This is a genomic window from Paraburkholderia sp. (assembly GCF_035501035.1).
In the GTDB taxonomy this organism is placed as follows: domain Bacteria; phylum Pseudomonadota; class Gammaproteobacteria; order Burkholderiales; family Burkholderiaceae; genus Paraburkholderia.
Map to the genome: position 1 here is coordinate 1 of NZ_DATJWR010000085.1, position 56,961 is coordinate 56,961.

A 56,961-nucleotide genomic window follows, 5' to 3' on the forward strand; every position below is an offset into this window, starting at 1 on the left:
CGCCGGCAAGCACGTCTTGCTTGCCGATTTGCGCGAAGAGAATGCGGGTGCTGCAGCCAAGGTTCTCAGCGACGCAGGATTCAAGGTGAGCACGGCGAAGGTCGATGTCTCGTCCCGCGAATCTGTTCATGCGCTGGTCAAGAACGCCACCGTGCTCGGCGACGTCACGGGCCTCATCCACGCCGCCGGCGTCTCGCCCTCGCAGGCGTCTCCGGCAACCATCCTCGCGGTCGATCTCTACGGCACCGCGGTGGTGTTGGAGTCGTTCGGCAAGGTCATCGCCCGGGGCGGCGCCGGCGTGGTGATCGCCTCGCAGTCCGGGCATCGTCTCGGCGCCCTGACCGCGGAGCAGAACGAGGCCCTGGCGACGACACCGGCCGACGCATTGCTGGCCCTGCCGTTTCTCCAGCCGGCCGCGGTGAAGGATCCGCTGCACGCCTACCAGCTGTCGAAGCGGGGCAATTCGCTGCGGGTCATGGCTGAAGCCGTGCGATGGGGCAAGCGCGGCGCGCGGATCAATACAATCAGTCCCGGTATCATCATCACCCCGCTCGCGAATGATGAATTGACCGGTCCCCGGGGCGAGGGCTATCGGCGCATGATCGAGCTCTGCCCGGCCGGACGCGCCGGCACGCCGGACGAGGTCGGCAACGTCGGGGCCTTGCTCATGGGCGCGGACGGCGCGTTCATCACCGGCAGCGACTTCCTCATGGATGGTGGCGTGACGGCCTCCTACTGGTATGGCGAGCTCGCGCCGAAGACCGCCAAGCCCTCGGCGAAATAGACAGGTTGGATCGATGCGTATCGGTGTCATTGGTGCGGGTTGGCTCGGCGGCACGGTCGGCCGGCAATGGGTCAAGGCGGGTCACGAGGTGCTGTTCTCGTCCCGGCATCCCGAGCGCCTGAAGAACGAACTGAAGGATCTCGGTTCCGGTGCCTCCGTCGGTACTGCCGCCGCGGCGGCCGGCTTTGGATCCGTGGTCCTGATCGCAACGCCCTATGAGGCGCTGGCCGCGATCGGGCGGGACCATCACCAGGCCTTGCAGGGCAAGATCGTGCTCGACGCCGCCAATCCCTGGCCATCGGAGCCGTCTGCCCGGGATGCGGAGAAAGCGGGCGTCGGCCTGTTCTCGTCGGGGCTCCTGCCCGGCACGCGGCTGGTGCGCGCCTTCAGCGCCGTCGATGCGACGGCGGTCGAGGCATCGGCGGAAGGGCGCGGCGAGCGGCTGGCGGTGCCGGTGGCCGGAGACGACAGGGCCGCCGTCGATACCGCGGTCCAGCTGGTTCGGGACGCCGGATGCGAGCCGCTGATCGTCGGCGATCTCGCCGCGGCCCGGAGCTTCCAGCGTCACGGACCGGGATTCCGCGCCAACACGAACCTCGAGAAATTGCGCCGCCTGCTGGGACTGGCCGACCCCGCCTGACGTTGACTCACGCCAAATCAAGCGACGCTTCACGAGAGCGCCCAGGAGCTGTGACACCGATGCAAGTGCTTTCGAAGCGGGACCTTTCCAAGGTCTGTACCGCGGTCGATGCGTGCCGGTCGGTTTCCGATACCGTGCCCGTCGCAACCGGCGACGCTGCCGCGATCGTTCATCCGATTCCGGAACAGCGTCGTGAAGAGCAGAAGCCGGTCTGGTGGGTGCTTGGCATCCTTAGTCTGCTGATGGGATTCGCCTCGATCTCCACCGACCTCTATCTCCCCGCCATGCCCGCGATGGGACTCGCGCTCCAGGCGAGCACCGGCCTGGTGGAATGGACCGTCTCCGGATACCTGATCGGCTTCAGCCTCGGACAACTTTTTTGGGGGCCGGTCAGCGACCGCTACGGACGGCGCGCGCCGGTCGCCGTCGGGGTCGCCCTGTTCGTGATCGGGTCGGCCGGCTGCGCCCTCGCCGGGAGCGCCGCGACCATGATCGCCTGGCGCATCGTGCAGGCGATCGGGGCCTCGGCCGGCGTCGTCCTCTCGCGGGCTATGGTGCGCGATCTCTATTCGGGCCGCCGGGCCGCACAGATGCTCTCGACGCTGATCACCGTCATGGCGATTGCACCGCTGCTCGGTCCGCTCGCGGGCGGCCAGATCCTGGTGCTCGCAGGCTGGCGCGCCATTTTCTGGGTATTAGTGGTGCTCGGCCTGATCACCATCGCCGCGATCTTTACGTTGCCCGAAACGCATCCGGCAGAGCGGCGCAACGGTGTGCCCTTGGCCCGGGCCTTCCTGCAGTATGGCGAATTGCTGCGCCACCGCCGGCTGCTCGGCTATGCCGGGGCCGGCGCGTTCTTCTATGGCGGCGTGTTCGCCTATATCGCCGGCACGCCCTTCGCGTTCATCGCGTATCACCATGTGCCGGCGCAGCTTTACGGCTTGCTCTTCGCGGCGGGCATAGCCGGGATCATGGCGACGAACACGCTCAATTCCCGCCTGGTGCTTCGCTTCGGCGGCGACCGCTTGCTCGCCGCCGGCACGATCATGGGCGCCGCCTCGGGCATCCTCGTCGCGACGGCGGCCTGGAGCGGTTGGGGCGGTTTGTGGGGGCTCGCCGTCCCGCTGTTCATTTTCGTCGCGGCCAGCGGGTTGATCGTGGCCAACTCGATCTCCGGCGCGCTCTCGCATTTCCCCGGTCGTTCGGGCGCCGTGTCCGCACTGGTCGGGGCGCTGCAGTACGGGAGCGGGATTATCGGTTCAGGGCTCGTCGGCGCCTTCACGGATGGCACGCCCTGGGCGATGGGTTGGGTGATCGCTCTTGCCGGCATCGGCAGCGTGCTGAGTGCTGGGCTGATACGCGCGGAACACCGTCGGCAGGACCACTAGCGGGAATGGGGGCACGGCGAAATCCCCTTGGGGAACACCAGTTCGTATCGCGGGGCATGCTGAGCAATGGGCGAGCCTCATTTCGCCAGGGATAAGCCGGCACCCTGCGAGCGGATCAGCACAGAAATTCAACAACAAATCGCCCTCGATCCGCCGATCGTAGCGATGAACTCCCAGTTATCGGTTTCGTCACCGCTGGGACGCCACATCGCACGTTCGGGGCAGTGGATACTCCGAAGCCTCAGCCCGACGCGGCGCCGGTAGACTTCGATCTCATGCCTGGATATCGACGAGCTGTCCGGTGGACTGCGCGGCGTTCTTGGCGGGTCTGGTCGGCGTGCCGGTGAGGCCGCCGCCGGACTGGATGAAGCGCTTCGGATTGGTCGGGTCGGTGGCGGCATCGATGCCATAGGGCCCCGATTTCGGATGCGCCGGGTCGATATGCCTCTTCGCATTATCGACGTCGGTGCAGTTGCGACAGACGAAGCCGTTCACCAGAACCGGTTGCGGGTAGTTGGCGCTGATGGTTGCCATGTTCCATGCCCCTGGTCTCTCGGGGTGGTACGCACCGGCAAGGGCCAAGGTTACAGCCTCCGACCAGAAACCAGTTCGCCAGCCTTGGCGCAGCCTGCAAGGGTCGGACGTGTTGGTCTAGCCAACAATAAGCAGCAAATTCGCCGCGCATTTGCGGCGGCGCGGATTAACGAAATGATCGGAATTGGGGGCTATACCGCAGCGAGGCGGGCAGTATCCGGCCGGTCTGGAAGGCCTCCGAACGTCGGCCGTCGGCCGCCGGGCCGGCCGCCGCCGTACGATGCTCATCTCGAAGCGCAGGGAATCTTGGCAGCTCAGCCGAAGTCGACGAAGCCCCGCATCGGCCTCGGTCTGCGACTCCGTGCTTGGTGGAACGGCGTCGAACCCGAGGACCTGATCGTTGCGGGGCCGCGGGCAATGAAGTCGCGGGTGCAAAAGAAGGCGCCGCGCGCCGAAACGTCGCTGGTCGCTCCCCTGGCGGAATGGGAGAACGGCCGCATCCGGGTGATGCAGGTGATCTGGGGTGCCGACCATGGCATGCCCGGCGGCGCGGACCATGTCTCGGCGCTGGTGAAACCGTTCGGCCTTGATCCCGGCAAGAACGTGATGGTGTTCGGTGCCAATCTTGGCGGCGCCGTGCGCACGATCGCTGCCGAATGCGAGGCCCGGACGACGGGATATGAAATCGAAGGCGACCTCGCCCATGCCGGCAAGCAGCTCTCCGCCATGGCCGGGCTCGACCGCAAGACGGAGATGCAGCTCTACGTCCCCGACGATTTCGATCTACCTCCCAACAGCTATGACGGCATCTTGTCGGCGGAAGCGCTTTATCGCTATCGGAACAAATACGAGCTTCTGGCCAAGCTGCAGAAATCCCTGAGGCCCAAGGGACAGCTGTGCATCACGGATTTCGTCCTCGCACCGGGGGTGAAGCCGAACGACCCGCGCCTGAAGCCTTTCAGCGGGGAGGAGCTGGAATTCTGGCAAGCCGAGCAATATGAACGGCGCTTCCGCGAGCTCAGCCTCGACGTGCAGGCGACCGAGGATATCGGTGACAGCTATCGGCAGATGATCCTGCGGGGCTGGGCCGAGCTGGCGCAAGGAGATCCGGCCAAATTGGCGACGGCGCGGGCCTTCTCTTCCGAACTCGAGGCGGAGCTGGCCTATTGGGCGGACCGGCTCAAGGCGCTGGAAACCGGCGCGCTCCAGTTGCTGCGCTTCCATACCATCAAGAAATCGGAAACGAGACTGATGTCGGACTGGTAGCGCCGGCAAGAGCCCAGTGAGTCCATCGGATCACCCGGAAACCCCCACGACGATCTTCCCCTCCGTCGACTGCAACTGCACGGCCTGGTGTGCCTCATCGGCATTGGCGAAGCTGAATTCCCGGGGATCGAGCCGCGGCTTCACCTCGCCGGTCTCGATGAGCCGCGCCGCCTCGGCCATGATCTCGCCGTGATGCTCGCGCCCCTCGCCGGTCAGCAGCGGCAGCAGGGTGAAGACGCCGGAATAGGTGCCGGCGCGGAACGACAGCGGGGCGAGCGCGTGCGTGCCCCAGCCGAGCGCGCTCACCACATGGCCGAAGTGCTTTACTGCGGCAAACGAGGCGTCGAGTGTCGCGCCGCCAACGGTATCGACCACGAGATCAAAGCCCGCGCCCGCCGTGTGGGCCGCGACGTACTGCTCGACGTTTTGCGCGCCATAGTCGATGGGTGTCGCGCCCAGTTGCTCGACGACGCCCATGTTGCGCGCGCTGGCCGTCGCGAACACCTTCCCTCCGAGCGCACGCGCAATTTGCACAGCCACGTGGCCCACGCCGCCCGCACCGCCCTGAACGAGCACAGTCTGTCCCGGCTGTAGATGCGCGCGATCGACGATGCCCGACCACGACGTGATGAACGCGAGCGGCAGGGCGGCCGCCTCGCGCATCGAGAGATTCGCGGGCTTGCGCGCAAGCAGATCGGCATCGACGGCCGCATATTCGGCGAGCGTGCCCTGGATGCCGCCTACCCCGCCCGTCATGCCATACACCTCATCGCCGGGCGCAAATCGCGTGACCCCCGCGCCGACCGACTCCACCACGCCCGCCATGTCGATACCCAGCACGAGCGGAACCGGATGCTTTGCGTGCGCGGCCTTGCCAGCGCGAATCTTCACATCCAGCGGATTGAGGCCCGCCGCGTGAATGCGCACGAGCACCTGTCCCGCCTGCGGTTGCGGACGATCGAGCGTGGCGAGTTCGAGTGGGCCGTCGTAGTGGTTGAGGATGAGCGCTTTCATGGCTGGTGTGTCCGTTGATTTTCGTTTCGTTTCATTAAAGGGAGGTGTTGCGCAATCGGCTCAGCCCTTGCGGTCCAGTTGTGAGGCGGCGTCGCGCAACGCTGTGCGCAGCCCTTCCTCTACCACGGGGTGATAGAACGGCATCGCCAGCATGTCGTCCACGCTCAACCCCATCTGCAAGCTCCACGCGAGCAGGTGGCCGATGTGCTCGGCGGCCGGCCCGAGCCATTCCGCGCCCACGAAGCGGCGCGTCGCGCGATCGACGTACACGTGGCCGAGACCGTGGTTCTTGAGCATCACGCGGCTGCGGCCCTGGTCCTCGAAGCTGACCGCGCCCGTCACGAAAGTGCCTTGCGTCAGTTCGCGGTGGTGCTTGCCGATCATGGCGATCTGCGGATCGCCGAACACGATGGCAAGCGGTGCACGGCGGGCGACGGGCTCCACGTGAGGAAAGCGCGCCGCGTTGCGACCCGCCGCGCGTCCTTCGTCCGCTGCTTCGTGCAGCACAGGGAACACGCCGTTCGCGTCGCCAGCCATGAACACGGGCGCCGTGCCGGCTTGCAGCGTATCGGCGGCGAAGCGCGGCACGCCGTGCGCGTCCAGTTCGAGCGAGGTGTTCGCGAGACCGAGGTTCGCCACGTCGGGACGGCGGCCCGCCGCCGCGAGAACGTAATCAAACGTTGATTCGGAGTGCGTGCCATCGGCGCGTGCGTAGCGCAGCGTCACGCCTTCGTCGGTGCGCGTTGCGGATACGACGCGCCCTTGCGTTTCGAAATGCAGTTCCTCGCCGAAAAGCCGGTGCGCTTCATCAATGAGCTTCGGGTCCGTGAGCGGCCCGACGCTGCCATGCGAGCCGCCGTAGAGCGTCACGCGCACGCCGAGCCGCGCGAGCGCCTGGCCCAACTCGAGGCCGATCACGCCCGAACCGACCACGGCCACGCTGCGCGGCAGGTCCTGCCAGGCGAACACGTCGTCGTTGACGATGAGTCGCTCGCCGAGCCCGCTGAGCGCATCGGGCACGACAGGCGTCGAGCCTGTTGCGATCACGACGCTCTTCGCGTGCAGTCGCGTGTGCTCGCCGACCTGCAGCAGGCCGTCGTCGATGAAGCGCGCATGACCGACTAGCCGGTCGGCCTCGGGCAATGCGTGCACGCCGTCCACCACGAACCCGACGAAGCGGTCCCGCTCGCTGCGCACGCGCGCCATCACGGCCTTGCCGTCGATCTCCATGCCGTGCGGCAGCACGCCGAAACGTGGCGCGAGGCTCACGGCATGCGCGGCTTCGGCTGCGGCGATCAGGAGCTTGGACGGCATGCAGCCCACCCGCGCGCACGTCGTTCCGTAAGCGCCGCCTTCGATGATGATGGCGCTCGCGCCTTCCGCCTTCGCGGCGCGATAGGCCGACAGGCCGGCCGTACCGGCCCCGATGATCGCGACGTCCGTTCGCAGGGTTTGCATGGCGTTTCCTTTCCGGGGTTCGTGCTTTCGTTTGCAGGACACACTTTAGGTGGTCCAGGCACGGCGGTGAATGTCGGGGCGACTCAAGTTCATGCCCGAACGTCTCACCGGCGATGCGAATCCGTGGCCGAGGCAGGGCGCTTGTCGAGGCCGGGTCGCCGGGCGCTGCGGGAAAGTCAGGCCGGCATCTGCTGCGCGAGCCAGTCGATCAGCGCGCGCACTTTGGGCGGAAGAAAACGGTTGGGCGGATACAGCATCCAGACGGGGCCGCTATAGGCGCGCGGCTCGAGCGACCACTCGGGCAGCACGCGCACGAGCAGGCCCTCGCGCAGCGCTTCCGCCGCGGCGAATTCGGGCAGGCTCGCAATGCCCCAGCCGTTCAGGGCCGCATCGCGCCTTGCGCCCACGTCGTTGGCGATATAGCGGCCCCGCACCTCGACGATGTGCGTCTGCGCGCCGCGACGCAAAGCCCAGCGGTTGTCGTCGGGCGTCTCGCCCAGATAGAGGCAGTCGTGCCGCGCAAGATCCTTCGGGTGCTTCGGCGTGCCGCGCGCGCGTAGATACGCGGGTGAAGCGCAGGGCATCCATTGCAGCGTGCCGAGACGCCGCGCCGCGAGTCCCGGCGGCGGCGTGGGTGTGGGGCGGATCACGATATCGACGTTGTCTCGCACCGGGTCGACGTCACGGTCGGTGAAGATGAGCTGCACCGCCACTTCCTCGTAGGCCCTCAGGAAGCCGGAAATCAGCGGATGGATGACGCTCTGCGCGAAGGAAATGGGCGCGCTGATGCTAACCCGGCCATGCGGCCGCCCGGTCAGGCGGCTGGCGGCATCCGCCGCGCTCGCGGCGGCTTCGACCATATCGGCGCAGTGCCGGTAGACTTCCGCGCCCGATTCGGTGAGCCGCAGGCTGCGCGTGGAGCGTTCGACGAGGCGCGTGCCGAGCGCGCGTTCTAGCCGCTGCATCTGGCGGCTCACCGTCGAGGGCGTGCTGCCGAGCTGGCGCGCCGCCACCGAGAAGTTGCCGGCTTCGACCACGCGGGCGAAGGTGGCCAGATCGGGCAGCAGAGGCAGGAGGTCGGCAGGGTTCATGGCTGGCGAGGTGAAATCATCTGTGCATTTGGAGCATGAATGATGTTCCAAGCAGGTGGATTATCGCTTCATGGGCATTATCGGACAATGGGCTCGACCGCTGACTCCTCGACCCTCCTTTCGCCCCATGAATGCCCTGAACCGTACTTCCCGCACCGTGGATTTGCTGCTCGTTGCCGTCGCCCTCATCTGGGGCACGAGCTACGGCGTGGTCAAGGGTGCGCTGCTCACTTACCCGGTGCTGGGTCTGCTCGCCTTGCGCTTCGGCCTCACGTTCGTGCTGCTCTCGCCGGCGCTGAGCGGGCTGCGTCAGGTGCGATGGCGCGAGCGCTTCGGTGTGGTCGGCGCGGGTGTGCTGCTGCTCGGGATCTTTCTGGCCGAGACGTTTGGCGTGTCGCTCACGAACGCTTCGAATGCGGCGTTTCTCATCAGCCTGTGCGTGGTGCTCACGCCGCTCGTGGAGTGGGCGTGGCTCAAGCGCGCGCCGCGGCGTGTCGAATGGGCGGCGGCCGGTTTGTCACTGTTCGGGGCGTTCCTGCTCACCGGCGGCCATTTCGCGGCGAGCCCCGGCGACCTGCTCGTCATGCTGGCCGCGCTGCTACGCGCGTTGACGAGCTGCGCGGCGAAGCGCGTGATGAAGGCGGGCGCCGTGCCGCCGCTCACGATGACGGCGGTGCAGGCCGCCGTCGTTTCGGCTGGCTGCGCCGCGCTCGCGCTCACCGTCGCGCCCGCGCAGTGGCAACCGCTGCCTCACTGGCAGGGGCACGGCATGTTCTGGGGCACCGTGATCTACCTCGTCGTGGGCTGCACGCTGTTCGCGTTCTTCGTGCAGAACCATGCCGTGAACCGCAGCAGCCCGACACGCGTGGCGCTGCTCATGGGGAGCGAACCCATGTTCGGCGCACTGTTCGCGTGCGTGTGGCTTGGCGAGAGGCTTTCGCTGCCCGCGTGGATTGGCGGCATGCTGATCGTCGCGGCTTCGCTGCTTGCGCTCAAGCGGGCGCCGCAGGTTGCCGTGCAGGAGACGGTGCAAGCGTAGGGCGGCCTACACATCCGCAAAGCTGATATGCAATTGCGAATTAACTGGTAGGGGATTGCGACCCGGGCTGTTCCAATTGGCAGCTGGACCTGTTCGACGCCACAGCCGTGCTTGCCGGGACAAACCGGTGCCGCGTACCGTGCGGGCGAGCGAACAGGCGACGTAACCGGCTTGCCCTGGAATGCCATGTCGACCCCAGCTTACTCTGCCGATGCCGCGCCTTTGCCGCGGCTTCCCGACGCCACCCGCGTGAGGCGCATTGCCGACGACGCCCAAGCCCTCGCCGCCGCGCGCGCACTCGCCGATGCCTTCGCGCCGGGCGCGGCCAGACGCGACCGCGAACGCGTGCTGCCGTGGGACGAACTCGATCAATGGTCCGAGAGCGGACTAGGCGCGATCACGGTGCCGCGCGAATACGGCGGCGCGGACGTTTCGCATGCGACGCTCGCCGAAGTCTTCTCGATCCTCTGCGCCGCCGATCCGGCCCTTGGGCAAATTCCACAGAATCATTTCGGTGTGCTGGGCGTGTTGCGCGAAACCGGCAGCGCCCAGCAGAAGGCACGCTTCTATGGCGAAGTGCTGGCGGGCCGCCGGCTCGGCAATGCTGGGCCGGAACGGCGCTCGGCGGCATCCGCCACCATCCTGCAAGGCACGACGCGGCTCACTTCGACGCCGAACGGCTTGCGCCTCAGCGGCCAACGCTTCTACTCGACCGGCGCGCTGTTCGCACACCGTGTGCCGGCCCGAGCAATCGATGACGCCGGGCGCGCGGTACAGGTCTGGGTGCCCCGTACCGCGCCGGGCCTCACGGTGATCGACAACTGGAGTTCATTCGGACAACGAACGACGGCGAGCGGCACGGTGATCTTCGAGAACGTGGTGGTGAATCCCGACGACGTGCTGCCGATCTGGCGACTTGCGGATCGCCCCGGGCTCACGGGCCCAACTTCGCAGCTGATCCAGGCCGCGATCGATCTGGGCATCGGCGAGGCGGCGGTGGCGGACACCATTGCGTTCGTGCGCGCGCATGCCCGGCCGTGGATCGACTCGGGTGTCGAGCGCGCAGCGGACGATCCCTATGTCATCGCCGATATCGGCCGCTTGCAGATCGATCTTCACGCGGTGCAGGAGGTGCTGCGTCATGCGGGCCAAACGCTCGATGAGATCGCGGCTCGGCCCGTCGATGCTCAGGCCAGCGCGCGCGCCTCGGTTGCCGTGGCCGAAGCGAAGGTGCTGACCACGCGCTTTGCTCTCGAAGCGAGCGAGAAGCTGTTCGAGCTCGCCGGCTCCGCCTCCACGCGCGGCGCCCACAATCTCGACCGCCACTGGCGCAATGCGCGCACGCATACGCTGCATGATCCGCTGCGCTGGAAGCTGCATCTGCTTGGGAACTATCACCTGAATCAGGCGCTGCCCGCGCGCCATGCCTGGAATTGAGCACCATGAGCACCGAATTCACCTTCACCGCAACGCAGGCTGAAGCGCAAGCAGAAACCCAAACGGCCGGCGCGCAACGTCGTGCCGCGCCTGTATCCGCGCCCACCCGTCTCGCCGACGACGAGGCCACGCTCGCCGCCGCACAGCGGCTCGCCGCGGCGTTCGCGCCCGAAGCGGCGCTGCGCGACCGCGAGCGCCGCCTGCCTTGGGACGAGCTCGATGCGTTCGTCGCGAGCGGTCTGTGGGCGATCACCGTGCCGCGCGAATATGGCGGCCCGGGCGTGAGCAACGGCACGCTCGCCGAAGTCACCGCGACCATTGCCGCTGCAGACGGCTCGCTTGGCCAGATTCCGCAGAATCACTTCTACGCGCTGGAAGTGCTGCGCGTGGGCGGCAGTGCGGAGCAGCAGCGCTTCTTCTATGGCCGCGTGCTCGCGGGCGAGCGTTTCGGCAATGCGCTCGCCGAGATCGGCCAGAAGGACTTCAAACGCCGCACGCGGCTCACTCGCGACGCACGCGGCTCGCGCATCGACGGCCGCAAGTTCTATTGCACGGGCGCGCTCTACGCACACTGGATACCCACGCTCGTGGTCGCCGAAGAAGCGGGCCAGGATGTGACCTACCTCGCATTCGTGCCGCGCGACACGCCCGGCGTCACGATCACGGATGACTGGGACGGCTTCGGCCAGCGCGTGACGGGCAGCGGTTCCGTGCAGTTCGAGGGCGTGCGCGTGGAGCCCGAATGGATCGTGCCGTTCCAGCGCTCGTTCGAGCGCGCCACGACAATCGGGCCGCTCGCGCAGATCCTTCACGCGGCGATCGACCTCGGGCAGGCGCGCGGCGCGTTCGCAGCCGCGTTGCAGTTCGTGCGCGAGCGCTCGCGGCCCTGGATCGACGCGAAGGTCGAGCGCGCGGCCGACGATCCGCTCACCGTCTTCCACTTCGGCGATCTCGCGGCGCGCCTCACCGCGGCCGAAGCGCTCGTGCGCCGCGCGGGCCGCTTCGTCGATGCCGCCCAGGCCGCTCCCGACGAGCGCTCCGTAGCCGAAGCCTCGATTGCGGTGGCCGAAGCTCGGGCATTGACCACCACGATTTCGCTCGACGCAGGCTCGCGCCTGTTCGAGCTGGCGGGCACGGCGGCGACGCTCGACGGGCTCGGTCTCGACCGCTTCTGGCGCAACGCGCGCACCCACACGCTGCACGACCCCGTGCGCTGGAAATACCACGCGGTGGGCAACTTCTACCTCAACGACAAACTGCCGCCGCGGCATGGAGCTTTGTGATGGCGAATACGAACAAGCCGATCCTGCTCAACGCGTTCAACATGAATTGCGTGGGCCACATCAATCACGGGCTGTGGACGCATCCGCGCGACCGCTCCACCGATTACCGGCAACTCGCATACTGGACGAATCTCGCGCGCACGCTGGAACGCGGGCTTTTCGACGGACTGTTTCTTGCCGACATCGTGGGCGTCTACGACGTCTACCAGAACAGCGTGGACGTGACGCTGCGCGAGTCGATCCAGTTCCCGGTGAACGACCCTACGCTGCTCGTACCGGCAATGGCGGCCGTCACCGAGCATCTGGGCTTCGGCGTGACGGTGAATCTGACTTACGAGCAGCCTTATCTGCTCGCGCGGCGTTTCTCCACGCTCGATCACCTCACGCAAGGCCGCATAGGCTGGAACATCGTGACGGGCTATCTGGACAGCGCGGCGCGCGCGATGGGGCTGGAACAGCAACTGCCGCACGATGAACGCTATGAGCGCGCAGACGAATACCTGGAAGTCCTCTACAAACTTTGGGAGGGAAGCTGGGAAGCCGGCGCCGTGCATCGCGACAAGGCCGCGCGCGTGTTCGCGGACCCCGCGAAAGTGCATCGCGTCGAGCATTCGGGCCGCTACTACCGCGTGGACGGCTATCACCTCGCGGAACCTTCGCCGCAACGCACGCCAGTGCTATTCCAGGCGGGCAGTTCTGGGCGCGGCCAGCGCTTTGCCGCGCGCCATGCCGAATGCGTATTCATTTCGCCGCCCAATCGCGCCGCGGCGCGCGAGACGGTGCGCGCATTGCGCGAGCAACTGGTGCTCGCGGGTCGCCGGCCCGACGACGTGAAGGTGTTCGTGGGCGCGGCCGTGGTGCCGGGCGCGACGGAGCGCGAAGCGCGAGAGAAGTATGCGGACTACCGACAGTACGCGAGCCGCGAGGCGGGTCTCGCGCATTTTGCTTCGAGCACGGGTATCGACTACGCGCAGTACGACCTCGATGAACCCGTCGACTACGCGCCGGGCAACGCGATCGAGTCGGCCACGCGCACGGCGAAGCAGCACGGCTGGACGCGCCGCAAGCTACTCGAGATGTTCGAGCTTGGCGGGCGTTATCCGGCGATCGTCGGCAGCGCGTCGCAGATTGCCGACGAGTTGCAGGCATGGATCGACGAGGCTGACGTGGACGGCTTCAACCTGAGCCGTACTGTCGTGCCTGAGAGCTACGAGGACTTCGTCGACATCGTGGTGCCGGAACTGCAGGCGCGCGGCCGATACAAGACCGCGTACGCCCCTGGCACCCTGCGGCAGAAGCTCTTTGGCGCCGAGTCCACGCTGCCCGAGCGGCACGTGGGAGCCGGGTTCCGGCGCGTGACGGAGGCGGCATGAGTGCAGGCGGCTCCCTCTCATGAGGTGGGCCGCCGGTCTTCGCATTGCACGCCCCATGAAAAATCGCCGGTGATTCGTCATCCGAATCACCGGCGATCGGTTTTGATCTTCTGCCGCTGGCGTGCTTACTGCTGCGGCGCGTCCTTCCACGCGGGCAGCGTGGCACCGTGATAAACGGCGAGAATCTCCGAGGCCACATTAGGTTGCTGGTAGCTTTCCACGAGCGCATGCACCCACGGCGCGTTGGCGTCCTTCTCGTTGACGGCAATGAAGTTGCGATACGGATTGCCGCTCACCTTCTCCTGCGCGATACGGTCCTGCGGAATCTTGATGCCAGCCTTGACCGCCCAGTCCGTGTTGATGACGGCGGCGTCCACGTCGTCGATCGAGCGGCCGACAATGCCGGCGTCGAGCTCCTTGATATGGAGGTTCTTCGGGTTCTTCGCGATATCGCGCGCAGTGGGCAGGAGGCCCACATCGGGGCGCAGCGTGATGAGCCCTTGCGCCTGGAGCAGCAGCAGCGAGCGGCCTTCGTTGCTCGGATCGTTCGGCACGGCGATGGTGCCACCCTGCGGGAGATCCGCCACCGACTTCACCTTGTGCGAGTAAAGCCCGATCGGCTGAACGTAGGTGTAGCCCACGGGCACGATGCGATAGCCGCGCGCCTTGATCTGCGCGTCGAGATAGGGCTTGTGCTGGAACGAATTGGCGTCGAGGTCGTGACTCGAGAGCGCTTCGTTCGGCTGCGTGTATTCGGAGAACGTCGTCACCTTGACCGAGAGTCCGTGTTTCGCGGCGTTCGCGGCGACCACGCGCCAAACGTCCTCGTCCTCGCCCGACATGATGCCGATCCGCACGGTCTGGTCCGCCGCCCGCGCGAGCGGCGCGGCCCCGAGACTCACGCCCAGTGCGAGCGAAGCCAGCATCGTTCCCAGCAATGTTCTTTTGTTCATAGGATCCGTCATTCGATGAGTTGAAGATGTGGCGATCCTAGAGAGCGAGCTGCGAGCGTACAACCAATTTCGGGAGAATTGCTTATATAAAAGCGTCGCTTTGGTGCAGGTAAAGTTGTCGTATCGACTGCGAAGGCCTTTCCGGCGAGCGCGAAGTGCCTTTCGCGCCATAAGCATAGAGGAATAAGTCATTTCCGCTTCGACGCTCAGCATTCCATACTGAATCGCGAAGCGCCCGCGGCGGGATGTGTTGCGGGCGCGGACGCGGCGACAAAACCGGCGACGCATCGAATGCCACAAACGGGGTTTGAACAGGGGAAAACAAGACATGAGCAATACGACTCTTGCGGCAGAAGGCGGCCAGCACGCCGACGGGCAGGCGGTCACGGCGCAGCGCAGGCCGTTCGGCACGGAGGACTGGTGGGCGGTTGCGATCGCGCTTTTCACCATCGCGCTCGCCTGGGCGCTTTTTGCTTCGGGCGGCAGCATCAAGAGCCTCGCCGTCGCGCCCGCGCGCTGGAACGACTTCGGCGCGCTCGGCACAGACCTCGCCGCGCATGCGGTGGGTTATCTGGCGCTCTTTGTCGCGTTCGCGGTCGTGTTCACCGTGGCGATTGCCGCGCTCGGCTTGCCGGTTGCGCAATTCCTCGGAGGATTCCTCGTCCTCTTCGTGGTCTCCGCGCTCATCTTCATCGCGGGCGCGTGGGCGCAGGCCAGCCGCTTCAATCTCGAGCCGCCGCTGCTCGCGCTGGCGCTGGGGTTGATCGTCTCGAACGTTTTCAAATCGCCAGCCTGGCTCAGACCGGCATTGCGCGTGGAGTTCTATATCAAGGTCGGCATCGTGCTGCTCGGCGCGACGTTGCCGCTCACGTTGATTGCATGGGCCGGTCCCGTTGCCGTGGGGCAGGCGGGCATCGTCTCGCTCGTGACGTTCTTCGTCATTTACGGCGTGGCGCGCGCGCTGAAGATCGAGCAGCGCTTCGCGGCGGTGCTGGGTGTGGGCGGCGCGGTGTGCGGCGTGTCGGCTGCCATCGCCATTGCCGGCGCGGTGCGTGCGCGGCGCGAGCAAGCCTCGGTGGCGATCACGCTGGTGGTGGTGTGGGCGATCGTGATGGTGTTCGCGCTGCCCGCGCTCTCACGTGCGTTCGGCTTGCCGACCGGCATTGCCGGCGCATGGATCGGCACCTCCGAATTCGCCGATGCGGCGGGGATCGCTGCAGCCCAGGCCTATGGCGATCTCGCGCGTCATGCCTCCGGCGCGGTGGCAGGGGCGCCCGAGGCGGCGCTGCAGGCGTTCGTGCTGATGAAGGTGGTGGGCCGCGATATCTGGATCGGCATCTGGGCCTTCGTGCTGGCCATCGTGGCCACCACGCGGTGGGATCGCGAATCGGGCGACAACGTGCAGACCACGACGCGCGCCCGCGAAATCTGGACGCGCTTTCCCAAGTTCGTGATTGGCTTCGTGATTGCTTCGGCGTTCGTCACGTGGGTCGCCTCGCATTACACGCTCGCCGATTACCGTAGCGTCGTGACGCCGGCTTTCATTGCGCCTATCGTCGCGTTGCGCACGTGGGCGTTCACGTTCTGCTTCCTGAGCATTGGCCTCACCACGCGCTTTTCCGCGCTTTCGGCTACCGGTGCGAGGCCCTTCGTGGCCTTTACCGCGGGCGTGGCGGTGAACGTGGTGATCGGCTATCTGCTTTCGGCGCATGTGTTCGCGCCTTACTGGCTGGCGCTTGGCAAATGAGCACGAATTCCCCAGCGGTGCACGCGTGTGCGCACGCGGAAAACTGCGCGCGCTGCGAGCATTGGGCCGCAGACCCTGCCGTGCTCGAAGCGCGCATCGCGGGGCTGGCTTCTTTCGGGTCGGCGTATGGCGCAAGTGTCGGCGCTAGCCGGCTGTGCCTGCTGCACGATCGCCTGACGCTGCCCGAGGACCGCTGTGCGGCTTTCGTTTTGCGGGCCGCCTGACGCGTTCGCTCGCGCTTCGTGCGACCAATGTTCAACGCAGCTCGGGATAACCGAGTTGCGCGGCGGTGTTGGCCATGTCCTCTATTTCCGCGTACGCATCGCCCGCGAGCCTCGCAAAGCCGCGCAGGCGTAGCGTTCGCGACCGCTCGGGCGCCGCAGCATGCGCTTCGTCGAGCGCATCGCTCAGCGCCTCGGCTTGATGGTCGCTCAGGGCACGCGAAGCGATCAGCGGAAGACCCGGCGCGGATGCCGTCATGCCGATCGTGCGGACGCCGCGAAGCGGCGCGAAACCCGCGTCGCGCAGTAACGCGAGCGTGACACAGTCGATGGCGCCAACGTCGGCAGCGCCGCTCGAAAGGGCCTGCAACGTGGCGGCGTGCGAGCCCGTCCAAAGTACCGAGGAGAAGAAGCGGCCATCACGTGCATGAGGCGCAACGGCGTGGCGCAATGCGTTCATGCCGCTATGCGAATCCACGCTGTTGCACGCCGCGCGCAGGCCGCGGCATGCGGCCAGTGTCGTTGCGCCATGCTCCCACGCCGAAGTCGAGACGACGAGCGTGCTGCGATAGCGCGGCCCTTCGCAACCTGGCGCGTCGAACAGTGGTGTTGTGATCAACTGGACTTCGTCGGCGAGACCGAGCATCCGGTACGGGTAACCGCAAGTCTGCGAGAGCAGCAGATCTTCGCGACGCCAGTGCGGCAACAATTCGCCGTCCGGCGCGTCGGCGATCGACACGTCGACAGGACCAACCGCGCGCGAATACGCCACGAGGCAGTCGCTCAGCAGCGAGCGCCACAACACGGCGTGTTGTGGCGTCACGTTATACATCGGCAGGGAGACGGTCCAGCGGCTCATGCGCGCATTCTACGCCGGCAATTCCCGCTTGCCTCGCGCAAGTCGAGATAAGCAAATGGCAATTCGTTGCTTTGTGAAGCGCCGTGCGTTGGTTAAGGTGGATGGCCTGAGACGCTTCGCTCTCCGTATCGAGGGCGGCTTCCGTTGCAGCCGGAATCAGCGAACATGGCCGAATACTTCGACGCAGACCACGCAAGTGAAATCGCGACCCTGGGAAGGGGCTTCACCGCACGCACGCAATGGCCAACCTGGCTGTTGATCGTCGTGATTTATGGGGGATGGGTTGCCGTGCTATCGAACGTGCACTCGGGCCATCTCTCGCCTTTCGCCGCCACGCCATGGCTCATCGTGCTGTGCGCCTGGCATATGTCGCTGCAGCATGAGCTGCTGCACGGCCATCCCACACGTTTCGCATGGCTGAACATGGCGCTCGGCTGGCCGCCGCTGGCAGTGTGGTTTCCCTATGCGTTGTACCGCGAGAGCCACATGGCGCATCATCGCGACGAAGCCTTGACGGTGCCCGGCATCGACCCCGAAACGAACTACGTGCTGCCGGAGCAATGGGCCCGCTTGCCGCGCTGGCGGCGCGTGTTCTGGCACGCGCGCAAGAGTTTCGTCGGGCGCGTGGTGATCGGGCCGCCGATGAGCGTTGCCGGGATGCTGGTTGGCGCGGCGAGGGCGCTGCGCAACGGCGACTGGCGCCATGCGCCTACATGGCTCACGCACGTTGCCGCCGTCGCGCTGCTGCTTACGTGGGTCCAGCGCTATGCGGGGGTGCCGTGGTGGTACTACCTGGCTGCGATTACGTGGCCGGCGCTCGGGCTCGCGATGGTTCGCTCGCTGTACGAGCATCGCGCGGCGACGCATCCCAAGGCGCGTATCGCCATCAACGAGGCCGGGCTCGTGATGCGGCTCCTCTATCTGAACAACAACTATCACCTCGTGCATCACGATCTGCCGGGGCTGCCCTGGTTTCATCTGCCACGTGCCTATCGCATGCGTCGCGACGACTATCGGCGCAAGTGCGGCGGCTTCGTGATCGGCGGCTATGCCTCGCTGTTCAGGCGCTACGCATGGCGGGCAACCGACGCGCCCGCGCATCCGTTCTGCGACAGCGCTGCGCGGTGAGCGTCTTCACCGTGCGGCCCAGCGGGCTCACTGGCGCAAGCGCCTGAAGAAGCGGCGAATGTCGGCGGCGAGGAGATCGGGTTCTTCCATTGCCGCGAAATGGCCGCCTCGGGGCATGTCGGTCCACTGCGCCACGTTGAATACGCGTTCGAGCCACGACCTTGGCGGGTGATTGATCTCCCTGGGAAAGCGCGCGAAGGCGACGGGCGGCGACACGCGCTGGCCCGCTGCAAAGCGCAGGGGTTGCAGCCGGTTTTCCCAGTACATTTGCACGGACGAGCCGATGCACCCCGTGAACCAGTAGAGCGAGAGATTCGTCAGCAACGTGTCTTTCGTGAACCGGCGTTCGATCACACCGTCGCAGTCGCTCCATGCACGAAACTTCTCGCTGATCCACGCTGCCAGTCCCGCTGGCGAGTCGTTGAGCGCGGCGGCTAGCGTCTGTGGCTTCGTGCTGTGCATGTGCGCATAGCCGCCTTCGGCCGCGGCCCATTCAGCCTTCTCGCGAAGATAGTCCTGCTCTGCCGGCGTGAGCGGGGCGCTTGCGGCATCCACTGCGGGCTCGTACGACGTGGGCAGAAAGTTGAGGTGGATGCCGTCCACGGCGCTGCCGTGCCGCGAGGCCAGCGCGACTGACACGCCCGCACCCAGATCGCCGCCCTGTGCGCCGAAGCGCTTGTAGCCGAGAGCGCGCATCAGCGAGGCCCACAGGTCGGCCACCTGCCATGCCGAGGCGCCGGGCAGCGCAGCCGCCGGCGAAAACGCGAAGCCCGGCAGCGACGGCGCGACGACATCGAAGGCTTGCTCAGCATCCTCGCCGAAGGCAGCGGGATCGCACAGTCGGTCGAGCAGCGCGTGAAGTTCGGCGAACGAGCCCGGCCAGCCGTGCGTGATGACGAGCGGGTAGGGCCTTGGCCCAACGCCGCGCCTGTGCACGAAGTGCACGCGCTGGCCGCCCACGTCCGCGATGAATTGTGGCTGCCGGTTCAGCGCGCGTTCGGCGGCGCGCCAGTCGAACTGGTCTGCCCAGTACGCGACCAGCTCGCGCAGCCAGGCATTTTCTGTCCCTTGTTGCCACGCCGGCGAAGGCGTAACGGATGCCCAGCGCGTGGCGCGCAAACGACGGCGCAGATCGTCGATCGCGTCATCGGACACCCGAATTTCGAATGGGTCGATATGCATGGCGCTTCATCCGGGGAAATGGCGATTCATTATGAGTGAATTCCTCCGCACGCATTGGCGTGTGACGGGGAGGGCGTGGTCGAATTTCGACTGCCGCGCTTCCCGGGTGTTTATCGAGGCATCCGTTTTATTTATCCGGATTCGGGGGCTCGATGGTGCGTCCTGCCCCGGCACCGGCACGTCCAGGCGCCGCGGGAAACCCGCAGGCGCCGTGGTTCGCGGCATTTTCGGGGTGCAGGCGCCTAATCGAAGCGGTTTACATGGGCGACATTTTTGCAGAATCTAGGTAATAGCCCTGGCTATTAGCGTGGCGCAGCCAATTCGTACCGTAGCGATCGCGGCTCCCTCTTGGGCCGGCTTCCGGACGATTCACCAGTAGCAGGGGGCTCAATGATCATCGACATTCACGGCCGCGACACCATGGCGCCCAAGACACTAGAGGCGTGGCGCAGCCGCCAGATGAGGCGGCCTTGTGCAATACCCACGATACCGACTGAAACGGAAGTCAATGACAAACGATGACGCAAACAGTAACGCTCCGCTGGCGGGCGTTGGCTCCATGGCGACGCGGCTGGTGCTGGCCGACCTCGCCGATCTATACGAGCGCGACTCGGGGTGTCGCGTGAACGTTACGTCGCTTGGCGGCGTCGAGGCTGCGAGGCGCGTGCAAGGCGGCGAGGCGTTCGACTTCGCGGTACTGGCTTCCGGTGCGATCGCCCGGTTGGCGGCGCAAGGGGCCGTTGTCGGCCCGCGCACGGACGTAGTTCGCTCTGGCATGGCGGTGGCCGTCGCGGCCGGTGCGCCGTGCCCGGACGTTGGCACGGAGGGCGCGCTGCGCGAAACGATTCTGCGCGCGGCGCGCGTCGGCTATTCGACGGGGCCGAGCGGGGACCATCTCATGCGTCTGTTCGAGCGTTGGGGTATAGCTGAAGCGCTGCGCCCGCGTCTCGTGAAGGCGCAACCGGGCGTGCCGGTGGCGAGCCTGATTGCACAGGGCGAAGTCGAGATCGGGTTCCAGCAATTGAGCGAACTGAAGGACGTGGCGGGCGTGGACGTGCTCGGGCCGCTGCCCGCCGGAGCACAACTCGTCACGGTCTTTTCCGCGGCGATCTGTGCGGTGTCGCGGCAGCCGCAGGCGGCAGCGGATTTTCTCGCGTTTCTTGCGTCGGAGCGCGCTGAAAGAGCCAAGCGTGCGTATGGCATGGAGCCGGTGGGAGACGCCTGAACGCGCGAGGCCTGCTGCGGGGATCCAGTGCCCGACCGAAGGGGGGGCACTGGGGGCGGTAAGGTGGCAATAAGACGGCAATAAGCGGCAATAAGAAAAAGAGAAGGAGCAACAACGCGATCAGATTGGACACCCGATATCCTGGAGTCTATACATCTATTTCAATTAGAAATCCTAATCAGAAAAATTAGAATTGGAGGCGTGAAAAATGATTCAAAAGAACATGAAGGCAGACAACTACAGGAGGAACGCATGAGAACCCTGCATACCACGCGGATTTACGCCAGCGCGCGAGCGCGTGCAGCGTCGTTGCTCACGTTAATCGCCGTCTTTGCTACGGTCACCCTCGTCGCCGCGTGTGGCAGTGGTGGCAGCGGCAGTAGCAGCAGCGGCGATTCCGCGAAAGCACCACTCTCGGTCGTTGCCCCCGTTGTGGATTGCTCGAAGCTGGCAGCGATCGATATCACCGATATTGGCGGTGCGGGTAGCTCGATCACTTCGGCCACGGTGACGACGGCGACCATCAATGGCGCGTCGGTCAACTTCTGCACCGTGAAGGGCACGCTTGCGCCCTCGAATACGTTCGAAGTGGCGCTGCCCGTGAGCAGCTGGACCCAGCGCTTCGCGGAACTGGGCTGCGGCGGCCTGTGCGGCAATGTCAGCGACCCGACCCAGCAATCGTCGTTCAGCTTCAGCTACACTTGCCCGCTCGTACAGGAAGGCGGTTTCGTGACGGCGGCCACCGATATGGGCCACTCGGGCAACGACTCGACCTGGACCACGGACCCGCAAAAGCAGGCCGATTTCGCGTATCGTGGCCAACACATCACGACGCTCACGGCGGAAAAGCTCATCAAGGCCTACTACGGGCAGGCGCAGAAGTATGCGTATTTTGTTGGCTGCTCGGACGGCGGCCGCGAAGCGCTCATGGCGGCGCAGCGCTACCCGAACGACTATAACGGCATCATCGCCGGCGCACCGGCCGCTCATTTCCAGATCCAGAACTCGCTGTATCACGGTTGGAGCGTGAAGTCGCAAAGCACGACTGGCGACAGCACCGGCAACGCCGTTCTCTATGCCGACAAGGCGCTCGTGCTGCACAAGGCCGTGGTGGCCGCATGTGGCGGCCAGGCTGGCGTGCCCGATGGTCTGCTGGCCGACCCGCGCACCTGCAATTTCGATCCCGCTTCGATCCAGTGCGCACAGAACGCGACGAACACCAGCAACTGCCTGACCGCGGCCGAGGTCGCCACCGCCAGCAAGATCTATGGCGGCCCGGTGGATGCGACGACGGGTGAGCGCATGCTGGCCGGCTCGCCGCAGCTCGGCTCGGAAGCCAACTGGATTGGCGTGGAAGTCCCGACGTCGAACTCCACGGCGGCGCCGGTGCCGGTCACGAGTCTCTTCAGCTACATGATCGTGACGGGCGCGTACAACCTGATCTTCACGGGTACGCCGACGATGCCGACCATCGACACCTTCGGTTATCAGGACGCGAGCTTCTACACGAACTACCTGCAGGCGAACCACCCGCTCAACGACGCGACGAATCCCGACCTCTCGGCGTTCCAGAAGGCCGGCGGCAAACTGATCCTGTGGCACGGCTGGGCCGACCAGCACATCTCGCCGCTCTTCACGATCCAGTACTACGAGGCCATGCAGAACACGATGGGTGCATCGAACGTGAGCGAGTTCGCGCGCCTGTACCTCGTGCCCGGCGTGGGGCACTGCGGCGGCGGCGAGGGCTTCCCGAACATCGACCTCGTGTCGCAGATCACGGGCTGGGTCGAACAGGGCACGGCGCCGAACGCGGTCATGACGTATCAGACCGATTCGTCGAACAACGTGACAGCCAGCCGCCCGGTTTATCCGTATCCGGCGGTCGCGCAATTCACGGGTACTGGCGACTGGCACAACGGCGCGAACTGGACGCAAGGCTCGCCGCTGTACAACGAACCGACGCACACCTGGGCGGGTTCGAGCTTCTACACGCCGTACGCGGCGACCACGCAGGGCGTTGCGGCGCCTTGAGCACGCTCGCCATTAGCGGTTGAACCGGCCAGCCCTTCGGGGCTGGCTTGCTTTTGTGCCTGCTTTTTTCCTTGGGGAAATGAAAGTGCCTGCTCGCGTGAACTGGATTCCGCATCTTTCATTCAACGGCATGCCGATATGGCGGCAAATCGTCTTCGCGCTCGAAGAGGCCATAGGATCAGGCGAGCTTCGCACCGGCGACGGCCTGCGCTCGCAACGGTATATGGCCGACTTTCTCGGGGTGCACGTGAACACGGTCAACCGTGCGATGCGCGACGCCGTGACACGAGGGTTGCTCGTCGCAAAGACGCGCCGGGGCATGGTGGTGCGCTTCGATAGTGCGCCTCGCGGGAATTGCGATAACTAGATTGCATGGGAGATTGCAGCGACTATTGCTTCACCGGCAGCTTGAAAGACGAGGCAAACGCGTTCGCATTCCGCGGTGAAGCAACTTCTGAATTCCTCACGATCGTCCCGCCGTTTGCGAATCCCTTCGGAGAGCATCGATTTTACTTATCCCGCTGGATCCGATTCCAGGCCAGGGCGCTACAGGCAAAGCGCAGGCGCGGTCCGCCGGGTCCTTGGCGCGGCGCGGCTTTCAGGGCTATGTCGCGTATCTGCGTGCTCTGGAGCTCGAGAAAGAGGTCGGTGAGCGTGCATCGAGTATGTGGTTAACCCGCACTTTCAAGCCGGAATGCATCCCCCTATCGTCCCGTCGACGGCGTGTGGATTCCCCAATCGATTCGCCGTCTACCGATAGCAATTCGACTCGGCCGTGGAGGTGGCCATCGGAGGGTTTGCCTCCCCCCATGGAACCACCTTGGCATTCGCGTTCGGCAAGACCACTGACGCTTCGCGCGGCGAGGGGCGCGACACCGCCGCCGTGGTGGCGGCCCATGAGCGGCAGACCACAGAACGAACAGGAGACTATAGATGTCTGGCAGCAAAACAATTGATATCAAGGCGTTCATCGATGAACGCCCCATTTCGGCCTACCAGTGGCTCCTCGTGGCTTTGTGTTTTCTCGCGGTGACCGCCGACGGGATGGACGTGGCCATCATGGGTTTCGTTGCGCCGTCCGTCATTCATGAGTGGGCCATCTCGCGGCCGGAGTTCGGGCTCGTCATGAGCGCGGCGCCCATCGGCCTCGTGATCGGCGCGCTGACTGCCGGTCCCGCCTCGGACCGCATCGGGCGCAAGTGGGTGCTGATCACCTCCGTGTTCCTCTTTGGCGTCTTCACGATTCTCACCGCGTTTGCGCAGTCGCCGCTCTCGATGGCCGCGTTGCGTGTGTTGACCGGCATCGGTCTTGGCGCGGCAATGCCGAACTCCACGACGCTGCTCTCCGAGTATTCGCCGCAGCGCAAGCGCGCGCTGCTCATCACCATCATGTTCACGGGCTTTAACCTCGGTTCCGCGCTGATCGGTTTCGCGGCCGGCTGGCTCGTGCCGACCTGGGGCTGGCGCGCGGTGTTGATTTTCGGCGGCGCCGTGCCGCTCGTGCTGGTGCCGCTGCAGGCGTGGCTGCTGCCCGAGTCGGCGCGTCTGCTCGCCGTGCGCGGTGCATCGGGCGTGCGCATCGGCGCGATTCTGAACCGAGTGACCGGCGCGCGCTTCACCGGCAACGAGACCTTCGTTTCGATCGAGCCGCCGCTGCCTACCCGCAAGCCGATCGGTGTGCTGTTCTCGGAAGGCTATGGCGTGATGACGATCGCCCTGTGGGTCACGTATTTCATGGGTCTGCTCGTCATCTATCTGCTGACCGGCTGGCTGCCCACGCTGATCAAGGACGCGGGCCTCTCCATCACGGCGGCAGCGAACGTCACGGCCATGTTCCAGATCGGCGGCACGATCGGCGCGGTGCTTGTCGGCTGGATCATGGACAAGGTGCGCCCCGCGCGCGTCATCAGCGCGGCGTACCTCGGCGGCGGCGTCTGTGTGCTGGCGCTCGCGGGCGTGGGGGCGCTGTCGTCGTCGCTCGCGCTGCTCGTGTTCGCGGCCGGCTTCTGCATGAGCGGCGCGCAAACGGGCCTCAACGCTTACGCGCCGGGCCGCTATCCAACGGTTGCGCGCGCAACGGGTGTGAGCTGGATGCTGGGCATGGGCCGCTTCGGCAGCATTTTCGGTTCGGCCATTGGCGGCGCGCTGCTGGGGCTCGGCTGGCAATTCGGCGCGATTCTCGCGATGCTCGCCGTGCCGGCCGTGCTTGCGGCGATCGCGATTCTGGTTTCGCAACGCACGCGTAACGATGAACCGGCTCCGCAGGTGAGCGCGGCACACTGAGTTTCAACAGCGCTGGATTGGGCGGCGCGGCGGTGCGATTTGCACTGCCGCGCCGTTTTTTTTCGTGTGCGGGCGACGGCGCGGCCCACGCCCATCCGCCCATCCGCTCAGATCCTGAACGCACCTGGGTTGGCTTCGCGGCGGAATGCGTCGCTCACCCACGGGAGTGCGATGGCTTGTGTCACGCCTTGCCGCGCGTGGGGAGCCGCGAGGGCTCGAACGCCCAATACAAGGGGCTCACAGACGCAAAGGGCTATTGAGCAACGTATCCGAATGCGCGTTTTGATGCGCCACGTGCAATGACTGCTTCGCAACGCGCTCAAAGCAGATTCGATGAAGCGTCTGCGCGTAGCCAACCAACAGCTACCGCGACCAAGGAGCGCATACAATTGAGCCGGACACACTGAAAGTTGAACGGCGATGCGCATTCTTGTGATCGAAGACGAGCCGAAAACCGGCGCCTACCTGAAGAAGGGTTTCGAGGAGTCCGGCTACGCGGTGGACGTAACCGCGGACGGCGCGGAAGGCCTGATTCTCGCGAAGGAGGCGGCGTACGACGTGATCGTGCTCGACGTGATGCTGCCTTCCATGGACGGCTGGACAGTGCTCAAGACATTGCGCGCCACGCACACCACGCCGGTCCTGTTCCTCACCGCACGCGACGACGTGAACGACCGCGTGAAGGGCCTGGAGCTGGGCGGCGACGACTACCTGGTGAAGCCGTTCGCGTTCGTCGAGCTGCTCGCGCGCGTGCGCACGCTGGCGAGGCGCGGGCCGCCGCGCGAGAGCGACGTGCTGACGCTCGGCGACCTCGAAGTGGACGTCACCCGGCGGCGCGTGAAGCGCGGCGCCACGCGCATCGCCCTCACGCCGAAGGAGTTCGCGCTGCTGCAACTGCTCGTGCGCCGCCAGGGCGAAGTGCTCACGCGCACGCAGATCGCGTCGTACGTATGGGACATGAACTTCGACAGCGATACGAACGTTGTCGAAGTGGCGATTCGTCGCCTGCGCGCCAAGATCGACGACGACTTTCCCGTGAAGCTGATTCATACGGTGCGCGGCGTGGGCTACGTCGCCGAAATCAAAGGGTCCGCCTGATGGCCGTGCGCTCACTCACCGCCACACTTGCGCTGAGTTTCGCAGGCACGACGCTGGCGGTGTTCGCCCTGGTGGGCAGCACGCTGTATTTCACGCTCGACCGCGAGGTCAAGCAGCAGGACGATCTCGACATCGTTCTGATTTCGCGGCATACGCGCCGCCTCACGCAGGAGCTGCACAACGAGCGGGACGTGCGCGAGCACGCCGAGCGCCTCACGAGCCAGGTGCTAGGCAACCCCGCGCTTTCGATGGAGATACTCGATCCCGGCGGCGCCCAGCTCGCCGAACACAATACGGCGGGCATCGCCGATGCGGCGTTTCCGCAGCCGGCGCTCGCACGGCGCCTCGCCTCGGAGCAGCGCATTACCGAGCGCGACGTGGTGGAGTGGCACAACGCACGCGGCGTGCCGGTGCGTGGACTCGCAACCGAAGCGGCGCTCACCGGCGGCACGCCGGTCACGATCGTGATCGCGCGCGACATGACCGACCGCTGGCGGCTGCTCGACCGCTATCGCGAGCGGCTCTACGGCTTCGGCTTCGCGGGCATGCTGCTCGCGTTTCTCATGAGCTGGCTGCTCGTGCGCGAGTCGCTGCGCCCGCTGCGCGAGATGGCGGCGCGGGCCGCCACGGTCACGGTCGACCGGCTCGACACGCCCATCGAGATCGAGCGCGCGCCAAGCGAGTTGCAAGCGCTCACGAAGTCGCTCAACGCGATGCTCGACCGTTTGCATGGCGGTTTCGAGCGTATGTCGCAATATACGGCGGATCTCGCGCACGACATGCGCACGCCGCTGGGCAATCTGCGTGGCGCTACCGAGGTGGCGCTGGCGCGCCCGCGCAACACGGCCGAATACGAAGCGCTGCTCGAATCGAATCTGGAGGAGTGCGAACGGCTTTCCCGGATGATCGAGAGCGTGATCTTTCTCGCCCGCGCGGAGCATCCGCAATTCATGACGACGCTCGCGGAGTTCGACACCCAGGACGCGCTCGCGCAGATCGCCGATTACTTCGAGGGCCTCGCCGACGACGCGGGCGTGCATATCCTCGTGCGGGGCAAGGGGCGCCTGCGTGCGGACAAGGAGCTGTTCCGGCGCGCCGTGGGCAACCTGCTTGCCAATGCGCTGCGCTATACGCCACGCGGCGGCGAGATCACGATGAGCGTGGAGGAAAAGTCCGCAGCGATCGAAGTCACGGTGGCCAATCCGGGCACGCCCATCGATGCCGCGCTGCTGGAGCGCATTTTCGACCGCTTCTACCGCGCCGATGCCTCGCGCCATAGCGAGCCGCGCGCCGGCGCCTCGGCTGGGCTCGGGCTCGCGATCGTGCGCACGATCATGACCTTGCACGGCGGCTCGGCGCGCGCTGAAAGCGACGCGGCGGGCACGCGCTTCATCCTGACGTTCGCGCGCCCTTAGGCGCACCGCTGGGGTCGCCGAGCGATGCGCGGTCCCACCCGCCGCCGAGCGCCTCGAGCAGATGCACGCTCGCATCGAGCCGCCGCCCCGCGATCTGCTGCTCGTTGCGCTGGTTCGAGAGCGCGATGGTCTGCGCAGTCACCACGTCGAGATAGTTCACCGCGCCCGCCTGGTAGCGGTTGGTCGTGAGCTCGAGCGAGCGTTGCGCGGCGGCCGTTGCGCGTTGCTGGCTCTCGGCTTCGCTGGCGAGAGTATCGAGCGCGCTGAGGTTGTCTTCGACTTGCTGGAACGCCGTGAGCACGGTTTGCCTGTAGCCGGCCACGGCCGCGTCGTATTGGGCGTTCGCTCCCTTGAGCGTGGCGCTGCGCCGGCCGCCGTCGAAGAGCGTGCCCGCCAGTTGCGCGCCGAGCGACCAGAAGAGGCTCGGCGCGCTCAGCCATGGCGCGAAGAACGTACTTTCGAGGCCCGCCGATGCGCTGAGCGTGAGATCGGGGTAAAACGCGGCACGCGCTTCGCCGATTCGCGCATTCGCGGCGGCCACACGCCGCTCCGACGCGGCGATGTCGGGGCGCCGTTCGAGTAACGCGGAGGGCACGCCCGGCGGAATCGGCGGCACGACAGCCGGCCCGACCTGCGGCGGCAGCACGAACGACGAGGCGGGCACCCCGATCAGCGTGGCGATGGCGTGCTGAAGCTGCGCGCGCTGCACGTCGATATCGCGGTCTGCCGTGCGCGCGCTTTCCAGCTGCGTCTGCGCCTGGGCGAGCGCCGAGGCGTCGATCGCGCCATCGGCGAGCTGTTGCTGGACGATGCGAAGGGCGGCTGTGTAGGCCGTCACGGTGTCGTCGAGCAGCTTCTTCTGGCGATCGAGCGTGCGTAAATCGAAGTAGTCCGAAGCAAGCTGGCTCGTGACCGAGAGCCGCACCGATTCGAGGTCGGCCTCGCTCGCCTCGGCGTTTGCGCGCGCCTCGGAGGTGGCGTCCTTCACTCGCCCGAACAGGTCGGGCTCCCAGCTCGCCGCGATACCCGTCGAGTAGTCGGGAATCGTTTTACCCGCAAGCGAATGGTCGACGAGATTCTGCGAGGTCCGGTAACGCTGGGCCGCGACGCCCGCCGTGACGGTGGGCGAGTAGCCGGCGCGCTGGTAGTCGATCATCGCGCGCGCGGCTTCGAGGTTTGCGACGGCCTCGCGCACGGTCTGGTTCGACACGTCGACGCGCGCTTCGAGCTGGTCGAGTTCGCTGTCGCCGAAGAGGGTCCACCACGGGCCGCGCGGCTTGCCATCGGCGGGCGCGGCGAGGGTCCAGCCCGGCGTGGCGGGCGTGGTTGCGGATTGCGTGGCGAAGTGCGCGGGCACGTCGACTTCGGGCCTGCTGTAATGCGGCAAGGTCGTGCACGCGGCGAGCGAAGCCGCCGTGCAGGCGACGACGATGCGGCGCAGTGACGTGAGAGGACTACCGAACATGATGAACCTCATCTAGGCCTTGCCGCCCGCGAGCGATGTTGCCGCCACGTGCACGCTCTGGCCGCTGGCGATGGCGTCGCCGGGGTTGTCGATTACGCGGTCGCTTGCCGCGAGGCCCGTGGCGATCTCCACGTAGGTGCCGAAGTCGCGGCCTATGGTGACCGTGCGCAACTGCACCTTGGCATGGGCGTCGACGACGGCGACTGTCACGCCGTCCGGGCGGAACAGCAGCGCGCTCACGGGCAGTTCGAGCGCGGGCGTTGCCGTGGTGAGCGCGAGATGCACCTGTGCGTAGGCACCGGGCATCAACGCGCCGTCGCGGTTATTCACGTCGACTTCCACGCGCAAGGTCCGGCTCACGGGGTCGATCACGTTCGAGCTGCGCGCAACGCTCGCCTCGAAGCGGCGCCCCGGATACTGCTGGGTCGTGAGCCACACGGTGGAGCCCGGCGTGACGAGGCTCGCGTCGTCCTGAGGCACGTCGACGTACACGCGCAGGCGGTCGGTCTGCGCGATGTGGAACAGCTCGCCGGGCATCGTGGCGAGGCCGGGCGTGCCGCCCGCGGTCACGAGCGCGCCGACCTGCACGTTGCGCGCGGTGATCACGCCGTCGAAGGGCGCCGTCACGTTCTGGTACGAGACCAGCTCCTGCAGCCGCGCCACGTTGGCCTGCGCAGCCTGGAGCGTGGCGAGCTTCGCGGCGGCGTCGCTCGTCTTGGCCTGCGCGTCCTGCTGCGAGACCGACTGCGTTTGCAGCATCGTTTGCCAGCGCTGCGCCGTGCTGCTCGCGAAACGATAGTTCGCCTGCGCCGTCGCTTCGTCGTCGCGTGCCTGCTGGAGTTGTGCGTCGAGTTCGGGCGTGTCGATCTGCGCGAGCGTCTGGCCGGCCTTCACGTGGGCGCCGATGTCCGTGTACCAGTGCTGGACGTACCCGCTCGTGCGCGCATAGATCGAGGCGTCGGCCCAGGACATGACGGAGCCCGGCAACAGCAACTCCTGCGTGGCGGGAGCATGCGTGGGCGCGACGGTCGAGACGATCAGCTCGCGCTGTGCCGCGACCTGTTGCGCCTGTGCGGTGCGCGCTTCGAGGCGCGGCACGATGCCGGCCGTGAGGAGCGCCGCTGCAAGGCAGGCGAGTCCGATGGCGATCGCCGTGCGGCGCGGCGTGGATCCGGCGTGTGTCGCCGGCTTCGCTTGGGCGTCGCGATCCTCGGGCGGGGTGTGCGAATTCATCTGGAATCCTTAGTCAACGTGAGTGGTTGCATCGGCAGGCGTGTCGTCCTGGGCTTCGCGGGAGGCGCGGCGTTTCGCGAGCCAGCCGTGAACCATGCCGAAGACCACGGGCACGAACACGAGCGTGGAGAGCGTGCCGATGGCAAGTCCGCCGATCACGGCGCGCCCTAGCGGCGCATTCTGTTCGCCGCCGTCGCCAAAGCCGAGCGCCATCGGCAACATGCCGATCAACATGGCGAGCGCCGTCATGAGCACTGGGCGGAAGCGGTTGAAGCCTGCGTCGAGCGCCGCGGCCAGTGGGGCCATGCCTGCGGCAAGCGACTCGCGCGCCGTGTTGATGACGAGAATGCTGTTGGCCGTCGCGATGCCCACGCAAAGAATCGTGCCCGTGAGCGCCGGCACGCTGAGCGTGGTTTGCGTGACGAACAGCATCCACGCAATGCCGGCGAGCGAACCCGGCAAGCCGCTGATGATGATGAGTGGATCGAGCCACGACTGGAAATTCACGACCATCAACAGATAGACGAGGGCGATCGCGAACACGAGCCCCGCCGCGAGGCCGCTGAACGAGGCGTTCATCGACTGCACCTGGCCGCGCATCACGATCGACGAGCCCGGCGGCAACTGCGCGCGCGCGGCGTCGACTAGACGGTTCACGTCGGAGGCGACGCCGCCCAGGTCGCGCCCCTGAGTCGAGGCGAAGATGTCGAGCACGGGCTGCACGTTGTAGTGCGAGACGACGGCCTGTTGCTCGCTGCGCGAGACCGTGCCGAGCGTGCCGAGCTGGTTCTGCGGATTGACCGGGACCGATTGCGTCGTTACCGGAATATTGGCCAGCGTTTGCAGCGAATGGATGTCGTATTGCGGCACCTCGGCCATGAGCGGATAGCTCACGCCGTTTTTCGGATCGAGCCAGAAGTTCGGCGTGGTCTGCGAGCTGCCCGAGAGCGCGATGAGCAGGTTCTGCGCTACGTCGCGTTGCGTGAGGCCGGCCTGCATGGCCTTCGTGCGGTCGACGTTCACGTTGATGGTCGGCTCGTCGCCGGGCTGCTGGATACGCGCATCGACGAGTCCGCGCACGCCGCGCATCTGGTCGAGCAGGCGATTGGCGACGACGCGGTTTTGCGCGAGCTTGTTGCCGACGATTTGCACGTCGATGGGGGCGGGCAGCCCGAAGTTCAGGATCTGGCTGACGATATCGGCGGGCAGGAACGCGAACGTCACGCCCGGAAACGAAGCGTCGAGCACGTTGCGCAGCTTCGCGACGTATTGCGCGGTGGGCTTGTGCTTCGGCGTGAGCGTGATGAGGATGTCTGCATCTTGGGGGCCGATGGGATCGGACGAATCGTACGTGAGGTTGATGCCGCTCACCGGCACGCCGATGTTGTCGAGCACCGCGGCCTGTTCGGCGGGCGGAATCACGCTGCGGATTTTCGCTTCGACTTCGTCGGTGATACGCGCGGTTTCCTCGATGCGCGTGCCAGTGGGCGCGCGCAGATGCAGGCGGATTTCGCCGCTATCGACGGCCGGGAAGAAGTCGCGGCCCGTGAACGGCAAGAGCACGAGCGAGCCAACACACAGCGCGAGCCACAGCACGATGAAACGGCGCCGCTGCGCGATCGCGGCCTTGAGAACAGCGCGATAGCGGTTGCGTAGGACTTCGAATCGTCTTTCGAAACCCGCCTGGAAGCGGGTCAACGTCCCGGCAATGCCGCGCGCAGGTGCGGCGTTCTGCTTGCGTGCGCGCAGCAGGTACATGGCGAGCGTGGGAATCAGCGTGCGCGAGAAGAAGTACGACGCACACATGGCGAACACGACAGCTTCCGCCATCGGCACGAACAGGTAGCGCGCGACGCCTGAAAGCAGGAACATCGGCACGAACACGATACAGATGGAAAGCGTCGAGACGAAGGTCGGCACGGCGATTTCGCCGGAGCCGTTGAGGATCGCGTCGTGCAGCGGCGCGCCGCGTTCGAGGTGGTGCGTGATGTTCTCGATGGCGACGGTGGCGTCGTCCACGAGTATGCCCACCGCGAGCGCGAGGCCGCCGAGCGTCATGATGTTGATGGTTTCGCCGAGCGCCGAGAGCGCGATCAGCGAGGTGAGCACGGCGAGCGGAATCGTGACGGCGATGATGAGCGTGGCGCGCCAGCTGCCGAGAAAGAGCAGGATCATCGCGGCGGTGAGGCATGCGGCGATGAGCGCTTCGCGCACCACGCCCGTGATGGCCGCCTTCACGAACACCGACTGGTCGCCGAGCGGCGTGATCTTGAGCGCGCTTGGCAGGCCCGCTGCGATCTTCGGCAGCATCGCCTTGACCTGCTGGATGATCGTGAGCGTGGAGGCGCTCCCGGCTTTTTCCACCGTCAACAGCGCCGCGCGCTTGCCGTCGGCGCGCACGATGTTCGTTTGCGGCGCGTAGCCGTCGATCACGTGCGCGACGTCGCGCACGTACACCACGCTGCCGTTCACGGTCTTGATGGGCAGGTTGTTGAGTGCCGCGACCGTCTGCGTGCTGCCGTTCATCTCGACGTTATATTCGCGCGAGCCGATTTTCGCCGTGCCGCCGGGCAGGATGAGGTTCTGCGCATTGACGGCGTTCACGACATCGACAGGCGCGAGTCCTTTTGCCTGCAGCGCTTTGGGATCGATCTGCACCATGATCTGGCGAATCTTGCCACCGTAGGGCAGCGGCACGGCCGCTCCCTGGACCGTGGCCAGCTGCGTGCGGATGAAGCTGTTGCCGAGGTCGTAGAGCGACTGCTCGGGCAGCGTCGCGCTGGAGAGGCCCAGTTGCAGCACGGGCACCGTCGAGGCGTTGTAGGTGATGATGTTGGGCGGCAGCGTGCCCGGTGGCAGGACGCGCAGGATCGACGCGGAATTGGAGGCGGCTTCCGCGATTGCGCGGTTGATGTCAGCGCCCGGGTGAAAGAAGACCTTCACGACAGAGACGCCGTTGAGCGACTGCGATTCGATGTGCTCGATGTCGTCGACGTCCGAGGTGAGGGCGCGCTCGTAGTTCGAGGTGATGCGATGCGCCATGTCCTCGGCGGAGAAGCCGTTATAGGTCCAGACGATGCTGACCACGGGGATATCGATGTCAGGAAAAATGTCCGTGGGGGTGCGCATGATGGCGAGCGGGCCGAGGATGAAGAGCAGCACGGCGAGCACGATGAACGTGTAGGGCCGCCTGAGGGCCAGTTTGACGATCCACATGACGATTTCCGGTTGAGGCAGGGCACGCGCGGGGTGGCGCGGTTTGGCGGAAGTATCGGGATTGGGCGCTTACCCGGTGCTGACCTCGACATTACGGATTTGTCATCTGGCTCGCGCCTGGTGGGGATCTCTGCATGCGTGTGCTGCCTGCTGGCTGGATAACAAAGTCGTAATCAACGGGTCAGCTTTGGGTCAGCGCCGCGCGACCAGAATGCAGTCAACCTTCGCGACATCGCCGAGGGCGGCTGAAGCGGCATCCATTTCTCATGCCGTGGCCATTGATGCAGAGGTGAACATCATGAAAGCACTCGTTTCCACATTGTTCGTTGCTTGCGCGCTGGCCGCGCCAGTTGCCGCCTTCGCACAAACTGCCGAAGCGCCCGTGACGCGCGCGCAAGTGCTTGCCGATCTCGTGCGCGTGGAGCACGCCGGGTATCGTCCGACTGCCACGGATATCAACTATCCGGACGATATTCAGCACGCCGAAGCCATCGTTGCGCAGGAAGAGGCGCAACAGGCGGCGCCGGGGAATAACGCGGTGGGCGGGGTGGCGATGACGGGTAGCACGGATTCCGGGGCACCTGTTGTGACAAGTGCGGGTGGACGGTCGATTTATGCGGGGCATTGAGGGGGCGCGGGTGGGGAGGCTAGCTGTCGCGCGTTGCTTCTGTCAAACGTGGAGTGCTTTCGCGCGTGCCACCCTTCCTTCGCAGATGTCAATCGTCAGTCGGCGGCCCGAACTGGCAGGCTGTCTGTAGGCTGGGCTGATGTGCTGTGGAATCGCAATGTGTTCGACCTTAAGCGAACGTGCATCATAGAGGGCAATACGCTCGGTGCTATGGTCAACGCGCCAGGACGGTACGCAGTGTTGTATGTCAGCACATCGATGCACGAGGGGGACATCCTTTGCCGGCGTGCGCTGATGGCAAGGAGCGGCGCGATGATCCGGGTTAGGCGCAACTTGGGGGCTGCCTCTCCGGGGTTGCGGCTATCGAGTCGCACGCACGGGTACTTCATAGGCGGCGTTCGAGATGCGAGGGCGAAGCGGCACGCTTTTTCGGCTAGAAGGTGTTATGCACTTTTGTTAAGGGCTGCAAAGTGGACGAGCATCAGCACGGAGAACACGACGAAATGCAAACCGGCCAAGGTTTCGGGCAATCGCTCGTAGTCTCTGGCGATACATCCGTTGGGTAGGGTCTGCGTTCTTTCATCCTGCCAGGGTACCAGGTCTGGCAAAAAGGTCATGACACCTTCTAGCCATACCCAACAGATGTATTGGATGAAGCGTGGCACAGTCGCCGTCCCGTTCCTGACATTGATGAACAAAGACGCGCCGCAGCGCCGATAGGAACTGCGCGAGATGTTCAACGCGCTGAGATGGATCGTGCACGCGGTTGCACCTTGGCGCTTGTTGCCCTCGGATACCGCCTGGCCACCGGTGACGGGAATACCGCATCTCGTAAACGCGAATCGTTTACATTTGTGTTACGAACCTGTATATTTCTCCCTGCAACGGCATTACAAGCCCGACCGATTACGGGCAGGGGAACTCCCTTCAAGCACGACCGTTGCCATCCCCCCGCCATACGCAGGCATCGCCGAGTCCTCGGCTGCGTGCCTGCGGCGCATGAATATCCGTAGGCGCTTGCTCGCATAGCCGGCCAACGCCCGGCGAATCGCGCCAACCATTCGAATGCCAGGCAATCGCGCCGGCCCACGCTCACTGTCAGCGTAGGCCGGGGGCAGAGCCTGCGCATTCCTCAAAACAATTCGCAGTACTACGTAGTGTCAGAAACACATTCAAGAATAACGGGAGCTGTTTGATGAAGCAGAAAGTCACATCGGTTGCGATTCGCCGCCTGGTTTCCGGTGCCGCGACCGCGGGGGTTGCCATGACGCTCACGTCCGTGCCCCTGATGGTGTTCGCGCAAGACCCAGCCGCAACGGCTCAGGCGCGCAAAGACCAGCAGGCGGGCACGAACGGTGGCGGCGAGACGGCGCAACCGGTCGCGCAGGCAACGAATGATGTGCAGGCCGCCGCAGCCGAAGGCGGCGCGTTGCCGAAGGTCTCCGTCACGGCAAGGGCGCAGCTCAATACGAACGGAGCCTCCACGGGCATCGCGCGCCTGCCGGATACCGTCAGGGAAATGCCGCAGACCGTCAACGTCGTGCCGCAAGAGCTGATCGAGCAGCAAAAGGCCACGTCGCTCGAGCAGATTCTCAAGAACGTTCCGGGCATCACGATCTCCACAGGCGAAGGCAACGGCGGCCAGAACGGCGATCAGTTCAAGATTCGCGGCCTCTCGGCCAAGGGCGATATCTATATCGACGGCCTGCGCGACTTCGGCGCATACAAGCGCGACAGCTTCGATATCGACAGCGTGCAGGTCATCAAGGGCGCTTCGGGCGACAGCTTCGGCGTGGGCAGCATTGGCGGCCTCATCAATCAGACTTCGAAGTTCGCGAATCTCGAAACGTCGACGAGCGTCGATCAAAGCGGCGGTTCGGGCTCGACGTATCGGACTACGGTCGACAGCAACATCAAGCTCGCCGATACGACGGCGCTGCGCATAAACGGCATGTACCAGAACGGCAACACGCCCGATCGCGACAACGTGAAGGACAACCGCGCGGGCGTGGCGCTGGACTTCGGCACGGGTATCGGCACAAATACCGAATGGCATCTCGGCTACTCGTACCTGCATCGCGACGGCGTGCCCGACTACGGCGTGCCGATGGCGCAGGGCGCCGACGGCTTTTACCGGCCGCTGCTCGAATACAACGTGCCGGGCGTCGACTCGTCGACGTCGTATGTCCGCAATACCGATCGCGACAAGAGCGACACGCACATCGTCTCGTCGCTCTTCACGAAGAAGCTCGAAAACGGCATCCAGATCGACAACGACACGCGCTTTACGTTCTACCAGCGAGACTTCTCTTCGACAAATCCGGCGGCGGTCAGCTACGCGAATCTGCGGAAGCTGCTGGCAGGCCAGAACGTCGCGCTTGCATACGGCGCAGGCGGCGGTGTCGCCTATCTTCAGCGCGGCATCGGCGTGCAGAACGTGACCACCGCGAAGGGCGAATTCAATCTTGGCCAGTTCCGCAATCGCGCCGTGGTCGGCCTCGACATGAACTATCAGCGCGATCACCGCGACCAGGGCACCTGGACCGGCCGCGTGAACAATCAGACCGTGGTCAATCCACAATATCAGATGCCCGCCGGCTGGTCGCTCGGTTACGGCGCGACCACGCGCAACGCGGAGTCGTCGGATATCGGCGTATTCGCGAACGATCGCATCTGGCTCACGCAGCAGTTCTCGCTGCTTGGCAATCTGCGCTGGGACTATTTCCGCAGCAAGTACTGGACGAATGCGACAACCCTGGCCGGCGGCACGGCCACGTCGAGCAAGGTCAGCCCCGCAATCTCGGCGATCTGGGAGCCGACGAAGGACGCCATGTTCTATACGTCGTTCTCGCGCACCTATCGCCCTGTTGGCACCGATATCGCGCTTGCCGTGGGCGGCGTGCAATCGGAGGTGCCGCAAAACGGCGTGGACAACGAGCCCGAGCGTGCGGATACGGTCGAAGTGGGCACGAAGCTCGACTTCCTCAACAAGCGCCTCGGCGTGACGGCCGCCTTGTTCCAGACGCGCAAGTCGAATTCGTACACGGTCGATCCGGACACGGGGGATCTCGCGCCAGGCTTCTCGGACAACGGCGAAGGCTACCGCATTCGCGGTGTCGAGCTGGGGCTCTCGGGCTGGATCACGAACAACTGGTCGGCCAACATTGCGTACGCATATTTGAACGGCATCGTTACGCAGGCGAGCGCGGCGACCTCTATCGGCAACACGGCGCCGGGCGTGCCGGCCAACAACGTGACGCTGTGGACGAGCTACATCGTGCCACATTCATTGCTGTCACTGCCGGGCAAGCTCACCGTGGGCGGCGGCCTGCAGTACGGCTCGGGTTACTGGGCCGATTCCGCCAATACGGCGCGCATGCCCGACAACTTCTCGCTCGACGGCATGATCGGCTACGAGCAGGGGCCGTACCGCATCTCGCTCAATCTGTATAACCTCACCGATCACCTGAACTATCAGTCGGCGTTCAGTTCGTCGCGCGCGGTTCCCGCCTCGCGACGCACGTTCCTGCTGAGCGCGGGCGTGTCGTTCTGATCGCAGCGACTGCGATGTGCGGCGGCGTACCCGTGTAGAGGCATAAAGGGGTAAAGGCCGCCGACGCGTACGGCGCAACCGGTCCATGGATCGGCTGTGCTTTCGTCTGTTTTCGTCTGTTTGCAAGGGCTGTCCACATGTTCATTCAGATTCCCAACGTGCTCACGTCCGCCGAAGTGAAGCATTGCCGCCAGGTGCTCGAAGCTTCGCAATGGGTGGACGGGCGTCTCACCGCAGGCGATCTGGCCGCGAAGTCCAAGAGCAATCTGCAGATTCCGGCCGAAAGCGCCGAAGCGCGCGAACTGGGCGAACTGATTCTGAATGCGCTGGGCCGCAACGCGACCTATCACTCGGCGGCGCTGCCGTTTCGTGTGTTGCCGCCGCGCTTCAATCGTTACGACGTTGGCATGGCGTTCGGCACGCACGTCGACAACGCCATCCAGACCGTGCCCGGCACGGGTGGCATGCGCATGCGCGCGGACGTCTCCAGCACGATCTTTCTCTCCGAGCCCGACGAATACGACGGCGGCGAACTCGTGATCGACGACGCGCAGGGCTCGCGTGCGATCAAGCTGCCGGCGGGCCACATGATCGTCTATCACGCCTCCACGCTGCACCGCGTGACGCCCGTTATGCGCGGCAGCCGCTGGGCCTCGTTTTTCTGGGCACAGTCGCTCGTCAAGGACGAGACGAGCCGCACGATGCTATACGAGCTCGATTGCGCGATCATCGCCATCCGCCAGGAGTTGGGAAAGGACGCGGGAAAGGACGCGGGCGACGAGCATCCCGCGGTTCACAGGCTCGTGAATCATTACCACAACCTGCTGCGCCGCTGGTCGGAGCTGTGAGCCAAGCGATGAACATTCCCGCCGATACCGTCTCGCTCTTCGACTACGAACGTCATTTCCATGCGCGCGTCGATCCCGCCATTCGCGCGTATATTGCGGGCGCGGCGGCGGACGGCATCACGCAGCGCGAGAATCGCAGCGCGTTCGAGCGCGTGCAGCTCATGCCGCGCGCGCTGGCCGATATGTCGTCGGCCACGGCGCGCACTACGCTGCTGGGAGCGACGCTCGACTACCCCATCCTGATCGCGCCGACGGCCTGGCATCGCCTCGTTTGTGAGGAGGGCGAACTGGCGACCGCGCACGCCGCATCGCTTACACGCACGTGGATGACCGTGAGCACGCAGGCGAGCATCGCGCTCGAATCGGTTGCGCAGGCAACGGACGCGCCGGTGTGGTTTCAGCTGTACTTGCAGCCGCGCTGCGAAGATACGCTCACGCTCGTGCGCCGGGCGGAGCAGGCGGGCTATCGCGCGCTCGTGGTGACCGTGGATGCGGCCGTCAACGGCATCCGCAATGCCGAACAACGCGCGGGCTTCTGCTTGCCCGAGGGCATCGAGTCCGTCAATCTGCGCGGTTTCGCACGCGCCGAGGCGGTCGATACGCGCGGCGGCAGCCCCGTGTTCAAGGGCTTGCTCGCGGGTGCGCCGACCTGGGCCGACATCGAGCGGCTTTGCCGCGCGACGTCGCTGCCGGTGCTGCTCAAGGGCCTTCTCAATGCAGCCGATGTACCGAGCGCACTCGCAGCCGGCGCGGCTGGCATCGTCGTGTCGAATCACGGCGGGCGCACGCTCGATACCGTGCCGGCCACGCTCGACGTGTTGCCCGAGATCGCTGCTGCCGTGAATGGGCGTGTGCCCGTGCTGCTCGACGGCGGCGTACGGCGTGGCACCGACGTGCTGAAGGCGCTGGCGCTCGGCGCGCAGGCCGTGTTGATCGGCCAGCCCGTGCTGCACGCGCTCGCAGTGGGGGGCGTGGCAGGCGTGGCCCATCTGCTGACGCTTCTGCAAACCGAGCTCGAAGTGGCGATGGCGCTCACCGGCGTGACGCGTCTCGATGCGGTGCCGCGCGCGGTGGTCCGTATGGGTTGAGCCGCGAGCCGGTTATTTTCGGCTCGATCGAATACCCTCGCAAATTCCAGCTCGCCAAATTAAACGTTTGCGCGGACTCAAATCGGCTGATTAACGCGGAAAAATAGGGGCATTCGTTTTTAGTCGAGGCATGCCCGCGCGATTATCAACGCTCACCTGGTTGGCGTGACAATACCTTCGTGCTCGATCCCGACTGCTTCGCCACACACGCTTTCAGCGTGGAAGGCCTGCGCGCGTGTCATTGCGAGGGTTGCAGCTGGCCCCAGCTCACGAGGATCGCCTGGATGCTGCGCGCGTAGGCATCGCGCTCATGCGGCGATTCCGAGTGATACGCCCCGATCGCGCGCCACGTATTGCCGTAACGCACCATCTTCTGCTTGAGCAGCCATGCAGCCACGAAAATGTTGACGCACGGGTCCGTGAGCGCTCGGTGTGGAATGCCCTGGCGCGTCAGCTCCGGAAAGTGGATCGAGTTGATCTGCAACTGCCCCACGTCGATCGAGCCGTTGGCGTTGCGATTGATGGCGGTTGCATCGCCCTTCGATTCGCGCCATGCCACGGCGCGCAGAATGAGCGGATTGACGCCCTGGTATGCGCCGGCCTTGTCGAAGCAGTCGTTGGCTTGCGGCTCGGCATGCACGGCCGTACTGCCGAGCGTGGTCAGGCCAAGCAGGGCGGCCCAGCCGCAAAGGGCCCACGTTCGCACAGCGCGCAGGGAGATGGACTTGTACTGATGCATCGGTCGAGGTTCCAGGGCTCGCATTACTGCGAGAGGGCGGAATCGAGCTGCCGCTCGATGTCCTTGAGATAGGCGCGCGACGCATCGGAGACGACGAGGCGCGGCGTCGGCATGGCGCAGCGACAGTCGTGCTGGCGGCCCTTCTTCTTGTGCGAGGACGAATGCGGTGCGGGAAGATCGTCGTCGTCGCTGGTGGCGGGCGGCAGCATGGCGAGCGTGGGTAACGGCGGATAAACCCTGTCCGCGGCGGCCGAGGGGGCAGCGGTTGCGGGTGTGCCGGCGGCGGGTTCGGCCGCCGACGCGGCCGAACAGTAGAGCAGTGCGGCTGCGGCGCAGGCGATCAGGCGCATCGTGTCAGCTCCCCGTATGCAGCGGCTCGATCGAGACGCTATAAGTCTGGTTCGGGCCGGCCGTCAGGTTTTCGAGTGTGGGTTTGAGCCCCGGCTGCTGCGGTACGCCCTTCCAGATGGCCTGGTTGATGTACTTGAGGTCCTGGCCGAGGGCGGTCACCCGGATCACGGTGGGTTGCTTCTGCGCGGCGGCGAGCGCGCCCGCCTTGGCGAGCACCGCGCTCAATTGCGGATCGCGCGCGCCCAGCGCATCGGCGGGAATGTCGAACTTCATGATGACGTTCGACACCGCCGGTTTCTCGGCTTGAGCCGTATTGGGCGGCTGCAATTGCGCGCAGCCTGTCACAACCATTACGGCAAGTAAGAGTACAACGCGCGTCACGTCCGGGTCTCCAAAGTTTCGTGGCGATGTACGGGTTTTCGGCGTGGGCGCCGCCGACTTGATACCTGGATGGCAAACGTTTGCGAAAAAGAAAGACTTCGCTCGTGTGGCACGGCTTCCCGGAAAGGCGCTGCACGCAACGCCGCGTTCGCGCAGAGAACGTTTTTCTCGATTGGGCAGGAAATGCGCCGCGCATGCGCCGGGCGGGCCCTCCGTGGACCCATGCGCGGCAGCGGCACCCGCCCGCGTGCCGCATGCCGGTTTCGTCTTACGGGAGCTTGCTGACAATGGCGGCGAATTCGTCCTTGCTCAATGCGCGCAATGTCTGCGTGCGGATATTGCCGAGGGAGCCAAGCGCAAGGCCGAATGCCATGAGGCTTTGCTCATCCGGCGCTTCCACGATCGTGACGATGTCGTATTGACCCAGCGTCCAGTAAATCTGCTTCATTTCGCAGCCGAACGTTTTGGCCATTTCCGCTGCCTGGCCGGCTCGCTGTGTGCTGCTCTTGACGCTGCGGATACCCTGGTCGGTGAATTGCGCCAGCACCACAAATGTCGACATGACGATTCCTCCTGGGATGAGATCGAATCGGCGTTCACGCGCGCAGTCCGATCACGAACATAGCCTCTGCGCGCGTATGAAGTGTTTGGGCAACCGTGAGCACGGATACGGCCTCGTTCCAATGCGCTGCTCGACGCTTACTGCGACTGCGCTAACCAGGCTTACCAGGCTTACGGTGAAGCCGGCTGGATATTCTGGTTGTGACGGAAGAGATTTTGCGGGTCGTAGCGCGTCTTGGCCGCGACGAGGCGCTCCATGTTCGGCCCATAAGCCGCCCCGACGCGCGCGCGTTCGTCGTCGGTCAGGAAGTTCACGTAGACGCTGCCCAACGCATAAGGCGCCGACGCTTCGAAAAAGTCGCGCGCCCAGGCAACGCAGCGGGCGTCGTCGGCGGCATCGGTCCAGCGGCCGTGCACGTTCATCACGAAGAGGGCATCGCGGTTCGGATAGGCCATGGCATCGGGCGCGACTCGCAGCGTGGCGCCGCCGATTTGTCCGAAGAATATCTCGCATTGCGGCGAGGGCAGCCTGGCGATGGCGTCGAGCAGCGTGTCGATGAGGCCGTCCGGCAGCGCGGCAAGATTGTGCGATTTCCAGTAATTGCGCGCGCCCGGCGTGAGCAACGGATCGAACGCCTTTTGCCATGCAGCGTAAGGCATCGGCCCGAGATGCTCGCCATAGGCCTTGCCGAAGCGGCGCACGCCCTCCACTGCGTTCGGCCCGTTTTCCAGCGCACCGGTGTAGCAGATCGCGAAGGCAATGATCGGCTTGCCGTGCACTTCCGGCGGCAGGAAGGGCAGCGGCGGCGCGAGACGCGCCACGCTCCAGACGGTCAACTCTTCGGGCATCGTCTTGACAGCCTCGCGATACTGCACCAATGCTTCCTTCGCGGCGTCGAGCGGCAGTACCACCAGCCCGCCGTAGACTTCGGGCCCGACAGGGTGGAGCGCGAACTCGAACATCGTGACCACGCCGAAGTTGCCGCCGCCGCCGCGGATTGCCCAGAACAGGTCGGCGTTCTCTTCGGCGCTTGCGCGGAGCAGGTTGCCGTCGGCGGTTACGACGTCGACCGCGAGCAGATTGTCGACCGACATGCCGAAGCGACGGCTCAGCCAGCCGAATCCTCCGCCCAACGTGAGGCCGGCCACGCCCGTCGTCGAATTGATGCCCAGCGGCGTAGCGAGGCCAAAAGCCTGCGCTTCATGATCGAAGTCGCCGAGTGTTGCACCGGGCTCGACATACGCGCGCTTCGTAGCGGGCTCCACGCGTACCGATTTCATCGGTGAAAGGTCGATCACGATACCGTCGTCACACAATGCGCTGCCAGCAATATTGTGGCCGCCTCCGCGCACGGCGAGCGGCAGCCCTGTCTCGCGAGCGAACGCCACGGCGCGCCGCACATCGGCGCAGCCCTGGCAGCGCACGATCAGCGCGGGGCGGCGCTCGATCATCGCGTTCCAGATTTGCCGCGCTTCGTCGTAGCCCGCGTCGCCCGGCTGAAGCACCTGGCCGCGCAGCGCGCCTTTCAGTGTTTCGATGGAGTCGCTCGACAGGCTGGACATGGCACACCTCTCATTGAACGGTACGGCAGTCGCGCGCAGATTGCGGCCCGCGCGATTGCCCGGACTGGCTGGACAGAACGGAATTGCTGTCGATCACTTCGATCGTCGAACCGATGCGGATTTCGCACACGCGCTGCATGGCGTGTGTTCAGCAGGAAAGCGGGAAGAATGAGCTTTCAGAATGGCGGCGGATGCAGCCTGGCTGTCCGGACCTTGCAGGCCCGGCCGAGGAGCGCTTCGCGACATGGCCCGGCTTGTGCCCGGGCGGCCGGCGAGCCTCGACGATTCATTAGCTAACCTAAATTATGCAGCTTGATAAATAAAAACTTGCGATATCAATTCAGATTATTGTCATACGTGGATTGACTTTAATAGTTTAGCAAGCGAAATGCATGGATTCTATAATTTTCAAGCATACGCGGGCCGTTCGCGCATGCGCGCATTTGCCTGCGCTTTTCCCCGTGCTTCTATCTGTTTCACCTGGCTAACGAGGAGCCACGCCATGACTCGAAAGTACATTGATTGCAGGGAGTTCCCCAGCGAAATGAACTGCTCGGTTGCTATTTCGGCGGATTCGGACTCCGAGCTCCTGGAGGCTGCCGTGCAGCACGCGGTGAGCGTGCATCACCACACCGATTCGCCGGAACTGCGTGCGCAGCTCGGTCAGCTCTTTCATGACGGCTCGCCGCCCGTGGCATCGCCTCGCGCGGCGTGAAGAAGAACCGGAGGGCCGGCATGCAACGTGCCGGCTCGCGAGCGATAGCGGTAGGAATCACACGCTTTACGTTGTAATATCGGCGGATTCCATGCCTGCCATTCTCCATGACCGAAGTCGCTCCCGACGAAGTACGCCTCGCCGCCGAGATCGAGCGGCTCAAGGCCGAGTTTCCCAAGACTCGCGAGCTGTATCGCGAAGTGTGTGCGCTGATGTTCTTTCGCTTTGGCATCACGCCCACGGCCAACCGCCTCTATCAGCTCGTGCGCCGCGGCAGCATGAGCACCCCCACCGCTGTGCTATCGGAATTCTGGGCCGACTTGCGCGAGAAGAGCCGCGTGCGCATCGAGCACGCCGATTTGCCTGAGGAGCTTCGAGGGGCGGCCGGCGAACTCGTGGCCGCGCTCTGGACACGCGCGGCGGCGGCGGCGCAGGCTTCGCTCGAAGCGCTGCGCGTCGAAGTGGAAGACGTGCGGCGCGCGGCCGAGTCCGCGGCCGCCGCCACGCGCGCCGACCTGGCGCGCACCGAGTCGGCGCTCGAACAGCGCACGGCCGCGCTGCTCACGGCGCAGGTGCGCATTCAGGAACTCGAGCAGGCGCAGGCGGCAGCCGTTGCCACGCGCGGTGCGCTCGAAGGCGAGCTGGCGCGTGCTCTGGAGGCGAGCCGCGAACGCGACGCCGCACTAACCCAGGCACGTGCCGATTTCGCCGCCGAACTCGACAAGCTGCGCGCAAGCGCGGAACTCGAGCAAACGCGATTGCAGGCCGCGGAAAAACGCGCGTTGCTGGAGATCGAGCGCGAGCGTACGGCGAACGCGCGTTTGCAGCGCGAGGCCGAAGCCGCCGCGCAGCGTGCGGCGCGCACCGAGGAAAGTGCGCGCGCCGAGATTCAGGCATTGCAGACGCAACTAGGCGATCTGCGCCATCAAGCGGGCATGCTGGAAGGCCGGCTCGACGCGCTGCGCGCGAGCCATGAAGCCCAGGCGCGCGAACTGGAGGCGGCGCGGCAGAAGGGGGGCGGCGCCAGCGCTGCTGCGCCGCGTCGCGCCACGCGCAGCGCGGGGCGCCCCGGCGCGGACGCCGCGAAGCCACTGCGCGCGGTGCGCAAGACCGCGCAGAAGGCATGACGGCTGCGCGGCGCGCGCCGCGCGAGCAGTTTGCCCGGATATCGGCGCCTTGATGCGCTACCGCGATCGCGTGGTGCGCGCGCTGGCCGAGGCGCTGTCGATTCGTTCGACATCCTGATTTTTAGTCGGCCCTCATTCGTCGCGCACGCGCACCGGCAGCTTGGTCTTGTACTCCACGCGGCGCAGCGCCACGGAAGTGTGAATGTCGCGCACGCCCTCGATCTTGGTGAGCCGCGTCATCACGAAACGCTCGATGCCCGCAATATCGCTCGCGACCACGCGCAGCATGTAGTCGAACGAGCCAGTCATCAGATAACACTCCATCACCTCGTCGCAGTTCGCGATCGCGCGCTCGAACGCGGCGAGCCGCGTCTCGTTCTTCTTCTCGATCGCCACCGATACGTAGGCATTGACGGGAAAGCCGGCCTTCTCCTGATCGAGCAGCGTCACGTACTGCGTGATGACGCCGCGCTCTTCGAGCATGCGGATGCGCCGGTAGAACGGCGAGAGCGAAAGCCCGAGCGATTCCGCGAGGTCGGCGGACTTCACGTGCGCGTCGCGCTGCAGGGCGTGCAGGATGGCCACATCCACACGGTCGAATTTCATTGGCAAAGTTTCCCTGGAATGGTGGGTTTATAGGCGAGTGTTGCTAATTCAATGCGATTGTGTGGCTTAGTTTGGCACGAATCGCCGCTATTGGCTATCTAGAATCCGCTGATACCCACCAGCCGAAGAGCGGAGACAACCATGAACATGCGAGCCGTCGAGGCCGAGCGCCAGATCGACACGGACTATCGACTCGAAGACCGCTACCTGCGCGAGGGCGGCGCGGTGTTTCTCACCGGCACCCAGGCGCTCGTGCGCATCCTGATCGAGCAGGCGCGTGCGGACAGGCTCGCCGGGCTGCGCACGGCCGGTCTCGTCTCCGGTTATCGCGGCTCGCCGCTGGGCGGATTCGACCAGGAACTCTGGCGCCAGAAGGCGCTCCTCGCCGGTTTCGACGTGCGCTTCGAGCCGGGCCTGAACGAAGACCTCGGCGCGACCATGCTGTGGGGCGCGCAGCAGCTCGACGCCTTTCCCGGCAAACGCGTGGAAGGCGTGTTTTCGATGTGGTACGGCAAGGGGCCCGGCGTGGACCGCACGGGCGACGTGTTCCGCAATGCCAACATGCTCGGCACCGCGCGGCAAGGCGGCGTGCTGGCCGTGGCCGGCGACGACCATGCGGCACAGTCGTCGATGTTTCCGCACCAGACCGACCATGTGTTCGAAGGGGCGATGATGCCGATCCTCTTTCCGGCCTCGGTGGAGGAGTACATCGAGTTCGGCCTCGCCGGCTATGCGCTTTCACGGTTCAGCGGGCTGTGGGTGGGCTTCAAGGCGATCACCGAGACCGTGGAGAGCGGGCGGTCGATGCGCGTGGGCCGCGCCGCGTCGTTTCATATGCCCGAGGACATCGAGATTCCGGTGCTGCGCGGCTTCAATTACGACCCGCAACTGCGCTGGCCCGCGGAACGCGCGGAGCTCGAGCGTCGCGTGCTCGAAGAGCGGCTGCCCGCCGCGCTCGCGTTCATGCGCGCGAACCCGCTCGATCGCGCGTTGCTGCGGCCCGCGCACGCGCGTGTGGGCATCGTGACGGTCGGCAAGGCACACGGCGACGTGCTGGCCGCGCTCGACGCGCTGGGGCTCACGCCGGAGCGCCTCGAGGAACTCGGCATTGGCCTTTACAAGGTCGGCATGATCTGGCCGCTCGAAACCGAGGGGCTCAAGGCATTTGCGCGCGGCATGCAGGCGCTTTTCGTCGTGGAGGAGAAGCGCTCGTTCGTGGAGCGGCAGATCAAAGAGGCGCTTTTCAATGTGCGCGCGGACGAGCGGCCGCAGGTACACGGCAAGACGCTCGGCGAGCGCGAACCGCTGCTGCCCGCCGCGATGGAGTTCGCGCCCGAGCAGCTCGCGCGCGCATTGCAACGCTTCTTTCAGCACGCCGCGGTCGATTTGCCGCCGGTGGTCGGGCGCGCAACCCATGCGCGTGCGGGCGCGTCGCGCGTGATCGCGCTCACGCCGGCGCTGCAGAGCGAGCCGCTCACGCGCAAGCCGTTCTTCTGTGCGGGTTGCCCGCACAACACTTCGACGCGCTTGCCCGACGGCTCGCACGCGGCGGCCGGCATTGGCTGCCACATCATGGCGCTCGGCGAGGCGGGCAATACGGCGACGTTCTGCCAGATGGGCGGTGAAGGCGTGCAGTGGGTCGGCATGTCGACGTTCACGGACATGCCGCATCTGTTCGTGAATCTCGGCGACGGCACGTATCAGCACTCGGGCAGCCTCGCGATTCGCCAGGCCGTGGCGGCGCGCGCGAACGTGACGTACAAGATTCTCTTCAACGACGCCGTGGCCATGACCGGCGGCCAGCCCGCCGAGGGCGGACTGACCGTGCATCGCGTCGTTGCGCAGGTGCGGGCCGAAGGCGTGAGCGAAGTGGCCGTGGTGACCGACCGCCCCGAGCAATACGTGAACGCGAACGCGCTGCCCGCCGGCGTGACGCTGCTGCACCGCGACGCGCTCGATTCGCTGCAACGCCGCCTGCGCGAGCAAAAGGGCGTTTCGGTGATCGTCTACGACCAGACCTGCGCCGCCGAAAAGCGCCGCCGCCGCAAGCGCGGCAAGCTGATCGATCCGCCCACGCGCGTCGTGATCAATCCCGCCGTGTGCGAGGGCTGCGGCGACTGCTCCGTGCAGTCGAACTGCATCGCGATCGAGCCGCTCGAAACCGGGCTGGGCCGCAAGCGCGCCGTGAATCAGTCGAGCTGCAACAAGGACATGTCGTGCGTGAAGGGCTTTTGCCCGAGCTTCGTGACCGTGGAGGGCATGGAGCCGAAGCGTCCCGATGCCGCGCGCATCCAGCGCCTCGAAGCCGAACTGCGCGCCACGCTCGCGCCGCCCATGCGCACGCCCGAGGCGCTGGAGCAGCATCTGCGCATGGTCGTGACCGGCATTGGCGGCACGGGCGTCGTGACGATCGGCGCGATTCTCGCGATGGCGGCGCACCTCGAAGGGCGCGGCGCCTCGACGCTCGACTTCACGGGGCTCGCGCAGAAGAACGGCGCGGTCATCAGCCATGTTCAGATTGCGCAGAGCCGCGGGCTCATCACGACATCGCGCATCGGCGCGCATGCGGCCAACGTGCTGCTGGGCTGCGACGCCGTGGTGGCCGCTTCGTCGGGTGCGCTGTCGCGCCTGGCGGGCCAGGGCGCGCGTGCGATCGTCAACGAGCGCATCACCGCGACCGCCGACTTCGTGCGCGACGGCGACTTGCCCGTGAGCAAGGCCGTGCACCAGGCGGCGATCGAGAGCGCGATGGGTGCGCAGGGCGCAACGTTCTGGGACTGCACGGGCGCCGCCGAAGCGATTTTCGGCGACGCGATTGCCTCGAACATGATGATGGTGGGCTATGCGTTCCAGTTGGGGCTCGTGCCGCTCACCGAAGCCTCGATCCTTCGCGCGATCGAACTCAACGGCGCGGCCGTGAAGATGAACGAGCGCGCGTTCCTGTGGGGCCGCCTGATCGCCAACGATGCGCGGGTGCTGGAACTCATCGGCACTGCAGAAGTTGCGCCCGAGAACGTGCAGTTCGATTTCGCGCGCTTCGTCGCGGCTCGCGAACGCGATCTCACGCTGTATCAGAACGCTGCCTATGCCACGCGCTATCGCGCGCTCGTCGAAGCCGTGGCGCAGGCCGAACGCGGAATCGAAGGCGCGAGCGGCGCGCTCGCCGAAACGGCGGCGCGCCACTATTTCAAGGTGCTCGCTTACAAGGACGAATACGAAGTCGCGCGTCTGCATACGGATGGCGAGTTCGGCGCCTACCTGTCCAGCCTGTTCGACGGCGCGGCGGGCAAGAAGACGTTCCACATGGCGCCGCCGTTGCTCACGCGCCGCGACGCGCAAACGGGCCGCCGCAACAAGATCGCGCTGCGCGGCGTGTGGGTCGAGCCGCTGCTGCGCGTGCTCAAGCACGGCAAGGCGCTGCGCGGCACGCCGTTCGACCCGTTCGGTCGGCAACGCGACCGCGTGATTGAGCGCGCGATGATCGGCGAATTCGAAGACGACGTGCGCCTCGTGCTCGGCAAGCTCGCGCCGCACACGCTGGCGGCCGCCATCGGCCTGCTGGGGGTGCCCGGCGCGGTTCGCGGCTTCGGCATCGTGAAGGAACGCAATTACGAGCGCTCGCGCGGCGTTCGCGAACGCTATCGCGCGGAACTGGCAGCGCAAATCGCTTGAAAGATCGGATAACTAAAGGAGGAGATTGGCATGATGATGCAAGACAAGACGTTCTTCGTAACCGGTGGTGGATCGGGGCTCGGCGCCGCGGTGGGGCGTCACCTGCTCGAGCGCGGCGCGAATGTCGTGTTTGCCGATATCGACATCGCCCGCGCGCGTGACGAAGCGGCCCTGGGTGGCGATCGTGCCATCGCGGTGCAGGCGGACGTGACCGAAGCGGCGAGCGTCGAGGCGGCGATTGCGGTGGTCACGCAGCGCTTCGGCGCGCTGCATGGCGTGGTGAACTGCGCGGGCATTGCGCCGGCGCAGCGCATTGTCGGCAAAGAGGGCGCGCACTCGCTCGATCTGTTCGCGAAGGTCGTTTCGGTGAACCTGATCGGCACCTTCAACGTGATGCGCCTCGCGGCCGCAGCAATGGCGAACAACACGCTTGATTCGCATGGCGAGCGCGGCGTGATCGTCAATACGGCTTCGGTGGCTGCGTACGACGGCCAGATCGGGCAGTCGGCCTACGCGGCCTCGAAGGGCGGTGTCGTCTCGCTCACGCTGCCGGCCGCGCGGGAACTGGCACGCCACGCGATCCGCGTGGTGACCATCGCGCCGGGTATCTTCGAAACGCCGATGCTGCTCGCCATGCCCGCCGAGGTGCAACAGGCGCTCGGTGCGGGTGTGCCGTTTCCGCCGCGTCTTGGCCGGCCCGAGGAGTTCGCGGCGCTCGTCGAACATATCGTCGGCAACCGCTATTTGAACGGCGAAGTGATTCGTCTCGACGGCGCGCTGCGCATGGCGCCGCGTTGATCACGGGGGCATGCAGGCCGTAAGCGGCACGTCGAGCGGATATCGTAGAATCGGAACGACAGACCCACGATATTCGAAAAGCACATGGCCAAGGACGTGACCTTGCGGCAGTTCCGCTACTTCGTGGCGGCCGCGCAAAACGGGCAGTTTTCGATGGCGGCGGCGGCCGAGCATGTCTCGCAGTCGGCGATCACGAATGCGGTGCTCGCGCTCGAAGAGGCGCTCGGCACGCGGCTCTTCGTGCGCTTGCCCCAGGGCGTGGAACTCACGCCCGACGGGCAGGACTTTCTCAATCATGCGCGCCACGTGCTGGAGTCGGTGCGCGACGCATTGCACAAAGCGCCATTTCGCGCGCACAGCCTGCGCGGCACGGTGCGCATGGCGGCCTCCTATACGCTGCTTGGTTACTTCCTGCCGGAGTTGCTCGCGCGCTTTCGCGCGACGTACCCCGAGATCGAAATCGACCTGCATGACCTCGACCGCCCAGCCATTGAGCAGGCGGTGCTCGCGCAGAAAGTGGATCTCGGCGTGGCGCTACTCTCCAACGTGGAACGGCGCGCGCGCTTCGGCCACCACGTGCTGATGCGTTCGCGGCGGCAACTTTGGGCCGCCCCGACGCACCCGCTCGCGCAGATGGGCACCGTCACGCTGCGCGACATCGCGCGTTACCCCTACATCCTGCTGACGGTGGACGAGGGCGAGGCGTCGACGCTGCGCTACTGGAAGAAGCGGCGCATTGCGCCGAACATCGCGTTTCGCACGAGTTCGATGGAAGCGCTGCGCGGGTTGGTGGCGCATGGCTTCGGCGTGACGATCCTCTCGGACATGGTGTTCAGGCCGTGGTCGCTGGAGGGTAAGCGCATCGAAGCGTGCGCCGTGGAGGACGCCATTCCGCAGATGGAAGCCGGCATGCTCTGGCATCCGGGCGCAACGCTCAGCGATCCGGCGCGCGCGATGCAGCAGTTTTTGATCCATGCGTGTGGGAATTAGCGCGCTGCGGGTGCGGGTAATTGCCTGCCAAGGCCGAGTAACACGATCAGTCCGGTGGCGATCTCGCTGTCGCGATGGCGTAAAGGCAGACGTAGAGCGCTCGACTACGCTTTTAGCGGATTTGCATATCTAATTGAAGATAAATTGATCTGTAGCAAGTGATATCTGCTGTTTTCCGGCAGGCGCTGGCAGATAATCCCGTCGTCCCCGAGTAGCCGTGCCCGCTCGCGCCGCTTTTCGCGCCGCGCGCGGGCCTGTGTCCAGGAGCCGCTTGCCATGACTGACGACGATGTCACCGTTCCCATTCCGAGCACTACCTTGCATACCCTGTTGTGCGATCACGATCGCCTCGAGAGCATCGCGATGCTGGCGATCAGTCACGCCGATGCCCGGCTTCACGATATCCGGCGGCTTGCGCGGCTCGTACGCCTCGTCGTTCACGCGGACCTGAACGATGCGCAGCGCACGAATCTCGTGGCCATCGGGCGGATCCTCGCGCGGGCCGAATCGCGCGCTCGCGCGGACGCGGCGCTCGTTGCCAGCGCCTTGCGTGTGGAGAATCGCCAGGGGCGGCCCTTTCCGTTTCCCACGCGCGATTCTTTCGAGCAGGCTGCGCGAGATTAATAATCTCTGCATTTCCTTCAATGGCTGAGATTGCAATTCTTCGGACCGCATTCTGAAGCAAGGAGAAGTGAAGGCGGGGACGGTAGCACAATCAGTAGTGCAAACAGTATCGGCGTCAACGGTTCTTTCCTGACCGCCACTCGCGAGATGTCTGGGGCCAATACTGCTCAAGCTCCCGGCGAAGGCGGCGCCGCGACTCGCCGCCCAGCCGGCCCATACGCGAACGGTCGAATACCCGGGCGATGCGCGGCGCTCGCGGGTTCGAAGGCCTTCCCGCGCATCAAGCCGGCTCAGGCTGCCGCCGGCTTGCCGATCCGCTTGTACCAGAGCTCGATGAACGACTCCGCCGCCGGCGAAAGCGAATGCTCGGCGCGCCGGATCAGATTGACGTCGCGCGTGACGACGGGCGCTTCGAGCTTGCGCGCGACGAGGTCGCGGTGCGGAAACGAGCCCAGCAGCATGCCTGGAAAGATCGCAATGCCCAGCCCCGCCTCGGTCATGGCGAGCCCCGTCGTCATATACGAGACCTCGTACTCCACCGCCTTGCGCTCGCCCAGCGCAAACAGCGTCTCGTCGATCAGGCCACGTATGCCGCTGCCAGGCTTCACGCCGATCCACGGGTAGCGCAATGCATCGTCCCACGTCACGCGGCGTTTCTTCGCGAGCGGGGAGTCCTTGCGGCAGATCGCGCAGAGGTTGTCGCGCGCGAGGCATTGCAGCGTGATGCCCTCGGGCTTGTCGCTGATCGTGCCGATGCTGAACTCCACGTCGCCGGTGAGCGTGGACGCCGTGAGGCGGTCGGGCGCGGCGTCGTCGATCGAGACCTCGATGTTCGGATAGAGCGCGCGGTATTCGGCCACGAGCCTCGGCACGATGGCCGCCGAAATGGAGGGCGTGGCGGCGAAGCGCAGTTGGCCGCGCTCGCGCCCGGCCAGCTCCTTCACGCTCGACTGGATCGCTTCGAGGTCGCGCAGCATGCGCTCGACGGTCGGCAGGATTTCCCGCGCCGCCACGGTGGGCCGCAGCGAACGCGAAGTGCGGTCGAAGAGGCGCATGCCGAGCGCTTCCTCCATCTGCCGGATCAGCACGCTCACGGCCGGCTGCGTGATGAACATCTCGTTGGCGGCGCGCGTGAGCACGCCGAACCGGCAGACGAGCGCGAAGGCACGCAGTTGCTTGATGGTCGGTTGCATAAAGTAACTTTATGGAGCCATTGATTTTGTTCGATTGTCTTCATGACTATAGTGCCTTACATTGCTTCGCGACAGATTCACAAAACAGGCGCAGCCCCTTTCCCAGTGTTTCCATGCGGCTTCAGGGCCGTCGAGAGGGCGCGGTGCTGACAACATCGGCCGGCCAATGCTGGCCGCAGGAGACAGTCGTGAGAGCAATGGATTCGCGCATCCGTTGGCGGGGCGCGGTGGCGTCGACGCTCGGCAACGTGCTGGAGTGGTACGACTTCGTCGTATTCGGGTTTCTCTCGATCATCATCGCGAAGCAGTTCTTTCCCGGCGACAGCGAATATGCTGCGTTGATGCTGACCACGGCCACGTTCGGCGCGGGCTTTGTGGTGCGGCCGCTAGGCGGCGTGCTGCTCGGCATGTACGCCGACCGCGAGGGCCGCAAGGCGGGCCTCACGCTCGTGATCGCCATGATGACGCTGGCTGCCGCGATGATCGCCTTCACGCCGGGCTTCCAGCAGATCGGGCTCGTTGCGCCCGCAATCGTCCTGTGCGCGCGCCTGCTGCAAGGCATTTCGGCGGGCGGCGAGTTCGGCACCGCCACGGCCATGCTGATCGAGTACGCGCCCCGCGGGCGGCGCAACCTCTATGGCAGCTGGCAGATGTTCGCCCAGGCGCTGGGCGCGCTGCTCGCGGTGGCGATGGGCAGCGCGCTCACGCACCTGTTCACGCCCGACGCGCTTCAATCGTGGGCGTGGCGCATTCCCTTCCTGCTCGGCCTGCTGATCGGGCCCGTGGGCTTCTATATCCGCCGCAATCTGCCTGAAACCGAGGCGTTCGAGCAACTCGGCCAGCGCGTGAAGGTGCCCCTCGGCCGTGTAGTGGCGCAGTACCCGCGCGAACTTTTCGTGGCTACGGCGCTGAGCGCGGCGCTCAACGTGATGGCGTATGTGATCATCACCTATCTGCCGATCTATGCGGTGCAGAACCTGCACATGCCGGTGACGCTTCCGTTTAACGTGCTGCTCGCAAGTGTGCTGCTGCGTGTCGTGACGATCCCGTTCTTCGGACACATGGCGGACCGGGTGGGCGGCAACCGCATGATTTGCGGTGCGCTCATCGTGTTTTTGCTGGTGCTTTATCCGGCCTACTACTGGATCGTTAGCGCGCCTTCCATCATTTCGATCATGTCGGTCGAGCTGTTGTTCGCACTGCTGATCGGCGCCTCGAACAGCCCCATTCCAACGGCGTTGGCGTCGCTCTTTCCCACCGAAGTGCGCTCCACCGGTCTTGCGATCTCGTACAACATCGGGGCCGCGATTTTTGGCGGATTCTCGCCGTTCGTGCTGACCTGGCTTTTGCACACGACAGGTAACAACATGACGCCAGCCCACTTCTGCGCGGTGTTCTTCGCGCTGGGTCTGGTTGGCGCGTTCATGCTCAAGCGCGAAGCGCCGCATATGAACGACCTTTCCGCGCCTTCGTCCGTCTGAGCGGACTGGCGGGACACATTCCCGCCAGCGCTTCTACCCATATGATCAGGATTGCGAATAATTATCGGATCAGTGGAAAAAGGCGCCAGGCCATTTCATCATTGAATTCTTACCAGGAGAAGCAAGCATGCCCGTCATCGACGTCCACACCCACATTTTCACGCACAAGTGGCTCGAACTGCTCAAGGAACGCGGCGGCGCCTACAACATACAAACGCGGCCCGATGGGCAGCAGGAAGTGTTTCGCGGCAACACGCCGGTCGTGATTCCGCAGAAGGGCCACTTCGATTTCGACCTGCGCATCCGGCACATGAATGAAGCGGGCATCGACATCTCGGTCGTTTCGCTGACCTGCCCGAACGTGTTCTGGGGCAACGAGGAAACGAGCTGTCTCGCCGCGCGCGAGACCAACGACACGATCGCCGAGGGCCAGGCCGCGCACCCGGAGCGTATCCGCTGGTTCGCCTCGCTGCCGTGGGAGTATCCGCATGCGGCCGTGGCCGAGCTCGAGCGCGCCTGCCGCAACGGCGCGAGCGGCGTGATGGTGCTTGCCAACGTGGCGGGCCGCAGCCTGACCGACCCGATGTTCGCGCCGATCTGGGCCGAGATCGACCGCCGCTCGCTGCCGGTGCTCGTCCATCCGACCGACCCGCCGGGCACCGAGCAGATGGACATGACGAAGTTCGACCTGAGCTGGTCGGTGGGTTTCATGTTCGATACGACGCTCGCGATCACGCGCATGATCTTCGAGGGCTTCTTCGACCAGTATCCGAACCTGAAGATCATTGCGTCGCACGCGGGCGGTGCGTTGCCGTATCTCGCAGGCCGCTTCGGCAAGGGCGACGACGTGGAAATTCCGCAGCGGCGCCAGATGAAGCGCAAGCCCATCGACTACCTGCGCCACATCTACTACGACTGCATCACGTATAGCCCGGCGTCGCTCGAGTTCCTGATTTCGGTGGTGGGCGCGGATCAGGTCATGTTCGGCACGGACTGGCCGCACCAGGTGCACGACACGCGCGGTGCATTCGCCAATACCGCGCGGCTGCCGAAGGCGCAATGCGATGCGGTGCGTGGCGGCAATGCGTTGAAGGTGTTCGGGTTTTGAGCGGTCATGGCGCGGCGGTGGTGCCGCGCCAGAGCGAACGCGCTCACTCGGCGAACAGATCGGGGCCGAATACCTCGTAGTGAATCTGCGCCTCGTGAATGCCGAGTTTCCCTAACGCGTCGTGCTGAATGCGCATGAACGGGATCGGCCCGCATATGTAGTAATCGGCGTCGGGCAGCAGGATTGCCGGTTTGATGAGGTCGAGGTCCACGAATCCCGCATGATCGTAATCGCGCCCTTCTACGTCGCCGGGCAGCGGCTCGTTGTAGAACACCACCAGATGAAAGTTCGAATGCGCGGCGGCGGTCTCGCGCAGCCGGTCGCGCATTGCGTGCACGGCGCTATTGCGCGCGCCGTGCACGAACACCACCTGGCGCTTCGGGTCCTGAATTGCCTTCCTCAGCATGCTGACCATCGGCGTGAGCCCCACGCCGCCGCTGATGAGCACGATGGGCGTGCGCGCATTCACGTCGATATGGAAGTTGCCGTAGGGCGCGGCCAGCTTCACCTCGTCGCCCACGTTCACATGATCGTGCAGCAGGCATGAAACGAAGCCCGGTGACTGCGCGCCGCCGTCCTCGCGCTTCACGGAAATGCGGTAGCTGCGGCCGTTGGGCATGTCGGAAAGGCTGTACTGGCGGATTTGCTGCAAGCCGAGCGCCGGCACGTCCACGGCGATGCCGATGTACTGGCCTGGCTCGAAATTGGCGACCGGTCCGCCGTCGGCGGGCTCGAGCACGAACGAGGTGATGATGCTGCTTTCGGGCCGCTTCTCGCGCACGACGAAGCCGCGCCAGCCGGTCCACCCGCCAAGCTTTTCGGCGGAGCTTTCATACAACTCGCTTTCCATGCTCATCAGCACATCGGCGAGGTTGCCGTAGGCCAATGCCCACGCGGAAATGATGTCCTCCGTGGCCGCCTCGCCGAGCACTTCCTTGATCGCGCCCAGCAGATGTTCGCCAACAATCGGGTAGTGCTCGGGCAGCACGCCGAGGCTCGCGTGCTTGTTGGCGATGTTCTTGAGCACGGCCATGAGGCTGGAAGGATCCTCGATGTTTTCCGCGTAGGCATAGACGGCGCGCGCAAGCGCCTGCTGCTGCTGGCCCTGTTCCTGGTGCGCCATGTTGAAGACATTCTTCAGCTCAGGGTGCGCTTCGAAGAGCCGCTGGTAAAAGCACTTGATGATGCCGTAGCCGTGCTCGGCCAGCACCGGCGCGGTTGCCTTCACGATGTCCTTCGTTCTTTGCGTCAGCATTGTCTGTCTCCTTCGCGAGCGGGGAAGCTCTGATGCTCGTTCCAGTCTAGACAATGACGCGTGCCCCGATGGGGAGTTCATTCGGGGCGCAAAGTGATGGGGACGAACATTCCTCAATCGTCCTTCTCGATCGCCACCGTAATCGCCCCCGATCGTTTGCGAATCTCCGAGTCGAGAATCAGCCGGCCGCGCAGCTTGCCTTTCATTCGCTTGACATACTTCGGCGCCTCAGTCATGTGCTCGACCATCAGCGCGCACGCGTTCCACTTTTCTCTCTCGCGCGGCCTTGACGATCTCGCGGTGAATTTTCGCGTTCG

The 56,961-nt window shown here is 65.4% G+C and carries 47 protein-coding genes and 3 pseudogenes (1 of these 50 only partly in view); 29 read left to right on the forward strand and 21 right to left on the reverse strand.

What is annotated here, in order from left to right; translation table 11 throughout:
* The 3 genes from VMJ11_RS06110 to VMJ11_RS06120 form a co-directional block, all read left to right on the forward strand.
* Positions 1-784 (forward strand): SDR family oxidoreductase (locus tag VMJ11_RS06110; RefSeq protein ID WP_325617975.1); only part of this gene is annotated, 784 nt, incomplete at its 5' end.
* 13 nt (positions 785-797) lie between these two features.
* Positions 798-1,424, forward strand: coding sequence for an NADPH-dependent F420 reductase (locus VMJ11_RS06115; RefSeq protein ID WP_325617977.1), 627 nt, complete (start codon positions 798-800; stop codon positions 1,422-1,424).
* A 218-nt stretch (positions 1,425-1,642) separates the two neighbouring features.
* Positions 1,643-2,812, forward strand: coding sequence for a multidrug effflux MFS transporter (locus VMJ11_RS06120; protein WP_325618074.1), 1,170 nt, complete (start codon positions 1,643-1,645; stop codon positions 2,810-2,812).
* 273 nt (positions 2,813-3,085) lie between these two features.
* On the opposite strand, the gene VMJ11_RS06125 is transcribed toward VMJ11_RS06120, so the two are convergent.
* Positions 3,086-3,346: a hypothetical protein gene (locus tag VMJ11_RS06125; RefSeq protein ID WP_325617979.1), complete on the reverse strand. Its 261-nt coding sequence runs from the start codon at positions 3,344-3,346 to the stop codon at positions 3,086-3,088.
* Positions 3,347-3,652: 306 nt separating this feature from the next.
* Here VMJ11_RS06125 and VMJ11_RS06130 point away from each other — a divergent pair, with 306 nt between their 5' ends.
* Positions 3,653-4,612, forward strand: coding sequence for a methyltransferase (locus tag VMJ11_RS06130; protein ID WP_325617981.1), 960 nt, complete (start codon positions 3,653-3,655; stop codon positions 4,610-4,612).
* A 30-nt stretch (positions 4,613-4,642) separates the two neighbouring features.
* On the opposite strand, the gene VMJ11_RS06135 is transcribed toward VMJ11_RS06130, so the two are convergent.
* The 3 genes from VMJ11_RS06135 to VMJ11_RS06145 all read right to left on the reverse strand — a co-directional run bounded on the left by VMJ11_RS06135 (position 4,643) and on the right by VMJ11_RS06145 (position 8,175).
* The gene (locus tag VMJ11_RS06135; RefSeq protein ID WP_325617984.1) at positions 4,643-5,626 is read right to left on the reverse strand and encodes a zinc-dependent alcohol dehydrogenase family protein; all 984 of its coding nucleotides are present in this window, start codon (positions 5,624-5,626) and stop codon (positions 4,643-4,645) included.
* Between the two features lie 60 nt (positions 5,627-5,686).
* The gene (locus tag VMJ11_RS06140; protein ID WP_325617986.1) at positions 5,687-7,084 is read right to left on the reverse strand and encodes a dihydrolipoyl dehydrogenase; all 1,398 of its coding nucleotides are present in this window, start codon (positions 7,082-7,084) and stop codon (positions 5,687-5,689) included.
* Positions 7,085-7,260: 176 nt separating this feature from the next.
* Entirely contained in the window at positions 7,261-8,175 is a 915-nt protein-coding gene (locus VMJ11_RS06145) for a LysR family transcriptional regulator (protein ID WP_325617988.1), read from the reverse strand.
* 127 nt (positions 8,176-8,302) lie between these two features.
* Between VMJ11_RS06145 and VMJ11_RS06150 the strand changes: the two genes are divergently transcribed.
* The 4 genes from VMJ11_RS06150 (at position 8,303) to VMJ11_RS06165 (ending at position 13,307) form a co-directional block, all read left to right on the forward strand.
* Positions 8,303-9,214: a DMT family transporter gene (locus VMJ11_RS06150; protein WP_325617989.1), complete on the forward strand. Its 912-nt coding sequence runs from the start codon at positions 8,303-8,305 to the stop codon at positions 9,212-9,214.
* Between the two features lie 186 nt (positions 9,215-9,400).
* Positions 9,401-10,651 (forward strand): SfnB family sulfur acquisition oxidoreductase, encoded by a 1,251-nt coding sequence (locus VMJ11_RS06155; protein ID WP_325617991.1) that lies wholly within the window; start codon positions 9,401-9,403, stop codon positions 10,649-10,651.
* A gap of 5 nt (positions 10,652-10,656) precedes the next feature.
* Positions 10,657-11,934, forward strand: coding sequence for an SfnB family sulfur acquisition oxidoreductase (locus tag VMJ11_RS06160; protein WP_325617993.1), 1,278 nt, complete (start codon positions 10,657-10,659; stop codon positions 11,932-11,934).
* Positions 11,934-13,307: an LLM class flavin-dependent oxidoreductase gene (locus tag VMJ11_RS06165; protein ID WP_325617995.1), complete on the forward strand. Its 1,374-nt coding sequence runs from the start codon at positions 11,934-11,936 to the stop codon at positions 13,305-13,307. Before VMJ11_RS06160 ends, VMJ11_RS06165 begins: the two co-directional genes overlap by 1 nt.
* A gap of 125 nt (positions 13,308-13,432) precedes the next feature.
* Here the strand turns inward: VMJ11_RS06165 and VMJ11_RS06170 are convergent, their stop codons facing one another.
* Entirely contained in the window at positions 13,433-14,233 is an 801-nt protein-coding gene (locus tag VMJ11_RS06170) for a MetQ/NlpA family lipoprotein (RefSeq protein WP_325618076.1), read from the reverse strand.
* A 355-nt stretch (positions 14,234-14,588) separates the two neighbouring features.
* Here VMJ11_RS06170 and VMJ11_RS06175 point away from each other — a divergent pair, with 355 nt between their 5' ends.
* Positions 14,589-16,007, forward strand: a complete 1,419-nt coding sequence (locus VMJ11_RS06175) for a YeiH family protein (RefSeq protein ID WP_325617997.1) — start codon at positions 14,589-14,591, stop codon at positions 16,005-16,007.
* Entirely contained in the window at positions 16,004-16,231 is a 228-nt protein-coding gene (locus VMJ11_RS06180; RefSeq protein WP_325617999.1) for a hypothetical protein, read from the forward strand. The genes VMJ11_RS06175 and VMJ11_RS06180 overlap by 4 nt, the downstream gene beginning before the upstream one ends.
* 31 nt (positions 16,232-16,262) lie before the next feature.
* Here VMJ11_RS06180 and VMJ11_RS06185 read toward each other — a convergent pair whose 3' ends face one another.
* Positions 16,263-17,087 carry a phosphate/phosphite/phosphonate ABC transporter substrate-binding protein gene (locus VMJ11_RS06185; RefSeq protein WP_325618001.1) on the reverse strand — a complete coding sequence of 275 codons (825 nt, stop codon included), beginning with the start codon at positions 17,085-17,087 and terminating at the stop codon, positions 16,263-16,265.
* A gap of 165 nt (positions 17,088-17,252) precedes the next feature.
* Between VMJ11_RS06185 and VMJ11_RS06190 the strand changes: the two genes are divergently transcribed.
* A complete protein-coding gene (locus VMJ11_RS06190) occupies positions 17,253-18,215 on the forward strand; it encodes a fatty acid desaturase (RefSeq protein ID WP_325618003.1) in 963 nt (320 codons plus the stop codon).
* A gap of 27 nt (positions 18,216-18,242) precedes the next feature.
* Here VMJ11_RS06190 and VMJ11_RS06195 read toward each other — a convergent pair whose 3' ends face one another.
* Positions 18,243-19,397: an epoxide hydrolase gene (locus VMJ11_RS06195; RefSeq protein ID WP_325618005.1), complete on the reverse strand. Its 1,155-nt coding sequence runs from the start codon at positions 19,395-19,397 to the stop codon at positions 18,243-18,245.
* 559 nt (positions 19,398-19,956) lie between these two features.
* Here VMJ11_RS06195 and VMJ11_RS06200 point away from each other — a divergent pair.
* From VMJ11_RS06200 to VMJ11_RS06225, 6 genes are all read left to right on the forward strand, one after another.
* Positions 19,957-20,622, forward strand: coding sequence for a substrate-binding domain-containing protein (locus VMJ11_RS06200; RefSeq protein WP_325618007.1), 666 nt, complete (start codon positions 19,957-19,959; stop codon positions 20,620-20,622).
* 252 nt (positions 20,623-20,874) lie between these two features.
* Positions 20,875-22,653 (forward strand): tannase/feruloyl esterase family alpha/beta hydrolase, encoded by a 1,779-nt coding sequence (locus VMJ11_RS06205; RefSeq protein WP_325618009.1) that lies wholly within the window; start codon positions 20,875-20,877, stop codon positions 22,651-22,653.
* Positions 22,654-22,732: 79 nt separating this feature from the next.
* Positions 22,733-23,020, forward strand: a complete 288-nt coding sequence (locus VMJ11_RS06210; RefSeq protein WP_325618011.1) for a winged helix-turn-helix domain-containing protein — start codon at positions 22,733-22,735, stop codon at positions 23,018-23,020.
* Between the two features lie 566 nt (positions 23,021-23,586).
* Positions 23,587-24,936 carry an aromatic acid/H+ symport family MFS transporter gene (locus VMJ11_RS06215; RefSeq protein WP_325618012.1) on the forward strand — a complete coding sequence of 450 codons (1,350 nt, stop codon included), beginning with the start codon at positions 23,587-23,589 and terminating at the stop codon, positions 24,934-24,936.
* Positions 24,937-25,356: 420 nt separating this feature from the next.
* Complete coding sequence (locus VMJ11_RS06220) at positions 25,357-26,034, forward strand: heavy metal response regulator transcription factor (RefSeq protein WP_325618014.1); 678 nt, start codon at positions 25,357-25,359, stop codon at positions 26,032-26,034.
* On the forward strand, positions 26,034-27,449 hold the full coding sequence (locus VMJ11_RS06225; protein WP_325618016.1) for a heavy metal sensor histidine kinase: 1,416 nt from the start codon (positions 26,034-26,036) through the stop codon (positions 27,447-27,449). Before VMJ11_RS06220 ends, VMJ11_RS06225 begins: the two co-directional genes overlap by 1 nt.
* Here the strand turns inward: VMJ11_RS06225 and VMJ11_RS06230 are convergent.
* The 3 genes from VMJ11_RS06230 to VMJ11_RS06240 are packed head-to-tail and all read right to left on the reverse strand — an operon-like array spanning position 27,424 to position 33,363.
* Positions 27,424-28,914 (reverse strand): efflux transporter outer membrane subunit, encoded by a 1,491-nt coding sequence (locus tag VMJ11_RS06230; RefSeq protein ID WP_325618018.1) that lies wholly within the window; start codon positions 28,912-28,914, stop codon positions 27,424-27,426. The two genes, VMJ11_RS06225 and VMJ11_RS06230, sit on opposite strands and share 26 nt — an antisense overlap.
* A gap of 12 nt (positions 28,915-28,926) precedes the next feature.
* Complete coding sequence (locus VMJ11_RS06235; RefSeq protein WP_325618020.1) at positions 28,927-30,147, reverse strand: efflux RND transporter periplasmic adaptor subunit; 1,221 nt, start codon at positions 30,145-30,147, stop codon at positions 28,927-28,929.
* Between the two features lie 9 nt (positions 30,148-30,156).
* Positions 30,157-33,363 carry an efflux RND transporter permease subunit gene (locus VMJ11_RS06240; protein ID WP_325618022.1) on the reverse strand — a complete coding sequence of 1,069 codons (3,207 nt, stop codon included), beginning with the start codon at positions 33,361-33,363 and terminating at the stop codon, positions 30,157-30,159.
* A 61-nt stretch (positions 33,364-33,424) separates the two neighbouring features.
* On the opposite strand from VMJ11_RS06240, the gene VMJ11_RS06245 reads away from it, so the two are divergent.
* A complete protein-coding gene (locus VMJ11_RS06245) occupies positions 33,425-33,991 on the forward strand; it encodes a DUF4148 domain-containing protein (protein WP_325618023.1) in 567 nt (188 codons plus the stop codon).
* Between the two features lie 443 nt (positions 33,992-34,434).
* Here VMJ11_RS06245 and VMJ11_RS06250 read toward each other — a convergent pair.
* Positions 34,435-34,542, reverse strand: a pseudogene (locus tag VMJ11_RS06250) (IS5/IS1182 family transposase); the annotation flags it as partial.
* A 96-nt stretch (positions 34,543-34,638) separates the two neighbouring features.
* Here VMJ11_RS06250 and VMJ11_RS06255 point away from each other — a divergent pair.
* The 4 genes and pseudogenes from VMJ11_RS06255 to VMJ11_RS06270 form a co-directional block, all read left to right on the forward strand.
* Positions 34,639-34,801: pseudogene (locus VMJ11_RS06255) on the forward strand (transposase); the annotation flags it as partial.
* Positions 34,802-35,186: 385 nt separating this feature from the next.
* On the forward strand, positions 35,187-37,544 hold the full coding sequence (locus VMJ11_RS06260; RefSeq protein WP_325618025.1) for a TonB-dependent receptor: 2,358 nt from the start codon (positions 35,187-35,189) through the stop codon (positions 37,542-37,544).
* Positions 37,545-37,681: 137 nt separating this feature from the next.
* Positions 37,682-38,392: a Fe2+-dependent dioxygenase gene (locus VMJ11_RS06265; protein WP_325618027.1), complete on the forward strand. Its 711-nt coding sequence runs from the start codon at positions 37,682-37,684 to the stop codon at positions 38,390-38,392.
* A gap of 8 nt (positions 38,393-38,400) precedes the next feature.
* A complete protein-coding gene (locus tag VMJ11_RS06270; protein WP_325618029.1) occupies positions 38,401-39,480 on the forward strand; it encodes an alpha-hydroxy acid oxidase in 1,080 nt (359 codons plus the stop codon).
* Between the two features lie 238 nt (positions 39,481-39,718).
* Here VMJ11_RS06270 and VMJ11_RS06275 read toward each other — a convergent pair whose 3' ends face one another.
* From VMJ11_RS06275 to VMJ11_RS06295, 5 genes are all read right to left on the reverse strand, one after another.
* The gene (locus VMJ11_RS06275; protein WP_325618031.1) at positions 39,719-40,219 is read right to left on the reverse strand and encodes a lytic transglycosylase domain-containing protein; all 501 of its coding nucleotides are present in this window, start codon (positions 40,217-40,219) and stop codon (positions 39,719-39,721) included.
* Between the two features lie 23 nt (positions 40,220-40,242).
* Positions 40,243-40,569 (reverse strand): hypothetical protein, encoded by a 327-nt coding sequence (locus tag VMJ11_RS06280; protein ID WP_325618032.1) that lies wholly within the window; start codon positions 40,567-40,569, stop codon positions 40,243-40,245.
* Between the two features lie 4 nt (positions 40,570-40,573).
* On the reverse strand, positions 40,574-40,951 hold the full coding sequence (locus tag VMJ11_RS06285) for a hypothetical protein (protein WP_325618034.1): 378 nt from the start codon (positions 40,949-40,951) through the stop codon (positions 40,574-40,576).
* 268 nt (positions 40,952-41,219) lie between these two features.
* On the reverse strand, positions 41,220-41,513 hold the full coding sequence (locus VMJ11_RS06290) for a GYD domain-containing protein (protein WP_325618036.1): 294 nt from the start codon (positions 41,511-41,513) through the stop codon (positions 41,220-41,222).
* Positions 41,514-41,683: 170 nt separating this feature from the next.
* Complete coding sequence (locus VMJ11_RS06295) at positions 41,684-43,075, reverse strand: FAD-binding oxidoreductase (RefSeq protein WP_325618038.1); 1,392 nt, start codon at positions 43,073-43,075, stop codon at positions 41,684-41,686.
* A 502-nt stretch (positions 43,076-43,577) separates the two neighbouring features.
* Here VMJ11_RS06295 and VMJ11_RS06300 point away from each other — a divergent pair.
* Together VMJ11_RS06300 and VMJ11_RS06305 are read left to right on the forward strand one after the other, a co-directional pair.
* Complete coding sequence (locus tag VMJ11_RS06300; RefSeq protein ID WP_325618040.1) at positions 43,578-43,790, forward strand: DUF1059 domain-containing protein; 213 nt, start codon at positions 43,578-43,580, stop codon at positions 43,788-43,790.
* 107 nt (positions 43,791-43,897) lie between these two features.
* On the forward strand, positions 43,898-44,917 hold the full coding sequence (locus tag VMJ11_RS06305; protein WP_325618042.1) for a DNA-binding protein: 1,020 nt from the start codon (positions 43,898-43,900) through the stop codon (positions 44,915-44,917).
* A 132-nt stretch (positions 44,918-45,049) separates the two neighbouring features.
* Here VMJ11_RS06305 and VMJ11_RS06310 read toward each other — a convergent pair whose 3' ends face one another.
* Entirely contained in the window at positions 45,050-45,523 is a 474-nt protein-coding gene (locus tag VMJ11_RS06310; RefSeq protein ID WP_325618043.1) for an Lrp/AsnC family transcriptional regulator, read from the reverse strand.
* Between the two features lie 141 nt (positions 45,524-45,664).
* Here VMJ11_RS06310 and VMJ11_RS06315 point away from each other — a divergent pair, with 141 nt between their 5' ends.
* From VMJ11_RS06315 to VMJ11_RS06325, 3 genes are all read left to right on the forward strand, one after another.
* The gene (locus tag VMJ11_RS06315) at positions 45,665-49,195 is read left to right on the forward strand and encodes an indolepyruvate ferredoxin oxidoreductase family protein (protein WP_325618045.1); all 3,531 of its coding nucleotides are present in this window, start codon (positions 45,665-45,667) and stop codon (positions 49,193-49,195) included.
* 30 nt (positions 49,196-49,225) lie between these two features.
* Positions 49,226-49,993, forward strand: a complete 768-nt coding sequence (locus tag VMJ11_RS06320; protein ID WP_325618047.1) for an SDR family NAD(P)-dependent oxidoreductase — start codon at positions 49,226-49,228, stop codon at positions 49,991-49,993.
* 84 nt (positions 49,994-50,077) lie between these two features.
* Complete coding sequence (locus VMJ11_RS06325) at positions 50,078-50,983, forward strand: LysR family transcriptional regulator (RefSeq protein WP_325618049.1); 906 nt, start codon at positions 50,078-50,080, stop codon at positions 50,981-50,983.
* A 129-nt stretch (positions 50,984-51,112) separates the two neighbouring features.
* Here VMJ11_RS06325 and VMJ11_RS06330 read toward each other — a convergent pair whose 3' ends face one another.
* Together VMJ11_RS06330 and VMJ11_RS06335 are read right to left on the reverse strand one after the other, a co-directional pair.
* Entirely contained in the window at positions 51,113-51,658 is a 546-nt protein-coding gene (locus VMJ11_RS06330; RefSeq protein WP_325618052.1) for a hypothetical protein, read from the reverse strand.
* A 239-nt stretch (positions 51,659-51,897) separates the two neighbouring features.
* Positions 51,898-52,800: a LysR family transcriptional regulator gene (locus VMJ11_RS06335; RefSeq protein WP_325618054.1), complete on the reverse strand. Its 903-nt coding sequence runs from the start codon at positions 52,798-52,800 to the stop codon at positions 51,898-51,900.
* A 197-nt stretch (positions 52,801-52,997) separates the two neighbouring features.
* Between VMJ11_RS06335 and VMJ11_RS06340 the strand changes: the two genes are divergently transcribed.
* Together VMJ11_RS06340 and VMJ11_RS06345 are read left to right on the forward strand one after the other, a co-directional pair.
* Entirely contained in the window at positions 52,998-54,281 is a 1,284-nt protein-coding gene (locus VMJ11_RS06340; RefSeq protein ID WP_325618078.1) for an MFS transporter, read from the forward strand.
* A gap of 127 nt (positions 54,282-54,408) precedes the next feature.
* Positions 54,409-55,389, forward strand: coding sequence for an amidohydrolase family protein (locus VMJ11_RS06345; protein ID WP_325618056.1), 981 nt, complete (start codon positions 54,409-54,411; stop codon positions 55,387-55,389).
* Between the two features lie 43 nt (positions 55,390-55,432).
* On the opposite strand, the gene hmpA is transcribed toward VMJ11_RS06345, so the two are convergent.
* Positions 55,433-56,644, reverse strand: coding sequence for an NO-inducible flavohemoprotein (gene hmpA, locus VMJ11_RS06350; RefSeq protein WP_325618058.1), 1,212 nt, complete (start codon positions 56,642-56,644; stop codon positions 55,433-55,435).
* A gap of 113 nt (positions 56,645-56,757) precedes the next feature.
* Positions 56,758-56,961, reverse strand: a pseudogene (locus VMJ11_RS06355) (GntR family transcriptional regulator); its annotated part runs 34 nt beyond the window's last position; the annotation flags it as partial.

What these genes read in the sequence shown, in the direction of transcription:
- VMJ11_RS06330 (WP_325618052.1), bottom strand. Translation starts at nt 51,658, where the DNA reads ATGCGGTCCGAAGAATTGCAATCTCAGCCATTGAAGGAAATGCAGAGA.
- VMJ11_RS06345 (WP_325618056.1), top strand. Translation starts at nt 54,409, where the DNA reads ATGCCCGTCATCGACGTCCACACCCACATTTTCACGCACAAGTGGCTC.
- VMJ11_RS06175 (WP_325617997.1), top strand. Translation starts at nt 14,589, where the DNA reads ATGAGCAATACGACTCTTGCGGCAGAAGGCGGCCAGCACGCCGACGGG.
- VMJ11_RS06280 (WP_325618032.1), bottom strand. Translation starts at nt 40,569, where the DNA reads ATGCGCCTGATCGCCTGCGCCGCAGCCGCACTGCTCTACTGTTCGGCC.
- VMJ11_RS06240 (WP_325618022.1), bottom strand. Translation starts at nt 33,363, where the DNA reads ATGTGGATCGTCAAACTGGCCCTCAGGCGGCCCTACACGTTCATCGTG.
- VMJ11_RS06310 (WP_325618043.1), bottom strand. Translation starts at nt 45,523, where the DNA reads ATGAAATTCGACCGTGTGGATGTGGCCATCCTGCACGCCCTGCAGCGC.
- VMJ11_RS06220 (WP_325618014.1), top strand. Translation starts at nt 25,357, where the DNA reads ATGCGCATTCTTGTGATCGAAGACGAGCCGAAAACCGGCGCCTACCTG.
- VMJ11_RS06225 (WP_325618016.1), top strand. Translation starts at nt 26,034, where the DNA reads ATGGCCGTGCGCTCACTCACCGCCACACTTGCGCTGAGTTTCGCAGGC.
- VMJ11_RS06165 (WP_325617995.1), top strand. Translation starts at nt 11,934, where the DNA reads ATGGCGAATACGAACAAGCCGATCCTGCTCAACGCGTTCAACATGAAT.
- VMJ11_RS06235 (WP_325618020.1), bottom strand. Translation starts at nt 30,147, where the DNA reads ATGAATTCGCACACCCCGCCCGAGGATCGCGACGCCCAAGCGAAGCCG.
- VMJ11_RS06325 (WP_325618049.1), top strand. Translation starts at nt 50,078, where the DNA reads ATGGCCAAGGACGTGACCTTGCGGCAGTTCCGCTACTTCGTGGCGGCC.
- VMJ11_RS06190 (WP_325618003.1), top strand. Translation starts at nt 17,253, where the DNA reads ATGGCCGAATACTTCGACGCAGACCACGCAAGTGAAATCGCGACCCTG.
- VMJ11_RS06140 (WP_325617986.1), bottom strand. Translation starts at nt 7,084, where the DNA reads ATGCAAACCCTGCGAACGGACGTCGCGATCATCGGGGCCGGTACGGCC.
- VMJ11_RS06335 (WP_325618054.1), bottom strand. Translation starts at nt 52,800, where the DNA reads ATGCAACCGACCATCAAGCAACTGCGTGCCTTCGCGCTCGTCTGCCGG.
- VMJ11_RS06170 (WP_325618076.1), bottom strand. Translation starts at nt 14,233, where the DNA reads ATGCTGGCTTCGCTCGCACTGGGCGTGAGTCTCGGGGCCGCGCCGCTC.
- VMJ11_RS06160 (WP_325617993.1), top strand. Translation starts at nt 10,657, where the DNA reads ATGAGCACCGAATTCACCTTCACCGCAACGCAGGCTGAAGCGCAAGCA.
- VMJ11_RS06125 (WP_325617979.1), bottom strand. Translation starts at nt 3,346, where the DNA reads ATGGCAACCATCAGCGCCAACTACCCGCAACCGGTTCTGGTGAACGGC.
- VMJ11_RS06155 (WP_325617991.1), top strand. Translation starts at nt 9,401, where the DNA reads ATGTCGACCCCAGCTTACTCTGCCGATGCCGCGCCTTTGCCGCGGCTT.
- VMJ11_RS06145 (WP_325617988.1), bottom strand. Translation starts at nt 8,175, where the DNA reads ATGAACCCTGCCGACCTCCTGCCTCTGCTGCCCGATCTGGCCACCTTC.
- VMJ11_RS06135 (WP_325617984.1), bottom strand. Translation starts at nt 5,626, where the DNA reads ATGAAAGCGCTCATCCTCAACCACTACGACGGCCCACTCGAACTCGCC.
- VMJ11_RS06260 (WP_325618025.1), top strand. Translation starts at nt 35,187, where the DNA reads ATGAAGCAGAAAGTCACATCGGTTGCGATTCGCCGCCTGGTTTCCGGT.
- VMJ11_RS06315 (WP_325618045.1), top strand. Translation starts at nt 45,665, where the DNA reads ATGAACATGCGAGCCGTCGAGGCCGAGCGCCAGATCGACACGGACTAT.
- VMJ11_RS06205 (WP_325618009.1), top strand. Translation starts at nt 20,875, where the DNA reads ATGAGAACCCTGCATACCACGCGGATTTACGCCAGCGCGCGAGCGCGT.
- VMJ11_RS06320 (WP_325618047.1), top strand. Translation starts at nt 49,226, where the DNA reads ATGATGATGCAAGACAAGACGTTCTTCGTAACCGGTGGTGGATCGGGG.
- VMJ11_RS06150 (WP_325617989.1), top strand. Translation starts at nt 8,303, where the DNA reads ATGAATGCCCTGAACCGTACTTCCCGCACCGTGGATTTGCTGCTCGTT.
- VMJ11_RS06300 (WP_325618040.1), top strand. Translation starts at nt 43,578, where the DNA reads ATGACTCGAAAGTACATTGATTGCAGGGAGTTCCCCAGCGAAATGAAC.
- VMJ11_RS06290 (WP_325618036.1), bottom strand. Translation starts at nt 41,513, where the DNA reads ATGTCGACATTTGTGGTGCTGGCGCAATTCACCGACCAGGGTATCCGC.
- VMJ11_RS06295 (WP_325618038.1), bottom strand. Translation starts at nt 43,075, where the DNA reads ATGTCCAGCCTGTCGAGCGACTCCATCGAAACACTGAAAGGCGCGCTG.
- VMJ11_RS06185 (WP_325618001.1), bottom strand. Translation starts at nt 17,087, where the DNA reads ATGAGCCGCTGGACCGTCTCCCTGCCGATGTATAACGTGACGCCACAA.
- VMJ11_RS06180 (WP_325617999.1), top strand. Translation starts at nt 16,004, where the DNA reads ATGAGCACGAATTCCCCAGCGGTGCACGCGTGTGCGCACGCGGAAAAC.
- VMJ11_RS06275 (WP_325618031.1), bottom strand. Translation starts at nt 40,219, where the DNA reads ATGCATCAGTACAAGTCCATCTCCCTGCGCGCTGTGCGAACGTGGGCC.
- VMJ11_RS06340 (WP_325618078.1), top strand. Translation starts at nt 52,998, where the DNA reads ATGGATTCGCGCATCCGTTGGCGGGGCGCGGTGGCGTCGACGCTCGGC.
- VMJ11_RS06230 (WP_325618018.1), bottom strand. Translation starts at nt 28,914, where the DNA reads ATGTTCGGTAGTCCTCTCACGTCACTGCGCCGCATCGTCGTCGCCTGC.
- VMJ11_RS06305 (WP_325618042.1), top strand. Translation starts at nt 43,898, where the DNA reads ATGACCGAAGTCGCTCCCGACGAAGTACGCCTCGCCGCCGAGATCGAG.
- VMJ11_RS06210 (WP_325618011.1), top strand. Translation starts at nt 22,733, where the DNA reads ATGAAAGTGCCTGCTCGCGTGAACTGGATTCCGCATCTTTCATTCAAC.
- VMJ11_RS06265 (WP_325618027.1), top strand. Translation starts at nt 37,682, where the DNA reads ATGTTCATTCAGATTCCCAACGTGCTCACGTCCGCCGAAGTGAAGCAT.
- VMJ11_RS06200 (WP_325618007.1), top strand. Translation starts at nt 19,957, where the DNA reads ATGGCGACGCGGCTGGTGCTGGCCGACCTCGCCGATCTATACGAGCGC.
- VMJ11_RS06115 (WP_325617977.1), top strand. Translation starts at nt 798, where the DNA reads ATGCGTATCGGTGTCATTGGTGCGGGTTGGCTCGGCGGCACGGTCGGC.
- VMJ11_RS06195 (WP_325618005.1), bottom strand. Translation starts at nt 19,397, where the DNA reads ATGCATATCGACCCATTCGAAATTCGGGTGTCCGATGACGCGATCGAC.
- VMJ11_RS06215 (WP_325618012.1), top strand. Translation starts at nt 23,587, where the DNA reads ATGTCTGGCAGCAAAACAATTGATATCAAGGCGTTCATCGATGAACGC.
- VMJ11_RS06270 (WP_325618029.1), top strand. Translation starts at nt 38,401, where the DNA reads ATGAACATTCCCGCCGATACCGTCTCGCTCTTCGACTACGAACGTCAT.
- hmpA (WP_325618058.1), bottom strand. Translation starts at nt 56,644, where the DNA reads ATGCTGACGCAAAGAACGAAGGACATCGTGAAGGCAACCGCGCCGGTG.